55 protein-coding genes and 1 tRNA gene (2 of these 56 only partly in view) are annotated in these 55,740 nt (G+C 64.4%); 24 read left to right on the top strand and 32 right to left on the bottom strand.

All coding sequences use genetic code 11. The features are described 5' to 3' along the window. Positions 1–313: the 5' portion of a cytochrome c gene (locus SCLO_RS07930; protein ID WP_066516252.1), read on the bottom strand. The gene continues 245 nt to the left of window position 1, outside the view; 313 of the gene's 558 nt are visible here — the first part of the coding sequence; its start codon is at positions 311–313; its stop codon lies off the left edge, out of view. Between the two features lie 617 nt (positions 314–930). Between SCLO_RS07930 and SCLO_RS07935 the strand changes: the two genes are divergently transcribed. The 3 genes from SCLO_RS07935 (at position 931) to SCLO_RS07945 (ending at position 3,918) form a co-directional block, all read left to right on the top strand. Beyond that, on the top strand, positions 931–1,962 hold the full coding sequence (locus SCLO_RS07935) for a sterol desaturase family protein (RefSeq protein ID WP_066516253.1): 1,032 nt from the start codon (positions 931–933) through the stop codon (positions 1,960–1,962). 76 nt (positions 1,963–2,038) lie between these two features. Beyond that, positions 2,039–2,362, top strand: coding sequence for a 2Fe-2S iron-sulfur cluster-binding protein (locus tag SCLO_RS07940; RefSeq protein ID WP_066516254.1), 324 nt, complete (start codon positions 2,039–2,041; stop codon positions 2,360–2,362). A gap of 248 nt (positions 2,363–2,610) precedes the next feature. Continuing rightward, positions 2,611–3,918 carry a helix-turn-helix domain-containing protein gene (locus SCLO_RS07945; RefSeq protein WP_174521947.1) on the top strand — a complete coding sequence of 436 codons (1,308 nt, stop codon included), beginning with the start codon at positions 2,611–2,613 and terminating at the stop codon, positions 3,916–3,918. Between the two features lie 104 nt (positions 3,919–4,022). Here SCLO_RS07945 and SCLO_RS07950 read toward each other — a convergent pair whose 3' ends face one another. Both SCLO_RS07950 and SCLO_RS07955 read right to left on the bottom strand, forming a co-directional pair. Then, positions 4,023–4,637, bottom strand: coding sequence for a hypothetical protein (locus tag SCLO_RS07950; protein ID WP_066516258.1), 615 nt, complete (start codon positions 4,635–4,637; stop codon positions 4,023–4,025). A 61-nt stretch (positions 4,638–4,698) separates the two neighbouring features. Beyond that, entirely contained in the window at positions 4,699–4,953 is a 255-nt protein-coding gene (locus tag SCLO_RS07955) for a hypothetical protein (RefSeq protein ID WP_066516259.1), read from the bottom strand. Positions 4,954–5,366: 413 nt separating this feature from the next. Between SCLO_RS07955 and SCLO_RS07960 the strand changes: the two genes are divergently transcribed. The 4 genes from SCLO_RS07960 to SCLO_RS07975 all read left to right on the top strand — a co-directional run bounded on the left by SCLO_RS07960 (position 5,367) and on the right by SCLO_RS07975 (position 10,285). Beyond that, the gene (locus SCLO_RS07960) at positions 5,367–7,706 is read left to right on the top strand and encodes a TonB-dependent receptor (protein WP_066516262.1); all 2,340 of its coding nucleotides are present in this window, start codon (positions 5,367–5,369) and stop codon (positions 7,704–7,706) included. A gap of 20 nt (positions 7,707–7,726) precedes the next feature. Next, positions 7,727–8,155, top strand: coding sequence for a DUF6152 family protein (locus SCLO_RS07965; RefSeq protein WP_123905465.1), 429 nt, complete (start codon positions 7,727–7,729; stop codon positions 8,153–8,155). A 282-nt stretch (positions 8,156–8,437) separates the two neighbouring features. Further along, complete coding sequence (locus SCLO_RS07970) at positions 8,438–9,016, top strand: hypothetical protein (RefSeq protein WP_231923388.1); 579 nt, start codon at positions 8,438–8,440, stop codon at positions 9,014–9,016. Between the two features lie 228 nt (positions 9,017–9,244). Then, the gene (locus tag SCLO_RS07975; protein ID WP_066516274.1) at positions 9,245–10,285 is read left to right on the top strand and encodes a VPS10 domain-containing protein; all 1,041 of its coding nucleotides are present in this window, start codon (positions 9,245–9,247) and stop codon (positions 10,283–10,285) included. A gap of 504 nt (positions 10,286–10,789) precedes the next feature. Here the strand turns inward: SCLO_RS07975 and gstA are convergent. From gstA to SCLO_RS08000, 4 genes are all read right to left on the bottom strand, one after another. Further along, positions 10,790–11,392 (bottom strand): glutathione transferase GstA, encoded by a 603-nt coding sequence (gstA, locus tag SCLO_RS07985; protein ID WP_066516276.1) that lies wholly within the window; start codon positions 11,390–11,392, stop codon positions 10,790–10,792. A 61-nt stretch (positions 11,393–11,453) separates the two neighbouring features. Continuing rightward, a complete protein-coding gene (locus SCLO_RS07990; RefSeq protein ID WP_066516279.1) occupies positions 11,454–11,801 on the bottom strand; it encodes a RidA family protein in 348 nt (115 codons plus the stop codon). Between the two features lie 18 nt (positions 11,802–11,819). Further along, positions 11,820–13,079 carry a D-amino acid dehydrogenase gene (locus SCLO_RS07995; protein WP_066516281.1) on the bottom strand — a complete coding sequence of 420 codons (1,260 nt, stop codon included), beginning with the start codon at positions 13,077–13,079 and terminating at the stop codon, positions 11,820–11,822. Beyond that, positions 13,076–13,315, bottom strand: a complete 240-nt coding sequence (locus SCLO_RS08000; RefSeq protein WP_066516283.1) for a hypothetical protein — start codon at positions 13,313–13,315, stop codon at positions 13,076–13,078. Before SCLO_RS08000 ends, SCLO_RS07995 begins: the two co-directional genes overlap by 4 nt. 332 nt (positions 13,316–13,647) lie before the next feature. Here SCLO_RS08000 and SCLO_RS22880 point away from each other — a divergent pair, with 332 nt between their 5' ends. After that, a complete protein-coding gene (locus tag SCLO_RS22880) occupies positions 13,648–14,295 on the top strand; it encodes a hypothetical protein (protein WP_123905466.1) in 648 nt (215 codons plus the stop codon). 236 nt (positions 14,296–14,531) lie between these two features. On the opposite strand, the gene istB is transcribed toward SCLO_RS22880, so the two are convergent. Both istB and istA read right to left on the bottom strand, forming a co-directional pair. Beyond that, positions 14,532–15,260 (bottom strand): IS21-like element helper ATPase IstB, encoded by a 729-nt coding sequence (gene istB, locus SCLO_RS08010; RefSeq protein WP_096362194.1) that lies wholly within the window; start codon positions 15,258–15,260, stop codon positions 14,532–14,534. Next, positions 15,247–16,761, bottom strand: coding sequence for an IS21 family transposase (istA, locus tag SCLO_RS08015; RefSeq protein ID WP_096362065.1), 1,515 nt, complete (start codon positions 16,759–16,761; stop codon positions 15,247–15,249). The genes istB and istA overlap by 14 nt, the downstream gene beginning before the upstream one ends. A gap of 98 nt (positions 16,762–16,859) precedes the next feature. On the opposite strand from istA, the gene SCLO_RS08020 reads away from it, so the two are divergent. Continuing rightward, positions 16,860–17,765: a DNA adenine methylase gene (locus SCLO_RS08020; protein ID WP_269459040.1), complete on the top strand. Its 906-nt coding sequence runs from the start codon at positions 16,860–16,862 to the stop codon at positions 17,763–17,765. Between the two features lie 365 nt (positions 17,766–18,130). Then, positions 18,131–19,066 carry a hypothetical protein gene (locus SCLO_RS08025; protein WP_066522030.1) on the top strand — a complete coding sequence of 312 codons (936 nt, stop codon included), beginning with the start codon at positions 18,131–18,133 and terminating at the stop codon, positions 19,064–19,066. Positions 19,067–19,210: 144 nt separating this feature from the next. Here SCLO_RS08025 and SCLO_RS08030 read toward each other — a convergent pair whose 3' ends face one another. From SCLO_RS08030 to SCLO_RS08050, 5 genes are all read right to left on the bottom strand, one after another. Beyond that, complete coding sequence (locus SCLO_RS08030) at positions 19,211–19,594, bottom strand: hypothetical protein (RefSeq protein WP_231923389.1); 384 nt, start codon at positions 19,592–19,594, stop codon at positions 19,211–19,213. Next, complete coding sequence (locus SCLO_RS23830; RefSeq protein ID WP_083949241.1) at positions 19,525–20,316, bottom strand: AraC family transcriptional regulator ligand-binding domain-containing protein; 792 nt, start codon at positions 20,314–20,316, stop codon at positions 19,525–19,527. Before SCLO_RS23830 ends, SCLO_RS08030 begins: the two co-directional genes overlap by 70 nt. 236 nt (positions 20,317–20,552) lie before the next feature. After that, entirely contained in the window at positions 20,553–20,744 is a 192-nt protein-coding gene (locus SCLO_RS08040; protein ID WP_066522035.1) for a DUF2274 domain-containing protein, read from the bottom strand. After that, entirely contained in the window at positions 20,710–20,964 is a 255-nt protein-coding gene (locus tag SCLO_RS08045; RefSeq protein ID WP_066522048.1) for a conjugal transfer protein TraD, read from the bottom strand. The genes SCLO_RS08040 and SCLO_RS08045 overlap by 35 nt, the downstream gene beginning before the upstream one ends. Before the next feature lies 1 nt (position 20,965). Continuing rightward, positions 20,966–21,343, bottom strand: coding sequence for a conjugal transfer protein TraD (locus tag SCLO_RS08050; RefSeq protein ID WP_066522037.1), 378 nt, complete (start codon positions 21,341–21,343; stop codon positions 20,966–20,968). A 171-nt stretch (positions 21,344–21,514) separates the two neighbouring features. Between SCLO_RS08050 and traA the strand changes: the two genes are divergently transcribed. The 5 genes from traA to SCLO_RS08075 all read left to right on the top strand — a co-directional run bounded on the left by traA (position 21,515) and on the right by SCLO_RS08075 (position 27,205). Continuing rightward, positions 21,515–24,517, top strand: coding sequence for a Ti-type conjugative transfer relaxase TraA (gene traA / locus SCLO_RS08055; protein ID WP_066522039.1), 3,003 nt, complete (start codon positions 21,515–21,517; stop codon positions 24,515–24,517). A 177-nt stretch (positions 24,518–24,694) separates the two neighbouring features. Further along, positions 24,695–24,910, top strand: coding sequence for a helix-turn-helix transcriptional regulator (locus SCLO_RS08060; protein ID WP_066522042.1), 216 nt, complete (start codon positions 24,695–24,697; stop codon positions 24,908–24,910). 2 nt (positions 24,911–24,912) lie between these two features. Continuing rightward, a complete protein-coding gene (locus tag SCLO_RS08065) occupies positions 24,913–25,158 on the top strand; it encodes a hypothetical protein (protein WP_066522044.1) in 246 nt (81 codons plus the stop codon). Positions 25,159–25,196: 38 nt separating this feature from the next. Then, entirely contained in the window at positions 25,197–25,562 is a 366-nt protein-coding gene (locus SCLO_RS08070; RefSeq protein WP_066522045.1) for an HVO_A0114 family putative DNA-binding protein, read from the top strand. After that, positions 25,559–27,205 (top strand): recombinase family protein, encoded by a 1,647-nt coding sequence (locus SCLO_RS08075; protein WP_096362212.1) that lies wholly within the window; start codon positions 25,559–25,561, stop codon positions 27,203–27,205. Before SCLO_RS08070 ends, SCLO_RS08075 begins: the two co-directional genes overlap by 4 nt. On the opposite strand, the gene SCLO_RS08080 is transcribed toward SCLO_RS08075, so the two are convergent. The 5 genes from SCLO_RS08080 to SCLO_RS08100 all read right to left on the bottom strand — a co-directional run bounded on the left by SCLO_RS08080 (position 27,164) and on the right by SCLO_RS08100 (position 29,695). Continuing rightward, positions 27,164–27,240, bottom strand: a tRNA-Arg gene (locus SCLO_RS08080). The genes SCLO_RS08075 and SCLO_RS08080 overlap by 42 nt on opposite strands. 89 nt (positions 27,241–27,329) lie before the next feature. Further along, the gene (locus tag SCLO_RS08085) at positions 27,330–27,806 is read right to left on the bottom strand and encodes a DUF1178 family protein (RefSeq protein WP_066516591.1); all 477 of its coding nucleotides are present in this window, start codon (positions 27,804–27,806) and stop codon (positions 27,330–27,332) included. Further along, a complete protein-coding gene (locus SCLO_RS08090) occupies positions 27,803–28,633 on the bottom strand; it encodes a carbon-nitrogen hydrolase family protein (RefSeq protein ID WP_066516592.1) in 831 nt (276 codons plus the stop codon). The genes SCLO_RS08085 and SCLO_RS08090 overlap by 4 nt, the downstream gene beginning before the upstream one ends. 5 nt (positions 28,634–28,638) lie before the next feature. Further along, on the bottom strand, positions 28,639–28,896 hold the full coding sequence (gene grxC, locus SCLO_RS08095; protein WP_066516595.1) for a glutaredoxin 3: 258 nt from the start codon (positions 28,894–28,896) through the stop codon (positions 28,639–28,641). 52 nt (positions 28,897–28,948) lie between these two features. After that, positions 28,949–29,695, bottom strand: a complete 747-nt coding sequence (locus SCLO_RS08100) for a ComF family protein (protein ID WP_066516741.1) — start codon at positions 29,693–29,695, stop codon at positions 28,949–28,951. 40 nt (positions 29,696–29,735) lie between these two features. Here SCLO_RS08100 and SCLO_RS08105 point away from each other — a divergent pair, with 40 nt between their 5' ends. After that, positions 29,736–30,584 carry a class I SAM-dependent methyltransferase gene (locus tag SCLO_RS08105; RefSeq protein WP_066516596.1) on the top strand — a complete coding sequence of 283 codons (849 nt, stop codon included), beginning with the start codon at positions 29,736–29,738 and terminating at the stop codon, positions 30,582–30,584. 19 nt (positions 30,585–30,603) lie between these two features. Here SCLO_RS08105 and SCLO_RS08110 read toward each other — a convergent pair whose 3' ends face one another. Further along, positions 30,604–31,479, bottom strand: coding sequence for a metallophosphoesterase family protein (locus SCLO_RS08110; protein WP_066516597.1), 876 nt, complete (start codon positions 31,477–31,479; stop codon positions 30,604–30,606). A 95-nt stretch (positions 31,480–31,574) separates the two neighbouring features. Between SCLO_RS08110 and SCLO_RS08115 the strand changes: the two genes are divergently transcribed. Beyond that, positions 31,575–32,471 (top strand): diacylglycerol/lipid kinase family protein, encoded by an 897-nt coding sequence (locus SCLO_RS08115; protein WP_066516601.1) that lies wholly within the window; start codon positions 31,575–31,577, stop codon positions 32,469–32,471. A gap of 51 nt (positions 32,472–32,522) precedes the next feature. On the opposite strand, the gene glmU is transcribed toward SCLO_RS08115, so the two are convergent. Then, positions 32,523–33,818, bottom strand: a complete 1,296-nt coding sequence (gene glmU, locus SCLO_RS08120; RefSeq protein ID WP_231923409.1) for a bifunctional UDP-N-acetylglucosamine diphosphorylase/glucosamine-1-phosphate N-acetyltransferase GlmU — start codon at positions 33,816–33,818, stop codon at positions 32,523–32,525. A gap of 149 nt (positions 33,819–33,967) precedes the next feature. Here glmU and SCLO_RS08125 point away from each other — a divergent pair, with 149 nt between their 5' ends. Beyond that, positions 33,968–34,636 carry an HAD family hydrolase gene (locus SCLO_RS08125; RefSeq protein ID WP_174521949.1) on the top strand — a complete coding sequence of 223 codons (669 nt, stop codon included), beginning with the start codon at positions 33,968–33,970 and terminating at the stop codon, positions 34,634–34,636. 234 nt (positions 34,637–34,870) lie between these two features. Here the strand turns inward: SCLO_RS08125 and lpdA are convergent, their stop codons facing one another. The 8 genes from lpdA to SCLO_RS08165 form a co-directional block, all read right to left on the bottom strand. After that, positions 34,871–36,271 (bottom strand): dihydrolipoyl dehydrogenase, encoded by a 1,401-nt coding sequence (lpdA, locus tag SCLO_RS08130; protein ID WP_066516604.1) that lies wholly within the window; start codon positions 36,269–36,271, stop codon positions 34,871–34,873. Between the two features lie 108 nt (positions 36,272–36,379). Then, positions 36,380–37,633, bottom strand: a complete 1,254-nt coding sequence (gene odhB / locus SCLO_RS08135; protein ID WP_066516606.1) for a 2-oxoglutarate dehydrogenase complex dihydrolipoyllysine-residue succinyltransferase — start codon at positions 37,631–37,633, stop codon at positions 36,380–36,382. A gap of 9 nt (positions 37,634–37,642) precedes the next feature. Then, complete coding sequence (locus tag SCLO_RS08140) at positions 37,643–40,438, bottom strand: 2-oxoglutarate dehydrogenase E1 component (protein WP_066516742.1); 2,796 nt, start codon at positions 40,436–40,438, stop codon at positions 37,643–37,645. A gap of 81 nt (positions 40,439–40,519) precedes the next feature. After that, positions 40,520–41,404 (bottom strand): succinate--CoA ligase subunit alpha, encoded by an 885-nt coding sequence (sucD, locus tag SCLO_RS08145; RefSeq protein ID WP_066516607.1) that lies wholly within the window; start codon positions 41,402–41,404, stop codon positions 40,520–40,522. Positions 41,405–41,506: 102 nt separating this feature from the next. Further along, the gene (gene mdh / locus SCLO_RS08150) at positions 41,507–42,469 is read right to left on the bottom strand and encodes a malate dehydrogenase (RefSeq protein WP_066516608.1); all 963 of its coding nucleotides are present in this window, start codon (positions 42,467–42,469) and stop codon (positions 41,507–41,509) included. Positions 42,470–42,747: 278 nt separating this feature from the next. Next, a complete protein-coding gene (zapE, locus tag SCLO_RS08155; protein WP_066516609.1) occupies positions 42,748–43,860 on the bottom strand; it encodes a cell division protein ZapE in 1,113 nt (370 codons plus the stop codon). Further along, a complete protein-coding gene (locus tag SCLO_RS08160) occupies positions 43,857–44,315 on the bottom strand; it encodes a PaaI family thioesterase (protein ID WP_231923390.1) in 459 nt (152 codons plus the stop codon). The genes zapE and SCLO_RS08160 overlap by 4 nt, the downstream gene beginning before the upstream one ends. Before the next feature lie 5 nt (positions 44,316–44,320). Then, positions 44,321–45,109 carry a succinate dehydrogenase iron-sulfur subunit gene (locus tag SCLO_RS08165; protein WP_066516613.1) on the bottom strand — a complete coding sequence of 263 codons (789 nt, stop codon included), beginning with the start codon at positions 45,107–45,109 and terminating at the stop codon, positions 44,321–44,323. Positions 45,110–45,275: 166 nt separating this feature from the next. On the opposite strand from SCLO_RS08165, the gene SCLO_RS08170 reads away from it, so the two are divergent. From SCLO_RS08170 to SCLO_RS08180, 3 genes are read left to right on the top strand one after another with little or no spacing between them, the layout of a single operon-like run. Next, positions 45,276–46,418, top strand: a complete 1,143-nt coding sequence (locus SCLO_RS08170; RefSeq protein WP_066516614.1) for a hypothetical protein — start codon at positions 45,276–45,278, stop codon at positions 46,416–46,418. Next, the gene (locus SCLO_RS08175; protein WP_066516615.1) at positions 46,415–47,527 is read left to right on the top strand and encodes a CDP-alcohol phosphatidyltransferase family protein; all 1,113 of its coding nucleotides are present in this window, start codon (positions 46,415–46,417) and stop codon (positions 47,525–47,527) included. Before SCLO_RS08170 ends, SCLO_RS08175 begins: the two co-directional genes overlap by 4 nt. Beyond that, positions 47,524–47,958, top strand: a complete 435-nt coding sequence (locus SCLO_RS08180) for an HIT family protein (RefSeq protein WP_066516617.1) — start codon at positions 47,524–47,526, stop codon at positions 47,956–47,958. Before SCLO_RS08175 ends, SCLO_RS08180 begins: the two co-directional genes overlap by 4 nt. Positions 47,959–48,051: 93 nt before the next feature. On the opposite strand, the gene SCLO_RS08185 is transcribed toward SCLO_RS08180, so the two are convergent. Then, the gene (locus SCLO_RS08185) at positions 48,052–48,816 is read right to left on the bottom strand and encodes a phosphocholine cytidylyltransferase family protein (RefSeq protein ID WP_066516618.1); all 765 of its coding nucleotides are present in this window, start codon (positions 48,814–48,816) and stop codon (positions 48,052–48,054) included. A 232-nt stretch (positions 48,817–49,048) separates the two neighbouring features. On the opposite strand from SCLO_RS08185, the gene SCLO_RS08190 reads away from it, so the two are divergent. After that, positions 49,049–50,377, top strand: a complete 1,329-nt coding sequence (locus SCLO_RS08190) for a lipopolysaccharide biosynthesis protein (protein WP_066516619.1) — start codon at positions 49,049–49,051, stop codon at positions 50,375–50,377. Between the two features lie 4 nt (positions 50,378–50,381). On the opposite strand, the gene SCLO_RS08195 is transcribed toward SCLO_RS08190, so the two are convergent. Together SCLO_RS08195 and SCLO_RS08200 are read right to left on the bottom strand one after the other, a co-directional pair. Beyond that, on the bottom strand, positions 50,382–51,170 hold the full coding sequence (locus SCLO_RS08195; RefSeq protein ID WP_066516620.1) for a nucleotidyltransferase family protein: 789 nt from the start codon (positions 51,168–51,170) through the stop codon (positions 50,382–50,384). A 41-nt stretch (positions 51,171–51,211) separates the two neighbouring features. After that, positions 51,212–52,744, bottom strand: a complete 1,533-nt coding sequence (locus SCLO_RS08200; protein WP_066516624.1) for a M23 family metallopeptidase — start codon at positions 52,742–52,744, stop codon at positions 51,212–51,214. A gap of 219 nt (positions 52,745–52,963) precedes the next feature. On the opposite strand from SCLO_RS08200, the gene SCLO_RS08205 reads away from it, so the two are divergent. After that, positions 52,964–55,672, top strand: a complete 2,709-nt coding sequence (locus tag SCLO_RS08205; protein ID WP_066516743.1) for a helicase-related protein — start codon at positions 52,964–52,966, stop codon at positions 55,670–55,672. Then, positions 55,665–55,740, top strand: the 5' portion of a protein-coding gene (locus SCLO_RS08210; protein WP_066516625.1) for an RNA-binding S4 domain-containing protein. It continues 221 nt past the right edge of the window; the window shows 76 of its 297 coding nt (coding positions 1–76); its start codon is at positions 55,665–55,667; the stop codon falls past the right edge of the window. Before SCLO_RS08205 ends, SCLO_RS08210 begins: the two co-directional genes overlap by 8 nt.

Raw genomic sequence — 55,740 nt, forward strand, 5'->3', positions numbered from 1 at the left:
CGCCCGGCCGCGCCACGACGATCTTCTTGGTCTCGGCCAGTTCCGTCGCCTTGGCTTCGAGCGACGCGCCCGCCGCGATGATCTTGGCCCAATCCTCATCCGTCAGCCGCGAGCCGTCCGGCGCGCCTTCGTCGTTCATCCCCCTGTTGCTGACGTCCCAGAGGATCTGCGCCTGAGGCGCGACGACATCCTTCATCGCCTCGTGCAACACGCCTGATCGAACCTCCGTCCCGCCGGCATGGGCCGAATGCTTCTGGCAAGCGGTGAGAATGAGCGGCAAGCAGATGGCCACCAGTGCGATATTCTTCATCATATACCCCCTCTCACAAAAGCTGTGACGCCAACCGTCATGCGTCCGGGGAGACGCGTGCATCAAGGAGATTACCGTTGCGAAACCGTGGCGCCGCTCCACCGCCCGGCCGGCATGTCCTTTGCCCCCTTCTCCAGCCCGCCCCGAAGACCGTCAGGAAGGTCATGATGTCCGGCAATCCGGGAACCCAGCATCATTCTGCCCGCCAGGAGGCGGCCTGACGGCCCGGTGGCGGATCGACGCACGTTACCGCCATGTTTCGGGAAGGTTACACATCCACGGCAGACCGCTTGCGCAGTCTGAAGGCAGGGAATGCGTGGGGTGAGGCACATATCCCCGTCCCCCTCCCAGCATCCCGAGCGCAGGCCGTCGCCGCCGCGACGCGGCCCGGCGCGTACCGTTCGTCTACCGTTAGTTACTTGTCCCCCGCCGGACACCACCCGAATGTCGACAGGAGCCCGCCGCAGCAGCCCGTCATCCTTCCTTCCGGACCAAGCACGGGCGCGCGGCGAACATCTGGCCGTCGGCCATAGTGAAAGGCGCGAACTGATATTCGAGGCAAGGCCGCTTCAAGCCTTGACGACAGGTCGAAGCAGACGCGCCGTGGATGAGGATAGGATATGGCGAAGCATGATATCTGGACTTCGATCGCGGCCTTCTATGAGCCCACGCTGGAAATGGTGGAGCTATGGACCTGGGGTATTCCGCTTTTCGTGACCGTCATAGCCGTGATGTTCATGCTCTCCGAGAAGAGGCAGGGCCCGCTGACCGTCCGTTCGCTGATCGGTTCGATATTCCCCCGGGAACAATATGCCCATCCATCTTCCCGTGTCGATATATGGAACGGCGTCCTCCTCCTCGCGATCGGTTTTCCCCTGATTGGCGTCATGGCCATCAACGGTCTCGCCATCGCGGGGAATATAGCCGCCCACGCCAGCCATGAACTGGGCGTCCGCGATCCCATGATCCATTCGGCATGGGCCATGGTAGCCATCCAGTTTATCGTCTATTTCCTCAGCGTGGACTTTGCGGGATATTGGGTCCACCGCTGGTGCCATACGGTGCCTTTCCTGTGGAATCTCCATAAACCGCATCACACCGCGGAAACCCTGACGCCCTGGACGCTCTTCCGGCAACATCCGATCGAATTTCTGATCCTGAACGCCATCCCGGCCATGTTCGGCGGCGTCGTGACCGGGTTGGTGCTTTATGCGACGGGCACGACGATGCATCCCGGCACCGTGGCCGCCGTGGGGATACAGGCCTATGCCGCCTTCTTCATCGTCGACGTCTTCTCCCATGTTCACGTGCCCGTATCCTATGGCTGGCTGAACAGGATCGTCCTCGCGCCTGTCATGCACAATCTTCATCACAGCCTGGAGCTCCGTCATCGGGACAAGAATAATGCGGTTCTGCTGACGGTCTGGGACTGGATGTTCGGCACGCTTTACCTGCCCGAAAAGGGGGAAACCTGGCGGTGGGGACTCAACGAGGAAGAATTCGGCGAGGCCAATCCGCACAGAACCGTCAAGGCTTTCTATCTCGAGCCTTTCACGTCCGTCTGGGCCTATCTCCGGCAGGCGTGGTCGCGCCAGGGCGAGCATGAGCCCCATCGCGACGGACAGCAACTCTCCTCCGACAGCCCTTCCTGAAACGGCCGACGGCTGTCAGCGCCGCGCGAACCCCCGTTCCGCGGCGCCCCCTCCCCCAATAGAAAGCGAAGCGTTCATGACGACGGTCACATATATCGAAGCCAACGGGACGGAACATAGGGTCATCGTCCCGGCGGGCGTTTCCGCCATGGAAGCCGGCCGCAACAACGGCGTGCCGGGCATCGGTGGCGATTGCGGCGGGCAGGCCGCCTGTGCTTCATGCCATGTCTTCGTCGATGACGTCTGGCTGGGCCGGACCGGGAAAGCGCATCCTGAAACCGAACTCGGCCTACTGGCGCTGTCGGATGACTTCCGGGAAAGCAGCCGGCTGGCCTGCCAGATCGAGCTGACGGACGAGTTGGACGGTCTCGTGCTGCAAATGCCGGAACGTCCCTGCTGAACCATCTTTTCAAGGGCCGGGACCGGTATCCGGCGTGACTGTTGCGCTGGCAGTGCCGGGCATGTAAAAAGGCGTCGATTTTTAGGCTCGGCTCGATTGTCCACCTCTCAGAACGCTCGACCTGATATGTCTCCCTATTCCGGTTATCCCGCCAGGCGGCCGGTCCGTTTTTGCAGTTCGAATCCGGCGAGCGCGCACCAATATCAGCAAAAAGCCCCGTTCCGCGCCTTCCATGCCAAACGGTCGCGATGAGGAAGCGGAGCGGGATATTGCAGGAAACAAGCGATACAGATCGGCTTACCGCCCACGGTCAAAGAATCCGGAAGAGCGGCGCGCTCGGGAAATCGCTGCAAATCAACCGTCTCTTCGACCTGCTCCTTGAGCGATCGCTGGCCGGCACGGCGGCGAAGGAAATCGACATTGCCCAGAATGTGTTCGGCCGGTCCACCGATGTCGATCTGGCGGCCGATGCGACCGTCCGGGTCTATGCCCATCGGCTCCGGAAAAAGCTGGATGCCGTGCCGGCCGATGAGCAGGGCGAGCGCCTGATCCTCCCGCGCGGCGAATACCGGCTCGTTGTCGTCCCCGCGGATGCGGAAGCCGGGGATCATGGCGACGATCCCGTCATGGAACGCCCGCACCGGCGCGCATGGCGATGGCTTGCCGCGGCGGTGGCCTTTCTCGCGCTCAACCTGCTATGCTGGTTCTGGTTCGCGAATGAGCCGTCCAGGGACCCTCGCCTCGACACCATTTTCTGGAAGGGCCTGGCGAATGATCGCACGCCGGCCCTGATCGTTTCCGGCGATTATTATGTTTTCGGCGAGCAAGGCCCGAACGGCGCGATCCAGCGCATGATCGCCGATCCCGCCATCACGTCCAGCGAGGACCTCACTCAATACAAGATGCATACGCCCGGCGCCGACAAGGCCTATGTCGACATGAACGCCTATCATCTGCCGGAGGGGCTCGCCTCCGCCCTTGCCTCGATCGCCCCGATCGTGACAGCCGCGCGGTCCGGAAAGGCCAATCCGCCCAGGTCCATCACGATCTCCCGCTTCACCAACGATATGCTGACCAGCCAGGATATCGTCTATGTCGGCTTGTTGAGCACCCTCAGGGAACTGCAGGAACCTCTCTTCAGTCTTTCCGGCTTTTCGCTATCGGCGAGCAGCGACACGCTCGTGGATCGAGCGAGCGGGCATCGCTTTCAATCGGACTGGGCCGATCCCTCCAGAACGGGGATACTGCGCCGTGATTATGCCTATCTCGCCAGGCTCCCGGGGCCGTCTGGAAACCAGATCCTGGTGATCGCCGGCACGCGGGATCCCGCCCTGGTGGAAGCAGCGCAGATCGCATCGGACAAGGCCGAACTCAGCCGCTTGCAGGCCCGATTGGGCAAGGGCGAGGCTTTCGAGGCGCTGTACGAGGTGCGCACATTCGGGCCATCGAACATTTCCCGCCAATTGCTGATCGCGCGCCCGCTCCATGTCGACCGGATGTGGCCTGCGAGGAAAGATGCTCCTGTCCGTGCCGACATGTCGGAGCGCGCGCAATAAACGCTGGCGGATTCTGACGGCCGACCTCCATCCGCCAACAGCCGGAAACCGCCGATTGCCTCGCGGCCCTCTCCGTCAGCCCCGGCAGGAACGCAGCCGACGCTTCATTTCTGCCTCAGGTGCTGAAGGCGGGGATCGCCTCCGTCAGGATACCAGAAGGTGACATGGCAGCCTTCGCAGGCGCTGTCGATTTCGCTTCCCGCCTCGAACAACGCCACCGGATCGCGCTTGTCGATGGCGGCCAGCGCAACCTTCGTGGTCTTCTGCATATTCTGGGCAAAGGCGACAAAGGTCTCATGATCGCTCGCCAGCAAGGCATCGATCTGCTCGGTCGTCAGTTCGCCGGTCAGACGCGGCGTGTCGGCCGGGGCGGCGTGCCTGCCCTTCATCATGACGAGATTCATGGCCTCGATCAAAGTGATCGCATGCCGCCGGACGTCCTTCCACTCCTCCTCGGTCCGCGGCCGGCGCTTGTCCACGCCATTCCTGTCCGACACCGTGGCGACCGACTCCCAGACACCGTCCGCAGCCGGATCCACGGTGGAATCCATCAGCTCCCGGATCGAAGTCGATGTGTCGAACGGGGCCGCCGACGCGGCCTCGCCCTGTCCGGCCCCGGCCTGATTGGCGACCGTCCGGTCAGACGTCTTTTCGGAACATCCGGCAAGCGCCGCGACGGCGGCCAGCGATACCGACAAGGAAATGAGATGCAGACGCATTGTGCCTTCCTTCGATCGACGCCCATGATCCCGGATGCCCGGCCCGGCCACGGGATTGGGGCTATCGCGCGGCTTTCTGTTCCCCTGCACCGACATCAATGATGCCGTCCTGCGCGGGATCGAGCGGCTGGTCCAACACCTTGTCGATCTCGCTCGGTGTTCCGGCCGGCTTTCCGGGCTGGCCGCCGGCCTGGCCAGCGCCCGCCGCGGCCCCTGCCTGATTGTCGCCGGCCTGATCGGCGGTCTTGGACGAACAGCCGCCCAGCGCCGCCGCCGCGCCCAATGCCGCAACGAAGATGATCGGATAACTGCGCATAATCTCTCCTTTCGAAACGCCCCTCGGTGGCGTGGTTCGACTCGATGGCCCGGATTCTATGCCGTATACTCAACAATCCATCGAATTTAGCTATAATCGTTTACCCATATCGCAGGCGCCTCGGGTTTTCCGCCCTCGCGAAGTGCTCCCGCCCGTCCCGACACGGCCCGCAGCGCGGACCAGCTCCATCTTTCCTCTTTCATCCAACTGATATGGAAACATATTTTTGACGCCTGACAACGACTTCACGCGCCACGCAATAAGTTTACTTAACGCAACAATGATGTTGTTTATGGACTTTGGGTTGCCATATCGCTATAGATCGGCCATGCCAACGAGAATCTCGTGTGCCTTTTTCGTGCAGGAGACCCGCAGCCTAAAAATGAGGCTGAATCAAAGGGGAAGGATCCAAGATGCGACATGAAATTTTCGCAACCATTTCCAGGAGGAGCATTGCATTCCTGCTCGCCACCTCCTCCTTCGTGGCGATCACGCCGGCCATCGCGCAGGACGCTTCGGCGGATCCCGCGCCCCAGGCCGGCGCAGCACGCCCGGCTTCGAATGAAGAGATCGTCGTGACGGCGCGCCGCAAGGCGGAAGGATTGACGGAGGTTCCCGCGTCGATCACCGCCTATTCGTCGGAATTTCTGCAAAACCAGAATATTCAGTCGTTCGCGGACTATGCGACGAAGATTCCCAACCTCACTTTCCAATATGGCGGGGGATCGGATTATGCCTCCACCGGCTTCAGCGGCGGTCGGACGACCACCATCCGCGGCGTGGCGGGCCTCAACACGACGGCCTATTATATCAACGACACGCCGGTTCCCTCTTCGGTCAGCCCGCAGGTTCTCGACCTCGAACGCATCGAGGTGCTGAAGGGACCGCAGGGCACGTTGTTCGGCGCCAGTTCGATGGGTGGCAACCTGCGCTTCATCACCAGCAGCCCGTCCCTGACCGAGAACCGCTACACCGTCCAGGCCCAGGTCGGCAAAACCCGCGATGCCGGAACGGACGTGGACGCCAACGCCCTTGCCAGCGTGGTCCTTGTCCCCGATCAGGTCTCGCTCAAGGCCGCGTTCGGCTATACCCGTGACTCGGGCTTCATCTCGCGCCGGTTCCCCGATGGTTCGGGGCAGCTGGTCACGAAGGGCGGCCAGGGCCGCAGCGAAGTCTACGCCGGTTCGCTCGCGCTCCGCGTCAAGCTCGCCGACGATCTGGAAGCCACGCTGAGCGGCATCGGGCAGTGGTCCGAACTGAACGGCTATCCGGCCGCCTATGTCCCGCTCCCCGGCTACAAGCCGGTCAGCTACACGCTCGACCGCGATCGGGACATCCAGGAATATTCCAAGGATCGCTGGGCCCTCGGCTCCTTCGTCCTCAATTACACCGGGTCGGGCATGTCGGTGGTATCTTCCACCAGCTATTTCGCCCGCAAGGTGAACGAGCAGGAGGATATCACCGAAGGGACCAATCAGTTCATCACCGAAACCTACGGCGTCGATATCGGGAACCCGGCCTTTTTCTCGCAGGCGGCAGTGGAGAACCGGCGCTTCACGCATGAAACGCGCCTTTCCTTCGACGAGGGCACGGTGCTGCCGAACCTGTCGGGTATCTTCGGCATATTCTACCAGCACCAGTTCAACAGTTTCGGCCAGCGGCCGATCGTCTTCCCGGCGCTTCAGGAATCAGGCCTGTTCGAACCGGGCAATATCGCGAGCGGGCGCTACCCCAGCCATGAGGACAATGTCGCCCTGTTCGGGGAGCTTTACTACGAAGTCGTGCCCAAGCTGACGCTGACCCTGGGCCTGCGCCAATATTGGATCAAGCAGAAGTCGGATGAAGTCGCGATCAACGATTTCTTCACCGAACCGGGTGGCGAAGTCATTCCGCGGATCAAGAACAAGCAGTCCGGCCTGATCCCCAAGGCGGTCATTTCCTACAAGATCGGCCGGCAGGGCAATGTCTACGCGTCCGTGGGCAAGGGCTTCCGCGTGGGCGGCACGCAGGCGCCGCTGCCCGATATCTGTTCGAGCGACCTCGCCGACATCGGCCTGACGCGGGAAGACGCGCTGCGCTACAAGCCCGACAAGCTGTGGAGCTATGAAATCGGCGCCAAGAATAGCTTCGCCAATGGCCGCCTCAATGTGTCCGCCGCCGGATTCCAGATCGACTGGTCGCACATCCAGCAATCGGTCTTTCTCCCGACCTGCACCTTCGGCTTCGTTTCCAATGCGGGCAAGGCGCGCATTCGCGGCGGCGAGCTCGAAGTGTCGGGCCGTCCGTTCGCCGACATCCCGCTCACCATCCAGCTCGGTCTGGGCTATACCGATGGCGTTCTGCGCGATCCCGGCCTGATCCCTCAGGACGCCAATACCCGTCTGGTGCAGGTTCCGAAATGGACCGGCACCATCGCCGGGCATTATGAGACCGAGTTGAGCGACGGCATCGGCATGTTCATCGGAGCGGACTATAGCTATACGGGGTCCGTCAAGGTTGCCAACAGCGCGGGCGGCTTCCTGAACCGGCAGGCGTTCAACATCGTCAACGGCAATATCGGCATCACCTTCGGACGATCGAAGCTGATGATCTACGGCAAGAACCTCCTCGACAAGCGACTGAATTACGGCGATCTCTATCCGGCCGGTTTCGAGCGCCAGGAAATGCTGGAAAACGGTTCCTTCCAGCGCCTGCCACGCGCGGCGGTCAGCCGGCCTCGGCAGATCGGCGTCCAATATCGCGTCGACTTCTAGGGGAAGGCTGGACAGAGCACATGCGCACCGGAGCCCCATCAGCAACGGCCAAGCCATCGCAGCGGCGCGTCATGCGCCGCTGGTCGACTGGCACGGTCTTGCTGTTGGGCCCGGTGCTTGCGCTGGGTTCGGCGCCGGTGACGGCGCATCATTCCTTCGCCATGTTCGACAAGCATCGGACGGACAGGATCGAAGGCACGGTGACGCGCTTCGAGTGGACAAATCCCAATGTCCGCATCGAAGTCGCGGCGCCCGGCCCGCAAGGCGCGAAAGTGACTTACAAGATCGAAAGCGCCAGCATCAACATGCTGATGCGCAATGGATGGCGGTATAATTCGATGCAGACCGGGGATCGCATCACCGCCATGTTCAATCCGTTCAGGAATGGACGGCCCGGCGGCTTGCTCCGCGAGGTCATGCTCGCAAACGGAACGAGACTGGGGGGCTGATGCGATGATACCCCATGACTATCCCATTGTTAAGGCGGGCGCAAAAGACGGCCCATTGGTGGAGAGTGCCTCATGAGATTTTTGCAAGCTGCTGCGCTACCCTTGCTGGGCCTGGTCCTGCTGGCAACTGGCGCCTGTGACGGATCGTCAAACTCCTCGAACGCGGTACAGCAGGCGGATGCCTCCCAGAGGCCTGATTTTTCGGGCACCTGGACCCGGTATCCGGACAACTGGGCCGGGGACGATCCCGACAATCCGCCTCCCCCCAACGGCCCCTTCCCCTTGAAGGAGCCCTACGCCACGCAATATGCCGAGTTCATCAAGAAATCGCGCGCCGCCGATGCCGCCGGGACGCCGCTCGCCACGCCGACGACGCGCTGCCTGCCCGAAGGCATGCCGGATATCATGAGCGCCCGTTACCCGATCGAGATCATGCAGAACTCCAGGCGGCTCGTCGTGCTGGCCGAGTTGCTGACGCAGACCCGCCGCGTCTACATCAATGAAAAGATGCCGCCGCTCGATGAGATCGAACCCTCTTTCAACGGCTATTCCGTCGCCCATTGGGAAGGGGACACGCTGGTCATCGAAACCGTCCGCGTCCGCCCGGACGTGCGCTTCTTCAACGTGCCGCATAGCCTGAACATGAAGCTCACGGAACGCATGCGGCTCACGGCGCCCGATATGCTCGAAAGCAAGGTCGTGATCGACGATCCGGAATATTTCACGAAACCATATGAGTTCACGTTCCAGTATAAACGGAACAACGACTACAAGATCATGGAATTCATTTGCGAGAATAACCAGACGAAGGTCGATGCCGATGGAAAGGCGTCCCTCAATCTTCAAACAAGCGGGAACTGACATAGAAGCACCATGCCAACGAAAGGGAATCCGGTTTTGTTCGATGCTTGCCCGCGCCCGCGCCGATCCGATCATGGGTGGCGAGGCGGCATCGACACCCCCCTCTTCCACGCGAGGCGGAGCACGCGGCCCGATATCGCCTCCGCCCAGGGATCGGGACCCTGCCTTCTTTCCGACGATTCCCGCGAGACTTCTCGCTTGCGGCAACAGCATTGAAAGGTAAATGAAATGAGTAGCGGAACACTTCTCGTCGCGACTGTCGGGCAGGCCGTCATTCGCAGCGCCGACGACGGCGGCACCTGGAATCGCCTCGGCGTTGGCCAGGTCCTCGAATTCGACGCGATCACCCGTTCGCTGAGCATCAGCCCCGACAGTCCGGAGACGATCTATGCCGGCACCGACATCGGCCTGTGCGTCAGCCACGATACCGGCGGCACCTGGGAACGCGTCGACTCGCCCTTCAACGGCGAGACGGTCTGGAAGGTGGCGGTCGATCCCCAGGATGCCAGGCGCATCTTCGTCGGCACCGGCGCGCCTTCGCGGGCGGTGCTGTGGCGGACGCTCGACGGGGGCGAAAGCTGGTTCCGGGCGCCGGTCGAGATTCCCGAATTCTGCGCCGGCGTGAACCGCCCGCGACTGCTCGCCTTTGCCTATGATCCGACGGACCGCAATCAGCTCTGGTTCGGCCTGGAGGAAGGCGGATTGTTCTACAGCCGCGACGGTGGCGACAACTGGACGCGCCTGGATGACCGGCTGCTGTGGGACTTCAATTCGGACATCCACAATATCGTCGTACTCCCGAACCATGGGCGCAAGGTCATCGTCGTGGCGTGCGTCAATGCCATCTATCGCAGCTTCGACGACGGACAGACATGGAGCGGCATCCTCGCCAAGGAAGTCTTCGGCCTTTATTATGTCCGCGCGCTGACCAAGCCGGTCGGCAGCGAGGACACGCTGTACCTGAGCATCTCCGACGGCACGCCGGGAACCACCAGCAAAATTCTGGTTTCGCGGGATGCGGCCGAGAAGTGGGAGATCATGCCGCTGCCCCAGCAACCCAATTCCTGCATCTGGGCAATTTCGGTCAATCCCACGAACCCGCGTCAGATCGTGGCCGGCACGAAATATGGCCATTTGTTCACGTCCGAAAATGGCGGCGACACCTGGCAGAAGCAGTGGCGGGATTTCAGCGAGATCGCGGATGTCGCATGGACGCCCGCCATCGCCCAGATCAAGGCGGCTCATCAGTCGATCGTCACCGCGAAATAAGGCGGGCGACGCATACCGAATAGCGCGCTGCCGTTCGGCTTTCACTTGGGTGGAACTTGTGGAAGCCGCGGTAGCGCACTAGGTCGGGGGCCTCTGGAGGGACGGCTTCTCTCCTCTCCATGTCCCGTACTTCCGGGGTCCCCGACTTTTCATCGTCCCGCGCCATATGGAGAGCCCAGGCCCGATGCCGCCTTCGATTATGAGACCCACGGCATCATCGTCGGCAAGGTGGGCTCGATCCGCCTCTATGGCAAAGTGCGGCCCCTGATTTTCGGCGACGGCGGCTTCCTCCAAGTCCAGGCGTGCGCCTGATCCGGATAGGCCCGTCTCAACCGGCGGTCGTCAGTCGGAGATATCGATAGCGGCTGGGTTTGGAGCAAGCTCCATGTCGGGTCGATCGCTCCGTCAGGGGCTGCCCGGCGGCATGGCCCGTCCAAGCGATCGACGCCACGGTTCAACGGTTCCGGATGGACACGTTGTCCTGCCGGCCCTGTCGAAAGCTTCCTATTCGCCCTCTTCCCGCAAGGCGGCCTGGACGGACGGGCGATCCCCGACACGCACCATGAAGGCCGACAGATTGGGATAGGCGCTCAGATCGATGTCGACATGATTGGCCCAATCCACGACGGTAAAGGCATAGGCGTCCACCACGGTGAACTGCGTTCCCGTGAGAAAGGGCTGCGCGGCCAGCAGGCCGTCGAGTTCGGCAAAGCGATCCGCCAGCTTGGCGCGCACGATCTGCCTGGTCTCCTCGGGCGTGTCGTCGCGCCAGAGCCAGCTGAACGTCTTGTGCAATTCCGTCGCGATGACATTGAGCCAGCTTTGCGCCCGAAGCCGCTCGCGCGTGCCGAAGGCGGGCAAAAGCTCGCGATGGCTTCCGCTGTCGGCCAGATACTGCACCAGCACGGCCGTTTCGGTCAAACGCTCTCCATCGTCGAACTCCAGCACCGGCACATAGCCGCGGGGATTGACCGACCGATAATCCGAACCGTCCGGAAGCGTGTAACCGTCCAGGTCGACCTTTACCAGGTCCAGGCTCACCCCCGCTTCGAGCGCGACGATGTGGACGGCCAGCGAACAGGCATAAGGCGCGTAATAGAGCTTCATGACACAGATCCTCCTTCCAAAGGGGGTGGACGGCAGCGCGCCAGGCGCGCTGCCGCCGCAATCATCTCTTCGCTGCGACGATGATGACTTCGACCTTATAGTCCGGCGTCGCCAGCTTGGCCTCGCCCGTCGCCCGCGCCGGTGCCTCGACGCCCTCCAGCCAGGCGTCCCACACTTCGTTCATCGCCGCGAAGTCGGCCATGTCCGCCAGCCAGATCGTGGCGCTCAGCAGGTGATTCTTGTCGCTGCCCGCCCGCGCCAGCAGAGCGTCCACCTGCGCCAGCGCGCCTTGGGTCTGCGTGGCGACATCCTGGCCGGGCGCCGCAATCTGTCCGGCCAGATAGATCGTATCGCCATGGATCACCGCCTGGCTCATGCGCGGGCCGGTGTCTAAACGCTGGATTGCCATCAATTCGTCCTTTCTTCTTCAGTGACTGTCATATCTATCGAGCGACAGGTCGCTCGTATCGATTGCGGGATCGCGCTCGCTGATGATGTCCGCGATCACATGGCCGGAACCGCACGCCATCGTCCACCCCAGCGTTCCATGTCCCGTGTTCAGGAACAGGTTGGAATAGCGCGTCCGTCCGATGATGGGGGTGCTGTCGGGCGTCATCGGCCGCAAGCCCGACCAATAGGTCGCGCCCGCCAGATCGCCGGCCTCCGGGAAAAGCGTTCCCACCGAATGTTCGAGAGTCGCGCGGCGCGCCGGAGGAAGGCTGTTGTTGAAGCCGGAAATCTCGGCCATGCCGCCGACCCTTATGCGATCGCCCAGCCGTGTGATCGCCACCTTGAAGCTCTCGTCCAGCAGGGTGGAGACGGGCGCCCGCTCGGCGGCGACGATGGGGGCGGTGATCGAATAGCCCTTGACCGGATAGACCGGCAGCCGCAGTCCCAGCGGACGCACCAGCCCCGGCGAATAGCTGCCCAGCGCGACCAGATAGGCGTCGCCTTCCAGCGTTCCCGCGCTGGTGGACACGCCGGCGACCGCGCCCCCGGCGGTGACAAGGCCCTGGATATCCACCCCATAACGGAAGCTCACGCCTTTGGCGGCCGCCATCTCGGCCAGCGCGTTGGTGAACTTGTAGCAATCGCCGGTTTCGTCATTGGGCAGCCTCAGGCCGCCGGCGATCGACTCCTTGCTGTAAGCCAGGCCCGGCTCGGCAAGGATGCACTCGTCCCGCGAGAGGATCTCGAACGGGACGCCATCGGCCCGCAGGACCTCCACATCCTTGTCGATGCCCTCCAGCTGTCGCGGATCGCGGAACAACTGCAAGGTTCCCCGGGACCGTTCATCATATTGGATGCCCGTCGCCTGCCGCAGGTCGATGAGGCGGTCACGGCTGAACTCGGCGATGCGCACCATCCGGCTCTTGTTGACGGCATAGCGCGAGGCGGTGCAATTCCGCAGCATCGCCACGAGCCAGCGCAGCATGGCCATATCGACCTGCGGCCGCAGGATGAGCGGCGCATGCTCCATGAACAACCATTTGAGCGCCTTCATGGGAATGCCGGGCGCCGCCCAGGGCGATGCGTAGCCCGGCGAAATCTCGCCTGCATTGCCGAAACTCGTCTCCAGCGCCGGACCGGGCTGGCGGTCGACGACCACGACCTCATGGCCGGCTTCGGCAAGATACCAGGCGGACGTGACGCCGACCACGCCGCTGCCAAGAATGATGACCTTCATGAATTGCGGCTCCCGCTGATGCCCCGCCCGCAGCCGTCCGCATGATCGGGCCTTGCCCCGGGAAGCGCCGCGCCCGGCTGGATCGCTCCGGGGCCGGCGCGGTCCGCCTTCCTCATCACGGCTGCAAGCCGCGATGGCGCAAAGCGCTTCTGGATTCGCCGATCATTGTCCGCCTGCGCGCCGAGGCCGATACAAAATTGCGCGCCTGCCGCTACCTTCGGAATCGATAACGCCATGCCCGCTCCTTCACCCGATGAAGCTAGGACATGTCGTTCGAAATTATATGCCATTCATTCGATGATCTTGCGATTCTTGCATAAATCATGGCCAAATTTGTCGCCTGAACGGGAAATCATATCAATATCGCTCGACGAAGCCGATCGACCTGCCCTTCATCCGCCCGCCTCGCCGCCCGCTCTCCGGCCCGGCGGCGAAGGCCGGCTCGCCGCAACCCGGCGTCATCCGAATGCCACGCGTTTCGGAGCGCCCGGATCGCTCGCGATCAAACAGTCGGCGGAGCCCGCCTCAAGTCCTGCGTCGGATTATCGACGACGTGCGGGACGGAATAGTGGACTCTCGCGATCTCAATAAGGCATCCGATATCGAAGGCTATTTCCAAAACCTTCCCAATGACCTTCAGCCGCAGAAAGCCAAATCTGGTATCCCACGCCCCTTCAAAGATATCGATATTAAGAAGCGGCCGGCGGCCACCGCTGCTTCGAAAACTTCTACAAAACAGAAGACCAAAAGCAGCCCAAAGCCTCGGCTCACCCTCGCCCCGAGGCGGCATCCGTTTAATGCACCTACTTCGACCAAAGGGGAGGCTCTGCTACGGGAAGCAGGAGGCTTGGATGCAAACAGGTTTACGGTTTCCGCCGCGTTTGTGCTCCGCAGTTTCGTTGAACTCGCGATCAACGATTACATGGAAGCGAACAAGATGCCCAAATCAGAAACGAATGGGAGGGGAACCCCTGTCGAGTTAGATCTGACCCAGAAGGCGGATAGGGTATTGAAGCATATCGTTGCGGCAGACAGTTCGAAAAATGCTGACCTACGTGGCTTCCGAAACAACATTCTTACGAAGACGTCCCCGACGTCCATCCAGTCGCTTAACGGGTTCGTTCACAACAAGTTCCAGATTCCGACCGCAGACGCGCTTCGGGCAGGTTGGGATTGTTCTGTCCCAATCTTTATTGCTGCCTATGGAAGTGCATAATGCCAGACGCCCATCCATCGCTCACTCAAACTGGCCGCTACTCCCCGCTTCGCTATCCCGTGTCAAACGGCGTTCAAAAGGGACCCCCGATCGGCGTCGAAGAGGGACCCCCTTTTTCGGATATGATGTTGGTTTGTTGAAGATGGCCTTGCGCTGCGTGCGGCGGAGGGCGGGCGTAGCCCGACCGGAGGCGCGCGCAGCGCAAGATAGATTTTTGAAGGCGCCGAAGGTAGCGGTCAGCTGCGGTTTTTGAAGCGCCAGCTGTCGTTGCCCGTCTCGATGATATCGCAGTGGTGGGTGACGCGGTCGAGCAGCGCCGTAGTCATCTTGGGATCCCCGAAGACGGTAGGCCACTCGCCGAAGGCAAGGTTGGTGGTGATGATGACGCTGGTGCGCTCATAAAGCTTGCTGATGAGGTGGAACAGCAACTGCCCTCCCGAGCGTGCGAACGGCAGATATCCAAGCTCGTCGAGCACGATCAGATCGAGCCGCGACAGCTGCGCCGCCAGGGTCCCGCCTTTGCCGATCCGGGTCTCCTCTTCGAGGCGTGTCACCAGATCGACGGTGTTGAAGTAGCGGGCGCGAGCGCCCCTTCGCACGACATTGGCGGTGATCGCGATGGCGAGGTGGGTCTTGCCTGTCCCCGTGCCGCCGACCAGCACGATATTGCGGCGAGGCGGGAGGAAGGAGCCATCGTGAAGGGAGCGGATCATCTCCTCATTGATCGGTGTGCCCTCGAAGCTGAACCGCTCCAGGTCCTTCACCACGGGCAGCCTCGCAGCCGTCATCCGATAGCGGATGGAGGCTGCATCCCGGTGGGTCGCCTCAGCACGGAGCAGGTCGGTCAGTATCTCCATGGTGGTGCGCTTGCGCTGGAGGCCGGTGGTGACCGCCTCGTCGAACGCCGCCGCCATGCCCTTGAGTCCGAGGCCGCGCATCGTGTCGATCATATCATGCCGCTGCATCATAGCCTCGCAGCAGATCATAGCGGGCACAGTCGGCGAGCGGAGGATGCTGCAGCATCCGGTCTTCCGAAGTGACGATGCTGTGGGGTGTCGCCGGCTCGCGGCGCCGGGAGAGGATGTTGAGGATCAGCTCGTCGCTGGCCGTTCCGTTCGCCAACGCTTCGCGCACGGCAGCCTCTACCGGCTCCAGGCCATCGGTGAGCACCGCCGAGAGGACCCGCACGAACCTGCGATCGGCCTCGTCCCCGGTGCCGAGCCTTCGCCGTAATCGGTGCAGGGCGGGCGGCAGATCCCAGTCCTGGAACGGTGCGCCGTTACGCAGCGCGCCGGGCTTGTGCGCGAGGACCGGCAGATAATGCCAGGGATCGTATATCGTGCGGTTCCGACCGAAGTGGCGCTCATGCTCCCCGACGATCGCATCGCCGCAGCGTATGACGATGCGATCGGCATAGGAGCGCACCTGAACGGTCCGGCGTGCGGCCGTCGACATGACCGAGTAGCGGTTGCGATCGAAGCTGATGAGGCAGGTGCCGGTGACGGCATGCTCGCTCTCATGGAAGCCGTCGAACGGTGCCAGGATCGGCTGCAGGGCCGGTCGCTCCATATCCAGCGCCTCGGCGACGGTAATATCCCCGCGTTCGGGATGGGCATGATGCTCGGCCCAGCGCCGGCACTCGGCCTCCAGCCACCCGTTGAGCTCGGCCAGGCTGGCGAACCGGAGTCGCGGCTGGAAGAAGCGGCCTCGGATCGTCTGGACCTGCTGCTCGACCTGGCCCTTCTCCCATCCCGCCGCCGGCGAGCAGGCGGTCGGCTCGACCATGTAATGATCGGTCATGATCAGGAAGCGGCGGTTGAACACACGCTCCTTGCCGGTGAACACGGCCGTCACCGCCGTCTTCATATTATCGTAGATACCGCGTCGCGGCACACCGCCGAAGAACGCGAACGCCCGGGCATGGGCATCGAACAGCATCTCCTGGCCCTCGCGCGGATAGGCCCGGACATAGGGTGCGCGCGAGTCGCAGAGACGCATATGCGCCACCTTCACCCGCATCGGCTTGCCGGCGATCTCCACATCCTCGTGGCTCCAGTCGAACTGGTAGGCCTCACCCGGCTGGAAGGTCATCGGGATGAACGCCGGTGCGCCTTCGCCAGCATCCTTCCGCCGCGCAGCACGCCAGCGCGCCGCATAGCGGCGCACCGCATCATAGGATCCATCGAACCCCTCGCGCACCAGCAGGTCATGGATACGCGTCATCCGTAGCCGATCGCGGCGGCCGCGCCCCTCGTTCTCCTCAAGCAGCGCATCGAGACGATCCTGATAAGGACCGATCCGCGGCAGCGGCTGGACTTTGCGCTGATAGTTGAACGCCGCCTCCGGCGACCGGATCGCCTTGCGGACTACCTTCCGCGACAAACGAAGGTCGCGCGCGATCGCCTTGATCGCCTTCCCCCCTGCATGCTCACGCCGAATCCGAACCACTGTCTCCACGATCAACATCCCGTTCTCGCCAACTGATCAAAACCAGTCGGCCGACTAAATCCCCGGGATGAAGGGGTCCTTTTTGCACGCCGATCACCCCACGAAGGGGGTGCCTATTGCACGCTGATCCTCACTATCCCGGCGGGAAAGGGAAACTCGCACGCTTCATGAAGGAGATTGTGCGCTCAAATAACTTGTCAGATGGCCGCTACGTTGAACCGTATGCTGGCGGCGCGGCCGTTGCGTGGGAGTTGTTACTCACAGGTGTAGTGCGCCGAGTTTCAATTAACGACATCAGCTTGCCGGTATTTGCGTTCTGGCACAGCGTTCTGAATTCGACGGACGAACTCTGTAGCTTGATCCATGATTGCCCGCTAACCATAGAAGAGTGGGACAGGCAGAAGGATGTATTCCGACGACCAGATGAGGCTGATTATCTGAGACTTGGGTTTTCATTTTTCTTCCTGAACCGCACGAATCGATCTGGAATCTTGAATGGCGGCGTCATTGGCGGACGGGATCAAACCGGCAAGTGGAAGATCGATGCTCGATTTAACAGGTCTGACCTCATTTCTAGGATCGAAAAAATTGCATCGCTTAGGGCGCGGATTGAATTGACCAATCTCGATGCCGTGAAGTTCATCGAGACGAACGCCAAGCGCTTTAGCAAAAGGACGCTTCTGTATATCGACCCGCCATATTTTGAGAAGGGTCGCTTTCTGTATCATGATGCCTATCGCGCGGATGATCATGCCACCGTTGCGGAATCTGTTAGGGCATTGAAGGGCCTAAACTGGGTTGTCTCCTACGACGATGTTCGGCCAATTCACGATCTGTATTCCAGTTCCCCTTGGCTGCAATACACACTGAACTATAGCGCTCGTAACGTCACCAAGGGCCGAGAAGTGATGTTCTTTAGCAAGAACCTCATCGTCCCAGATGTGCCTACGCCGTTGCACGAAATTGATCGTGATCTTCGTAGTCGGCCGAGGCCTGTTTCCATGCGTGAGTTTGCCGCCTAGCTTTGCTTCCATGCGGGGCGATATTCAAAAATCTACCCTTTGAAGACGGCGGAACGCATCCACTAGCACAGCGCGCGGGTGCGGGTTCCCCAATATGCGTGACGATCCACGATTGGATCAACATGGGACGAGACTGCATCGCTGCACCTCCGCAGACGAGCGGCCCGCCTATGCCAGACTCTTGGCGGTCGCTCCAGCGGGCCGCTCGTCCGCTCCGCCGTCGCGCCTATGGCAACGAATAAACCCGCTACTCGGCTTCGGTCGCCTTAGCCAAAAAGAGCTCAGTCACTTAAGCTGACCCTTGATTGGGAACGTCACAGTATATACATACGTGAATGTATCACTTCACGTAAATTGGATGTATCATGGAATTCCGAGCCCCAGCCGCTGCAGCGCAGCAGAATGCCGCAACCATTGAGTATCTGACGAAGAATTTGGATGACCCGGCAGCAGGGCAGCGGCGCGTGGAAGAGCTAATCGCTGAACTCGGCAATGCAGTTTACACGCTGCCTGACTGGCACCCGATCTGGACCCTGCCGCCGATGCCAGAGGGGCGCACCGTCAACGGCTTGTCCGAGATACCGGCATACAACGGCGTCGATCACACGGAGATGTTCGTTCGCGGCTTCATTACCTGTCCCTATCAAGAGGACAGGGCAGATAAGATCGTCCAGGCGGTGAACAAGGTGCCGGGGCTTTATGCGCGCCGTCTCGATGAACCACTTTACTCCGACCAAGCCTATCCTGTAGTCGTCCAAGCCATGTCGGTGGAACTTGAAGCCGATGGCACAATCAAGAGCCGTGACGCGCTCGCATGGTTCGTGCAGCATACGGTCAAAGACGCGCGTAACCACCAAGTAGCGGAAACGTGGTGGTCGATGCGTTCGTATATCCTCGGGCGTCCTCACGGATCACGCAGTTCGCTCATCGTGAACCAGCACGCCGGAAGCCACATGCGAAAGATTCTCGAAACGATGAACGAGTCAGGCATGTTCGGCCCGGTCAAGGAATGGTCGCTTGATATGTTGTCGCAAAAGAAGCGTGATGCGATCAATGAGACACTGCTTCGAGCAGCGGTTGAAAGCTGGAACAAGGAAGATGGCGACTTCACGTTCGAACTGCGCGGCGAGACGTGCAAGGCCGCGATCAGGGACACATGGAGCGACAACATGGAATTGTCGATCCGCGTCGAGATTGGCAAGTCGGACTTGTATATCTCCGGCTTCTATTATCCGGCCGAAGACCGCACGACTTATACCGACCCAGTTGGCAAACGGAAACTGGCCGAAAAGTTCATATAGCAGGGCGGTGAGTTGGCGGGACTTGTCGACCGTGACAGTATTTTTGCCTTTCGATGCTGGATATCGGTCACGTTTAATTAAAGGAGAAAAGGCTATCCGAATCGATTTCCTGCTGCTCCGGTTCTCTGTCCATACGCTGGACCTTCAAGCGGTCTCCCATACACGGTTCAAAATCTGCGCGGCCAGCGCCGCCTTGTCATGGGGAAGAAAGCGGCCGTAGTGCTTCGCTACGGTGTCTGGCGTGTCCTGAATCGCGTAGCTCGCCTGCTCATAGGAACCCGTTTGCTTGAGGATGTGGGTGGCGAGGACGTCACGAACATTGTGCGGGCCATGCGGCAGCAATCCCTCGATCGCACCCCTCCCTGTATAGGGGTTGTAGATGCCATAGCGCTGGATTGTCAGGCGCCAGGCTTCGTAGAACGTGGTCTGATTGTAGGAGGCGTCGCGGCTCGTCCACTTCACCGTCTTGACGAAAAAGGTGCCGGGGTCCGCCGCGCCGTCGAGTAGAACCGGGCGATGTTCCAGCACATAGGCATCGATCTGGTCGTAGAGGCCGCACAGATCGGGCAGGACCAGGCGGAATGGCTTGTCGCCGAAGCGATGCGATATCGCAGATAGGCGTCGAACACGAGTCTCAAGGTCACCAGCCGCCCGCCGGTGGGGCGCTCCAGATATTCGCGGCGAAAGACGGTTTCGTTGTAGGGCGCGTCAAATTCGATCGGGCAGCCGAACAGCTCTTCATGCAACCGCGTGTCGCTCGGCTTGGGATGACGGAAGCGGACCAGGTGGTTCGTCTCGGTCGTGGCATTTATCACCGTTCGCGCCATCCTGTAGAGCGAGGAAACCAGTCCCTCGGCCTGCTGGCGAGGCGCTCTTGCCAAGGGATCTTCCAGAACCCTGAGACGCGCGAACGGGCTATCGTCCTTGATCAGATGCAGCGTCCAGGCGTTGGTGTGGAAGCGGGTGAAACGCTCGCAGGCGTGAATCCATTCCTCGAATGTCCCGGTTATCTGCGAGAGGAATATGGCGGCACCTGAATTGGGAAAGGTGTCCGGCAGGGACATGGTGTGCTCGAGGCCGAAGTTGGGCCGGTCGAGTTCCTCGGCGACCAGTTCGCAGAACACGCCCTGCCGCGACCAGGAGATCAGCATGTCGCTATGCGTGAACGCCTTCCTGGGCAGGCCAACTCGGGCTGCCAGGTCGAACGGGTCACCGCCGTAGGACCGGACCAGCTTCTCGTGCCCGAACATGACATCGGCGCGAATATAGGCTTCGCGCCGGCCTAGCCGTTTCTTGTCGGGCAGCGTTCGTCTCCTGTTGCCGCGCGCTCTGGCCGACGAACAGGATGATCGCGAAGCGGGAGGCGCAGCGGACCCGTTGCTTCGAAAATGTAAATCGAACGTAAACAGCCGCGACCGCGTGGCGCAGAGGTATTGCCGCCCAGCGCCACATACGCGGTCCCGACCCCCGACAGGTGACAGTAGGGCTAAGCCGACCGCTTCGCCTTCGCAAAGGCCCGGTCCGTCGCCATGAACCGGGCGAGCATCGGCGCGACCAGCTTTTCAACGACCAGTGCAGCACCATAGTCGACGAGGTCGCGGTGGATAGTCGCTGGCAATTCGATCGAGAGCTTTACGGGGCGATCATCGACCAATGGCCCGATCTTCTTTTGCCTCAAGCTGTTCGCCCTCGAATGTGCGCTTACCCCTGCGCTTCCAAAGCACGCGGGCGTGTACGCCGTCCTCGCTACGCAACATGTCGGCCATCCACAGCAACGCGCCGTAAAGCGCCGCCCGATCGTCATCGACGAGCTCGACGATCCCGGCTTTGACGACGAGGCCGCCCAGCTCGATCAGATGCTTGGTCCGCTCGCGCCGCTGTACCTGCCAGTCGCGCATGTCAGCGCGCGCCCGCGCCGCCAGATGCCGATTGCGCGCCGCCTTCAAGCGGGAGAGCGTCGCCAGCGTTTGCATCAGACGGTGCCGTAGATCGCGCAGATTCGGTGCCGACATTGCCCTCCCTCTTTCCGGCCCCGCGACTGGCACGGGGTCGCCCCGCGAAGAACGACACTCCCCGCTTGGCCCAAGCCTCGCGCTTGGCGGCATCCTTCATCTCGGCCAGCACGATCAGCGCACCGGCCAGTTCGTCAAGCGTCAGCGCATCGGCGCCGGTGGCGATGATCAGTTCGCCAAGCTGCTGCACCTTGCGGGTTTTCAGTTGCCGGGCCTTGTCTTCCAGCGCCTTCAGTTCCGCATCATAGTCACGGGGCTTGCGCATCTCTCGTCTCCGTCTTTGTCGATGGAACCGTTGTAATCGCGCGTCGTCCGCGATGCTGTAAGGCCGATGAGACAGTGCGGGACGGCCCAGTCCCTGCTCGGATTTTTTCGAGAAGGGCGCGCTTATACGTCGTTCCGACGTGCGCTTTGGCAGAGTATCTGGACGATCGCGATGGCGATCTACCATTTCTCCGCCCAGATCATCGGCCGCAAGATGGGCCGCAGCGCGGTGGCGGCGGCTGCCTATCGTTCGGGCGAACGCCTGCACGACGAACGGCTCGACCGCGATCATGATTACCGCGCCAAGGGCGGCGTCGTCCATTCCGAGGTGATGCTGTCCGACGGCGCATCGGAGGAATGGAGCGACCGTGAGCGATTGTGGAACGATGTCGAGGCAGCGGAATTGCGCAAGGACGCGCAGCTCGCCCGCGAGATTGAAGTCGCCATTCCGGTCGAAATGAACCAGCGCGAGGGCACTGAGCTGGTCCGCGACTTCGTGCAAGCCGAGTTCGTAGATCACGGCATGGTCGCAGACGTGAATGTCCATTGGGACAATCCCGCCAATCCCCATGCCCATGTCATGCTCACCATGCGGGAAGCGACGCTCGACGAGAACGGCGATCCGGCGTTCGGGGCCAAGGTTCGCGAGTGGAACGACAAGGCCCTGCTCGAACGCTGGCGCGAGCGTTGGGCGAGCCATGTCAACGAACGCCTTGCCGAACTCGATATCGACGCGCGGGTCGATCACCGTTCGCTGGAAGCGCAGGGTATCGCCCTTGAACCCCAGCACGAGATCGGCGGCCCGGCTCAACGAATGGAGCGCGACGGACTACTGGCCGACCGCGCCGAAGAACACCGCGAGATCGCCCACGCCAACGGCGCAAAGATCATCGCCAATCCCGACCTGGCGCTGGACGCGATGACCCAGCAGCAATCGACGTTCACGAACCGCGACTTCGCGAAGTTCGCGCACCGGCATTCGGACGGGCTCGATCAGTTCAACGCGGTGATGAGCGCGGTGAAGGGTTGCGACAATCTGGTCGAACTCGGCCAGGATCGTTTCGGCAACGACCGCTTCACCTCGCGGTCGATGATCGAGGCGGAGCAGGCGATGCACCGCGCGGCGCAGGCGATGGCGGAACGCGAGCGGCATGGCGTAGATGACCGGGACAGGGAAGCGGCGCTGGCGCAATCCGAACGGACGGGCCTCACCTTGTCGGCGGAGCAGCGGGACGCCTTTGCCCATGTCACCGAGGGGCACGATCTGTCGCTGGTGGTCGGCTATGCGGGCACCGGCAAGTCGGCCATGCTCGGCGTGGCGCGTGAGGCGTGGGAAGCCGCCGGTTATGAGGTGCGCGGTGTCGCGCTTTCCGGCATTGCGGCGGAAAATCTGCAATCGGGTTCGGGCATCACCTCGCGCACCATCGCCAGCATGGAACATGGCTGGGCGCAGGGCCGCGACCTGCTCGCCTCGCGCAACGTGCTGGTGATCGACGAGGCGGGGATGGTCGGCACGCGGCAGATGGAGCGCGTGCTTGGTCATGCCGCCAGCGTCGGGGCCAAGGTGGTGCTGGTCGGCGATCCGCAGCAGTTGCAATCGATCGAGGCGGGCGCGGCGTTCCGCTCGCTCCACGATCGGCACGGCGGCGTCGAGATCACCGAAGTGCGCCGCCAGCACGAGCAATGGCAGCGCGATGCCACGCGCGACCTCGCCACCGGCGAAACCCGCGCGGCGATCCACGCCTATGCCGGTCATGGCATGGTGCATGAAGCGGCGACCCGCGAGAGCGCCCGCGACGAGTTAGTGGACCGCTGGGACGAGGACCGGCTTGCCAATCCCGACAAGAGCCGGATCATCTTCACCCACACCAATGCCGAAGTGCGCGAACTTTCCGATCTGACCCGGACGCGGATGCGCGAGAGCGGCGCGCTGGGCGAGGAAGTGTCCATCCAGGTCGAGCGCGGGACACGCAGCTTCGCACCCGGCGACCGCCTCGTGTTCCTCAGGAATGACCGGAATCTTGGGGTGAAGAACGGCACGCTCGGCACCGTCGAGCAGGTTGGCCGCGAAGCGATGACCGTGCGGCTCGATGCCGGACGGTCGGTGTCGTTCGAGCTGAAGGACTTCGCCCATGTGGATCATGGCTATGCCGCCACGATCCACAAGGCACAGGGCATGACGGTGGACCGTGCCCATGTGCTCGCCACGCCCGGCATGGATGCCCATGGCAGCTATGTCTCGCTGTCGCGCCACCGGGATAGCGTGCAGCTTCACTACGGCCGCGACGATTTTGCCGATCGGGACCGGCTTGTCCGCACCCTGTCGCGCGACCGCTCGAAGGACATGGCGTTCGATTATGCGCGCGGCGACCCTGCCCGCGACTATGCCGAGCGGCGCGGGCTCACGTTCCGCGAGCGTGTGGTCGAGATCGTCAGGAAGGTGGTGCCAGAGAAGGTGTGCGACCTGTTCGACGGGTTGCGGCCGTCCGAGAGGGGCGGGCCTGCCGTGCCGGCAGCGCTGGGGCCGGAAAGGGAAGGCAAGCTTGATGGCAAGCCGCAGGTGCAGCGCGACAGCGAACGGGCGACGCCTGCGCGCGGGTCTGCGGACCCGGAGGCGGCGCTGCGCCGCCAGCGCACCCTTGCGCTCAGGCGTCACGCCCAGGCGGTCGATGCGGTGTTCAAGGCCGAGGATGCGGGCGGCAAGCCGAGCACGGAGCAGATGCGCGAGCTGACCGACTCCCGCAAAGCGTTCGAGGAGGTGCGGCCCTTTGGCTGGCGCGATGCCGAGGCCGCCTATGCCAAGAACCCGGCGCTTCCCACCGAAGCGGCCGGTGGCAGGTTCCAGCGCGCCGTCACCGCGCTCGAGCTCGAAACCGAAATCCGCACCAACCCGGAGCTTCGCGCCGACCGGTTCGTCGAGCGCTGGCAGAAGCTGGAGACGAAGAGCGCAACCCAATATCAGGGCAGCGACATCAGCGGCTATCGCGCCACGCGGCGAGCAATGGGCGAGATGGCTTTCAAACTCGAACGTGATCCCCAACTTGAATCGGTGCTCGCCAACCGCAAGACTGCTCTCGGTGTCGCGATGGACTCGCAGCGATCGATCGGCCGGGAGTTATGCTTCAAGCACGGCATCGACTACGGAATCGGGCGGGGCATCAGCATCGGGATGTAGGCCGGTGCCGGGTGCCCGCCTGCATCCAGGCGGGCACCTCACCATGCGAACCCGCCGATTGCCTGTTTTTCTGCGCCAGCCTGCTACGCTCCATCCACACCTCTTGCGCGCACGATGCGGAGCTGTCCTGCTGGGTTCCGGGGCATGTTGCAACGATCCAGCGAGCGGCCCCGAACCATGCAGCCCCCCGAGCGTATCATCCGCATGAGGACCGTGCTTCACCGCACCGGCCTGTCCCGATCCAGCATCTACCGCAAGATCGCCGAGGGGACGTTCCCGCCGCAGATCAAGATCGGCGCCCACGGCGCGGGGTGGCACGAGAGCGCCATCGATGCCTGGATCGCCGATCCCGCGGGCTGGCATCGCACGGCCCATCACCCGCGAGCCGACTGACAATGCCCCGCCCGCGCAAGCGATATCCGCCGACCGCTTCCGAGCAGCTTGAGGCGCTGCTGGGCTACCCCTTACCAATGGGCCGTCCGCCCAAGCATGACCTTGCCACCTGGTCCGTCATCGACGACTGGCCCGACCCGGTGCCGGTCAGCGAGGCCGAAATCGACGTGTTCGAGGCGTGGTTCGGCGACCTGTTCGACGAACTGTTCGGGGGATGCCTGATCGGCACTTGCATGGTTGCGTTGTGATGATAATATTTGTCCTTACCCCCGCACGAGGACAAATCATGCCAACGCTGATAGCAGGGATCAGAGATGCAGGCATCTCGCCAGACGCTGCCCCCGACGATCCTGTTGCCTGGTTCCCCTCCACCGAATCCTTTGCCCGCCTGCTAACGGCCGACAACCGCACGATGCTGCGACTCATCGCGGAAAGATCGCCCGGCTCGCTCGACGAGCTGGTCGAACTGACGGGCCGGGCCAAGTCCAACCTTTCCCGCTCGCTCAGCACGCTCGCCAGTTATGGTATCGTCCGCATGGAGCGCCACGGGCGCAAGGTCATCCCCACCGTGGTTTATGACCGCATCGAATTGATCCTTCCCCTTACCGGGCGCGCGACGCCCGATGCAGCCTCATTCGGAGATCAGGCATGACAACGATCATCCAGCGCGCGGCGCTTTACCTGCGCGTCTCGACCGCCCGGCAGGCCGAACATGCCGTATCGCTTCCCGATCAGCAGAGGCAGGGAGAAGCCTATTGCGAGGCGCGCGGCTACCAGCTCGTCGAAACCTTCATCGAGCCGGGAGCCACCGCCACCAATGATCGCCGCCCGGAGTTCCAGCGGATGATCGAGGCGGGCACGTCCAAGCCCGCTCCGTTCGATGTCGTTGTCGTTCACAGCTTCTCACGTTTCTTCCGCGATCACTTCGAGCTGGAGTTCTACATCCGCAAGCTCGCCAAGAACGGCGTCCGCCTCGTCTCGATCACCCAGGAAATGGGCGACGATCCGATGCACAACATGATGCGGCAGATTATGGCGCTGTTCGACGAATACCAGTCCAAGGAAACCGCCAAGCATGTGCTGCGCGCCATGCGCGAGAATGCACGGCAGGGTTTCTGGAACGGCTCGCTCCCACCCATCGGCTATCGCACGGTCGTGGCCGAGCAGCGCGGGGCCAAGGCCAAGAAGAAGATCGAGATCGACCCGCTGCACGCCGATACCGTGCGGCGGATATTCAGTCTCGCTTCGCAGGGTGACGGCACCAACGGCCCTATGGGCGTCAAGGCCATCGCCACCTGGCTCAATGCCAACGGGATCACCACCCGCGACGGCGGGCGCTGGGGTGTCGGCGCGGTCCATCAGATTCTGACCCGCTCGACCTACACCGGCCGCCACGAGTTCAACCGGACCGGCAAGGGCCGCAAGCGGAACCCGGCTTCCGAGATTGTCGTCGTTGACGTGCCCGCCCTCATCGATCAGGCGATCTTTGATGCCGTTCAGGCCCGCATGAAGGCCCGCAATCCCAGGGTTGCGCCGCCGCAGGTAGTGGGCGGCCCCACTCTGCTGACCGGCCTCATCCACTGCGCGAAATGTGGCGGGGCCATGACCATCCGCACCGGCAAGGGCGGGCGCTATCGCTACTATACCTGTTCCACCAAGGCGCGGCAGGGCGTGACCGGCTGCACCGGCATGACCGTGCCGATGGAGAAGCTGGACGATCTCGTCGCGGGGCACCTTGAGGACCGCCTGTTGCAGCCGCAGCGGCTGGAGACCATCCTGACCAGCGTGCTGGACCGGCGTGAGGAGCGCACCACACGCAAGCGCGCGCATATCGCTGAACTCAACAAGCGGGCGACGGAAGCCGACCAGCGCTTGAAGCGGCTGTTCGACGCGATAGAATCCGGCATCGCCGACCTCGACGATGCCGATCTCAAGGATCGCATCGCCACCTTGAAGGCGACCCGCGATCAGGCCCGCGTCGATGCCGAGCGGGCCATCGCCTCGCTGGACAGCTCAGGGCGCAAGTCGATCACCCCGGACATGCTCGCCAGCTTCGCCAGCACCGCCCGTCAGAGAATCAGGATCGAGGGTGGCGGCTACCGCCGCGATCACCTGCGTGCGCTCGCCCAGCACGTGGAAGTGGACGAAGGCGAGGTTCGCATCATCGGCTCGAAATCGCGGCTGTTCGAGGTTCTCGCCGGAAAACCGGGTCCGGGAACAAAGCTGGGGCCAGTGCCCAGCTTTGTTCCGAAGTGGTGCACCCGACAGGATTCGAACCTGTGGCCCCAAGATTAGGAATCTTGTGCTCTATCCTGCTGAGCTACGGGTGCACCGAGCGAAAGACTGAAATCTCCGCGCCCCGGCGATACCCGCGCGCCCACGGCTCGTCAACAGGTCGAGGTCAGCGCTTCCCCGCAGGTCAATTCTGCACTTCGGGAGGAATGATGGGAAAAGGCAGCGGTGCGACTTCCACCCCTTCGGAGATCAGGGCGCGTGCTTCCTCCGGCGCGACTTCGCCGTGGATGCTTGTGCGGTCCTGTTCGCCGTAATGCATCGCCCGCGCCTGCTCCGCGAAAGTGCGGCCGACCCAGGTCGACCCTTCCAACGCCTTGGCCTGCGCGTCGGCCATCGCCTGCATCAATGCACGCATCCGGCCTTCATCCGCATGGCCCATCGGGGCCGACGCCTCTTCGGCGGTTGAGACGAGCATATCGGTCCGGCTGTTGCCCTTGGCCGTGACGGCCGGGGCCATCAAGGCCTTGGCGATCCGGACATCTCCGCACATCGGGCAGGAAAGCAGGCCTCGCGCCTTCTGATCGTCGAAATCGGCGCTGGAACCGAACCAGGCTTCGAACACATGGCCCTGCCCTTCGCACTGGAGGTCGAACACGATCACCCGATTACTACGTCCCTGGCTATCTCACGGCGGTTGGCAATGGCGGGCACGCGCCCGCGCACTTCCTCTATGCGAGCTATGTCGATGTCCGCAAGAGCCAGTCCTATCTCCTCGCCCATGTCGAGCAGGACGTCGCCCCATGGGTCCACGACCAGACTATGCCCGTAGGTGTCCCGTCCATCGGCATGACGCCCGGTCTGCGCGGGTGCGATGACAAAGCATCCCGCCTCGATCGCACGGGCGCGCAGCAAGATGTGCCAATGCGCCTGCCCGGTCGGCACGGTGAAGGCGGCGGGCATCAGCAAGACCGTCGCGCCCGCATTGGTGAGCGCGCGATAAAGATCGGGAAAGCGCATGTCGTAACAAACGGAAAGCCCCATGCGCGCCCATGGCGTGTCCACGGCGACCGCCTGCTCGCCCGGTCCATAGACCGCGGATTCGCGCCAGCTTTCCCCTGTCGCCAGATCGACATCGAACAGATGGATCTTGTCGTAACGCGCACGGATTTCACCGCGGTCGTCGATCACGAAACTGCGATTGGCCCAGCGCCCGTCCGCCCGTTCGTCCTTGAAGGCGAGCGAACCGACATGCACCCACAGGCCTTGCTTCGCTGCTGTTTCACGAATGGCGGCGAGCACCGGATCGTCCGCTTCCGTCCGCAATGTCTCGGCAGCCCGCTTGCGGTCGCGGTCCAGATAGCCGGCCATTTCCGGCGTGAAGAGCATGTCCGCGCCTTCGCTCCTGGCGTGCCTGGCCATCTCCGTAATCGCCGCGGCATTGGCGGAGGGGTCGACGCCGCTGGTCATCTGGAAGATCGCGGCGCGCATAACGGTCACAGGCCCAGCAGGGGGTCGAGTTTGCCCTGCCGGTTGAGCGCGGCCATGTCGTCGCTGCCGCCGATATGCCGGCCATCGATGAAAATTTGCGGCACCGTCGTTCCGCCGTGGGATCGTTCCAGCATTTCCTGCCGCTTCGGCCCGCCCATGGTGATGTCATATTCCTCGAACGGCACGCCCTTGCCTTCCAGCAGGGCCTTGGCCCGCGCGCAATAGCCGCAGAAAGCCTTGGTATAGATTTCGACCTTCGCCATTGTTTCCCGATACTCCTTCATCGCACGAGATGGAGAAGGTAGGACGCCTTTGTCAATCGAGCGGTTCCCTGTCCGGCAGCACCCGCGCCCAGCAGAGCAGATGCACCTGCGCCGCGCCGCCGCGCCTCAGCACCAGCGCGCAGGCGGCCGCCGTCGCTCCGCTGGTATGCACATCGTCGATCAGCAGGATGGTTTTCCCTGAAAGATCATGGTCCGCCGCCAGAGCGAAAGCGCCGCGCACTGCCTTTGCGCGACGGCGGGGATTCATGCCGCGCAAGGGCTGGGTCCGCTTCGTCCGCAGCAGCGCATGTTTGTCGACGGGCAGTCCGGTTGCCCGGCCCAGATGGTCGGCGATCAGCGCCGCCTGGTTGAACCCGCGCCACCACAGCCGCCAGCGATGCAACGGCACCGGCACGATCAGCGGCCGGTCCTCCCCCCGGACATGGCGCGCCATATGGTTCGCGATCAGCCGGGCGAGGCCAATGCGCCGCCCATATTTGAGCCGCAGCGCCACCGATCGCGCCACGTCGCCATAGGCCAGCACCGCCCGCGCGCTGTCGAAGGGCGGCGGGTCGGACAGGCAGGCGCCGCACTCCCCGCCCTCCCCCATATCATGACCGAAGGGCACGCCGCAGCGGGCGCAGCAGGGGTCGCCGAGGAAATCCATCCCGCTCCAGCAGGCGAGGCAGAAGGACTGCTCCCGCTCCACCACCACGCCGCAGCCGGGGCAGCGCGGCGGCAGGGCATAGTCCAGCGCCGACGCGCCGATGGTCTTGAGAAGCGGGAGGACCGGCATGATCCTCCTTGTTCCCGCTCCGCGTCCGATGCACAAGGCCCGCATGACCCATCCCGACATCTTCGACCGGCGGCTGCGCGCGTTGCGGCGCGACCGGATGATGCGCCGTTTCGCGGATCATGATTTCCTGTATCGCGCGATGCTGGACGAGTTGCTGGACCGGCTGGCCGATGTGCAGCGCGAATTGCCCGAGGCGCTGGTGATCGGCTGTCCGGACGGGAGCGCCAGGGCGGCGCTGGAAACCATGAAGAAGAAGGTCATCTGTTGCGATCCTGGATTCCTGGCCGCGCGGCAGGCGGGGGGGGTGCAGGGGGATGAGGATGCCCTGCCCTTCGCCGATAAAAGTTTCGATTTGATACTGGCTTGCGGGACATTGGACAGCGTCAACGACCTGCCCGGCGCGCTGATCCTGATGAACAGGATCCTGCGGCCGGACGGGCTGATGCTGGCGGCTTTCGCGGGGGCGGGCAGCCTGCCCCGGCTGCGCGCCGCGCTGATGGCGGGGGAAGGCGACCGGCCCGGGCAGCATATCCATCCGCAGGTCGATGTGCGGTCCGCCGGCGACCTGCTGGCGCGGGCCGGTTTCGCGATGCCGGTGGCGGACGGCGATATGCTGACGGTGCGCTATGGCGACATGATCCGGCTGATGCACGATTTGCGCGGCATGGGCGCGGGCAATGTGCTGGCGTCGCGTCCCCCGGCCCTGCGGCGCGAGGGACTGGCGGGCGCGATGGCGCATTTCGCGCAGGCCGCCGATCCCGATGGCCGGACCGCCGAGCAGATCGGCGTCCTTTACCTGAGCGGCTGGAGGCCCGATCCCAGCCAGGCGCGGCCCGCGCGGCGGGGGAGCGCGACGGTCTCCCTCGCCCAGGCCCTGAAGCGCAAGGACTGACCGTGCATCAGGCCGCGTATCAGGCCGCCCCACCGGGATCGAGAGCGCCCACCGTCGGCGGATCGGCCACTTCCCATGCCTGCCAGCCGCCGAAGCGGAAGGCATATTGAACATGGTCGCCCCTGCGGAAAGCCGCCCCGTCCCATGTCACGACCTGCAATTCGATCCGGTCGTGGCGATGGACGTGCAGCCAGTTGAAGCTTTGCGGCTCCGCATTGCGCAGGCGGGTGGAGGTCGCCGTTCCCGCCTGAATGACCAGCGCGCCGCCCGCATCCTCCGCCATCTTCCGCGCCGCCTGCGCGTAGGTGCGGTGGAAATGCCCGGCGAGCGCGATGTGGATGCCCGCTTCCCGCGCCGCCTTCACCGCGTCGTCGTGACGGCCGACCGCCTCGCTCCATTCGCCGCCCTCGCCGATGGGCATGGCGAAAAGCGGATGATGGGTGACGAGGATGCGGGTCTTTTCCGGCGCGACGGGGGCGAAGCGGTCCCGCATCAGTTCCATCTGCGCCCGGTTGAGCCGCCCGTCCTTGATCGTGAGCGAGCGGGCCGTGTTGAGGCCGAGGATCGCCACCGCATCATCCTCGTAAAAAGGACAGAGATCGGTGGAGATATAGCGCCGGTAGCGGTGGAGCGGCCGCGCGAACCGGCGCAGCACGTCATAAAGCGGCACGTCATGATTGCCCGGTATGATAAGCAGCGGCAGGCCCGCCGCGCGCAGCCGGTTGACCCATGCCGACGCCTGCCGGAACTGCGCCACCCGCGCCCGCTGGGTCAGGTCGCCGCTGATGACCACCAGATCGGGCCGTTTTTCCAGCAGCCATGCTTCCGCCGCGGTCACGATCCTGTCGTCATGCGCGCCGAAATGCAGGTCGGAAAGATGAGCGATACGAGCCATTTTCCTCTAACGAGCCTAAAGACAATGGGTTGCGCGGGAATTGCGCGGACAGGCCGCACGCGGGAGCGTATCCGGCTTTGGTGAGTTGTTGTGCCATGGAAACGAAACCCCTGCCGCGCGAAGCGGTCCTGATCGTCAACGCGCAGTCCCGCAAGGGCGAGGCCCATTTCGCGGAAGCCAAAGCGCTGATCGAAAAGGCTGGCATCCGCCTGATCGCCGCCCATGGGGTGAAAAATCCGGATCATATGGCGGAAACCGTGCGCACCGCCGTCGAATCCGGCGCGCCGATGGTGATCGTGGGCGGGGGCGACGGATCGCTGTCGGGAACGGTGGATGAACTGGTGGGCAAGGATTGCGTGTTCGCCGTCCTGCCGTTGGGCACGGCGAACAGCTTCGCGCGGACGCTGGGACTGCCGCTGGACGTGGAGCGCGCGATCGAGGCCATCGCGCAGGGCCGCAGGCGGCGGATCGACCTTGGCATGATCGATGGCGATTATTTCGTCAACGCGGCCTCCATGGGGCTGTCGCCGATGATCGGGGACACGGTGCCGCACAAGCTGAAACGCTATCTGGGGCGCGTGGGCTATCTGCTCTGGGCGATGAAATGTTCCGTCGGATTCCGCGCGTTCCGGCTGGTGATCGACGATGGCGACAAGGAACATCGCCTGTGGTCGACCGAGGTGCGCATCCTGAACGGCCCTTTCCATGGCGGGGTGGAACTGTCCGACGACGCCGATGTCGATACGGGCGAGATCGTGGTGCAGGCCATCGTCGGGCGCAGCCATATGCGGCTGGCGTGGGACTGGTATGCGAAATTCTTCCGGCTGCGCGACCGCAATGCCCATACGCAGGAGTTTCGCGGCAAATCCTTCCGCCTGAGCGCCCAGCCGCCGCAGCGCCTGTCGATCGACGGGGAAGTGCTGGCGAAAACGCCCTTCACCGCAAAGGTCGCGGGGGGAGCGATAGAGGTTGCGGTTCCGGCGGGCGGGTAAGAAGAATTCCCGCCATTCTCCTCCGGCGGGAGTGTCCGATCCTTGACCGAATCAAGCCTTCGCGGCCTTGCGTTCCTGCATCTTCTTGCGGAAGCGGGCGGCCCAGCCGGGCCTGGCGTCCTGCGCGGGACGGACGAGGCACAGCGCGTCGGCGGGCACGTCCGCCGTCACCGTGCTGCCCGCGCCGACGATCGCGCCGTCGCCGATCTTCACCGGGGCGACCAGAGCGCTGTTGGAGCCGATGAAGGCCCCCGTCCCGATCTCCGTCCGATATTTGAGGAAGCCGTCATAATTGCAGGTGATGGTGCCCGCGCCGATATTGGCCCCCGCCCCCACGCTGGCATCGCCGATATAGGAGAGGTGGTTGGCCTTCGCGCCTTCCGCCAGTTCCGCTTTCTTGATCTCCACGAAATTGCCGACCTTGGCTTTCGGGCCGATCTTCGCGCCGGGGCGCAGGCGGGCATAGGGGCCGATTTCCGCACCGCTTTCCACCCGCGCGCCTTCCAGATGGGAGAAGGCGTGGATGACCACATCGTCCGCCACGCTCACGCCGGGACCGAAGACGACATTGGGTTCCACCACCACGTCGCGGCCCAATAGCGTGTCATGAGAGAAGAACACCGTTTCCGGCGCGACCAGCGTGACGCCATCGCGCATCGCGTCGACGCGACGGCGCGCCTGCCAGAGCGCCTCCACGCCGGCCAGTTCGATGCGGCTGTTGATGCCCGCGACTTCCCATGCCTCCGTCTCGATCACGGCGCTTTGCGCGCCGGGAAGCATCACGATGTCGGGCAGATAATATTCGCCCGCCGCATTGTCGTTGCCGATGCTGTCCAGCAGCACGAACAGGTCGGTCGAGCGCACCGCCATCAGCCCGCTGTTGCAGAGCGTCACGGCGCGCTCGGCGGCGCTGGCGTCCTTATATTCGACCATCTTCTCGATGATGCCCTGCCCGTCCGCGACGATCCGGCCATAGGCGGCGGTGTCCGCGGGGCGGAAGCCCAGCACGACCGCGCGCGGCTCGTCCCCCCGCGCCAGCCGGTCCAGCATCGCCCGCATCGTTTCCGTCCGCACCAGCGGCACGTCGCCATAGAGGATCAGCACGTCGCCCGCGAAGCCCTCCAGCGCGTCATGCGCCTGCGCGACGGCATGGCCGGTGCCAAGCTGCCGGTCCTGCACGGCGATGGCGACGCCCTTGCCCTCCACCGCCTTTTCCACCTGATCGCGGCCCGCGCCGACGACGACCACCTGCCGCTCCGGCTGCAACTCCGCCACGCTCGCCAGCAGATGCAGCAGCATCGGGCGGCCCGCGACGGGATGCAGCACCTTGTGCAGCGACGACTTCATGCGCGTGCCCTGCCCGGCGGCAAGGATGATGACGGCAAGGGGGCGGCTGGCGGTCACGGCGAGGGGACTCCTGTTATCGGGCGGTGGGCTGGCGCTCCTGTGCCATGTTTGGCTTGCCTTTGCCACCGCCGGAAGGGCATGGGCGCGGCATGACACGGATTCCCTTCGACATCGTCGGTTTCGACCTGGACGGCACGCTGATCGACACGAGCGGCGATCTGGCCGCAGCGGTGAACTATGCGCTTGGCAGGCTGGGGCGTGCTCCTTTCCCGGCGGAGGCGATCCATCCTTTCGTCGGCAAGGGCGCGCGGGTGATGCTGGAACGCGCGCTCGCCGCTTCGGGGGGGTATGGAGAGGCCGAACTGGAGGAGGGCCTGCCCGTCCTGCTCGATTATTACGAGCAGAATCTGGCGATCCATTCCGTGCCCTATCCCGGCCTGATCGAAGCGATGGACCGGCTGGCGGCGGGCGGCGTGAAGCTCGCCATCTGCACCAACAAGGCGGAACGCTTCGCCATTCCGCTGATGCGCCAGCTGGGCCTGTCGGATCGCTTCGCCAGCATCGTGGGTGGCGACACGGTGGGCGTCGCCAAGCCCGACCCGGCCCCGATCCGCGAGATGATCGCGCGGGCAGGCGGGGGCCGCGCGATCTTCCTGGGCGACACGATCAACGACATCGCGGGCGCGCGCAATGCGGGCATCCCCCCTGTGGCGGTCAGTTTCGGCTTTCTGGACGGGCCGGTCGAAAATCTGGAGGCCGATGCGGTCATCCATCATTTCGACGAACTGGTGCCGTTGCTGGAGCGGTGGCCCGGCTGACCGCGAGGCGGGGCTGCCATGAGTAGGGACGGGCGCTCTGCTTCCAGCGTGCGTCGTGCTCCTGCGGCGGCAGGAACCCCAGTTTCGCCGCTCGATCCGGGCTCCTGCCTTCGCACTTGTCGCTTAACGGCAAAGTCTGCCCGAACAATCCTCCAAGACCGCTCGCAAGCTCCATGAAAAAGGGACGGCGGATTGGATGCGCCGTCCCTCTTCATCAACCGGCATTGCAGCCTGTCACATATGGATGGGCTTGCCGGTCACGGCCATGGCCGCTTCCTTGATGGCTTCGCTGTGCGTCGGGTGGGCGTGGCAGGTATAGGCGATGTCCTCGCTCGACGCGCCGAACTCCATGGCCTGCGCGGCCTGCGCGATCATCGTGCCCGCGACGCTGGCGATGATCCAGACGCCCAGCACCCGGTCGGTTTCCGCGTCGGCGATCACCTTCACGAAGCCGTCGGGCTCATGATTGGTCTTGGCGCGGCTGTTCGCCAGCATGGGGAATTTGCCGACCTTGACCGCGCCGCGTTCCTTCGCGGCTTCCTCGGTCAGGCCCACGCCCGCGATTTCGGGGCTGGTGTAGACGACCGAGGGAATCACGTCATGGTTCACGATGCCGGTGAGGCCCGCGATATTCTCCGCGACGGCGATGCCTTCATCCTCGGCCTTGTGCGCCAGCATCGGGCCGGGGATCACGTCGCCAATGGCCCAGACGCCCGGGACCTTGGTGGCGAAGTCATGATCGGTCTCGATCTGGCCGCGGGCGTTCAGTTCCAGCCCGATCTTGTCGAGGCCCAGCCCTTCCGTATTCGGACGGCGACCGATGGACACCAGCACGACATCCGCCTCGATCGTTTCCACGTCGCCGCCCGCGGCGGGCTCGACGGTCAGTTCGACATGCTTGCCCTTGACCTTCGCGCCCGTGACCTTGGTGCCGAGCTTGTAGTCGAAGCCCTGCTTCTTGAAGATCTTGCTGGCTTCCTTGCGGACTTCGCCGTCCATGCCGGGCAGGATCTGGTCGAGATATTCGACTACCGTGACCTTCGCGCCCAGACGCCGCCAGACGCTGCCCAGTTCCAGGCCGATGACGCCGCCGCCGATGACGACGAGACGGTCCGGCACCTTGTCCAGTTCCAGCGCACCGGTGGAATCGACGATCAGGCCCTTTTTATTATCGACCGCGACGCCCGGAAGCGGCGCGACCGACGATCCGGTGGCGATGACGATGTTCTTCGCCGTCACCGCCTTGCCAGCGACCTCGACCGCATTGGGGCCGGTGAAGGTGGCAAGGCCCTTCAGCCAGTCGACCTTGTTCTTCTTGAAGAGAAATTCGATGCCGCCGGTCAGGCCCTTCACCGCATCCTGGCGCTGGCCCTGCATGGTGTCGAGGTCGAGGCTCATCTTGTCGATCCTGACGCCCAGCTTCGCGAGCGCGCCGCCCGCCGCTTCCTCATAGAGTTCCGACGCGTGCAGCAGCGCCTTGGACGGGATGCAGCCGACATTGAGGCAGGTGCCGCCCAACGTCTCGCGGCTTTCGGCACAGGCGGTCTTGAGGCCCAGCTGCGCCGCGCGGATCGCCGCGACATAACCGCCGGGGCCAGCCCCGATCACCAGAACGTCATAGTCGAAGTCTGCCATACCAATCTCCGTTCGCCCTGAGCCTGTCGAAGGGCTGTACTTCTTCTTTTGCCCTTTGCCAAAAGGGACGGGGCTTCGACAGGCTCAGCCCGAACGGTGACGGGGTGATTACAGGTCGATCAGCAGGCGGGTCGGGTCCTCGATCGCGTTCTTGACCGCGACCAGGAAGGTCACCGCTTCGCGGCCGTCGATCAGGCGATGGTCGTAGCTCAATGCCAGATACATCATCGGGCGGACGACGACCTGGCCGTCGCGGACCACGGGGCGGTCCTCGATCCGGTGGAGGCCCAGCACCGCCGACTGCGGCGGGTTGATGATCGGGGTGGACATCAGCGAACCGAAGACGCCGCCATTGGAGATGGTGAAGGTGCCGCCCTTCATCTCCTCCATGGTGAGCGCGCCTTCCTTCGCCTTGCGGCCGAAGTCGCCGATGGTCTTTTCGATCTGCGCGACGCTCATGCTTTCGGCATTGCGGATGACCGGCACGACGAGGCCGTTGGGCGCCGAGACCGCGACGGAAATGTCGGCGAAGTCGTTATAGACGATCTCGTCGCCCTCGATCTGGCCGTTGACGCCCGGCACGTCCTTGAGCGCCATGCAGACCGCCTTGGTGAAGAAGCCCATGAAGCCCAGACGAACGCCATGCTTCTTTTCGAACAGATCCTTATATTTGGTGCGCGCTTCGATGACGGCGGACATGTCGACATCGTTGAAGGTGGTGAGCAGCGCGGCGTTGTTCTGCGCTTCCTTGAGCCGCTTGGCGACCGTCTGGCGCAGGCGGGTCATCTTGACCCGCTCCTGCTTGCGGCTGGGCCCGGCGGCGGGCGCATCGGCGGAGGGAGTCGAATCCGCGTTCGTGGACGCAGCAGCCTTGGCGGTGCCCGCGGCGGCCGCGGCCAGCACATCGTCCTTGGTCAGACGGCCATCCTTGCCGGTGCCCTTGATCTTGCTGGGATCGAGGCCATGCTCCAGCACCAGACGGCGCACGGCGGGCGACAGGGTCAGGTTGCCCGCATCGCCATCCTCATCGACCGGAGCCGAAGCGGCGGGCGCGGGAGCAGCGGCTTCCGCCTTCGCGGCAGGGGCCGGAGCCGATGCAGCGGCAGGCGCTGCGGCAGCCGCTGCGCCTTCGTTGATGGTGGCGAGCAACGCGCCGACCTCGACCGTATCGCCTTCCTTGGCGATGATGTCGCCCAGCGTTCCCGCGACCGGCGCGGGCACATCGACCGCGACCTTGTCGGTTTCGAGGCTGACGATCGGCTCATCGGCCTTCACGGCTTCACCGGGCTTCTTCAGCCACTGGCCGACGGTTGCTTCGGTAACGGATTCGCCCAGCGTGGGGACTTTGACTTCGGTTGCCATGAGCTTGTCTCAGCCTTTCTTCTGGCGGCGGATTTCTTCACGGACGCTGTGGCCCAGCGCATCGGCGACGAGCGCGCCCTGTTCGGCGACGTGACGCTTGGCGAGACCCGTGGCGGGCGAAGCGGACGCCTTGCGACCCGCATAGCGCGCCCGCATCGGCGCCCTGCCCGCCGAAGCCAGCGCTTCCTCGATAAAGGGCTCGACGAAGAACCAGCCGCCATTGTTCCGCGGCTCTTCCTGGCACCAGATCACTTCCTCCAGGTTCGTCATGCGCTCGATGCGCGTGGCGAGCGCCTCGGTCGGGAAGGGATAGAGCTGCTCGATGCGGACGATCTGGGTGTTCCTGTCGCCCGCTGCGTCGCGCGCCTCGATCAGGTCGTAGGCGACCTTGCCCGAGCAGAGCACCAGCCGCTTCGTATCCTTGTCGGGCGCAGGATTGGTGTCCGACAGGATGCGCATGAAGTGCGTTTCGCCCAGGAAATCCTCCGCCTTGCTGACCGCCAGCTTGTGCCGCAGCAAAGACTTGGGCGTCATCATGATGAGCGGCTTGCGGAACGGACGCAGCATCTGGCGCCGCAGGATGTGGAAATAGTTGGCCGGGGTGGTGCAATTGGCGACCTGGATATTCCCTTCCGCGCAAAGCTGGAGATAGCGTTCGAGACGCGCCGAGCTATGCTCCGGCCCCTGCCCTTCATAGCCGTGCGGCAGCAGGCAGACGAGACCGTTCGCGCGCAGCCACTTGCTTTCCGACGATGCGATATACTGGTCGAAGATGATCTGCGCGCCGTTGGCGAAGTCGCCGAACTGCGCTTCCCACAGGACGAGCGATTTCGGGTCCGCCAGCGCGAAGCCATATTCGAAGCCCAGCACGCCATATTCGGAAAGCGGGCTGTCCAGCACCTCGAACCGGCCGTGCGGCACGGTCGAAAGCGGGATATATTTGCTCTCCGTGTCCTGATCGACCCAGACCGAGTGACGCTGGCTGAAGGTGCCGCGCCCGGAATCCTGGCCCGACAGGCGGACGCCATAGCCTTCCGACAGCAGCGATCCGAAGGCCAGCGCCTCGCCGGTCGCCCAGTCGAAATTCTCGCCGGTCCTGAACATCTCCGCCTTGGCGTCGAGAACGCGCTTCAGCGTCTTGTGGATGTTGAGCCCTTCGGGAACCGTGGTCAGCGTCTTGCCGAGGCCGTCGAACAGCTTCTGGCTGATCGCGGTCTCCACATTCTGGCGCGTCGTTTCCGCATTGGCGGGCTGGTGCAGGCCCGACCAGCGGCCGGTGAACCAGTCCGCCTTGTTGGGCTTGTAGCTCTTCGCCGCCTCGAACTCTTCCTCCAGATGGTTGACGAAATCGCCCGTCGCCTGATTGACGAAATCGTCGTCCACCACGCCTTCGGCCCGGAGGCGCGCCGCATAGACGTCGCTCACCGGCATGTGCTGGCGGATTTCCTTGTACATGAGCGGCTGGGTGAAACCCGGCTCGTCGCCCTCGTTATGACCGAAGCGGCGATAGCACCACATGTCGATCACGATGTCGCGATGGAAGGTCTGGCGATATTCGATCGCCAGCTTGCAGGCGAAGGTGACCGCCTCGGGATCGTCGCCATTGACGTGCAGGATCGGCGCCTGGACGCCCTTCGCCACGTCGCTCGGATAGGGCGAGGACCGCGCGAATTGCGGCGAGGTGGTGAAGCCCACCTGGTTGTTGACGACGAAATGGATGCAGCCGCCGGTATTGTAGCCCCGAATGCCGGAGAAGCCGAAGCATTCCCACACGATCCCCTGTCCCGCGAAGGCCGCGTCGCCATGGATCAGCACCGGCAGAACCTGCTCGTGCTTTTCAAGGTCGTCGCGGAAGGTCTGCTGCGCGCGGACCTTGCCCAGCACCACCGGATCGACGGTTTCGAGATGCGACGGGTTGGGCACCAGCGACATGTGGACCTTGATCCCGTCGAACTCGCGGTCGGTCGAGGTGCCGAGATGATATTTGACGTCGCCCGAACCGCCGACATCCTCCGGATTGGCGGTGCCGCCGGAAAATTCGTGGAAGATGACGCGGAAGCCCTTGGCCATCACATTGGCGAGCACGTTGAGGCGGCCGCGATGGGCCATGCCGTAGACGATCTCGCGCACGCCCGATGCGCCGCCATATTTGATGATGGCTTCGAGCGCCGGGATCATGGACTCGCCGCCGTCGAGGCCGAAACGCTTGGTGCCGACATATTTGCGGCCCAGGAACTTCTCATATTGCTCGGCCTGGATGACCTTCGACAGGATCGCCCGCTTGCCTTCCGGCGTGAAGTGGATTTCCTTGTCCTTGCCTTCCATCCGGTCCTGAAGGAACCGGCGTTCCCCCACATCCGCGATGTGCATATATTCCAGGCCGACATTGCCGCAGTAATTCCGCCGCAGGATGGCGACGATCTCTTCGACCGTGGCATAGTCGAGGCCCAGCGTGCCGCCGAGATAAACCCGCTTCTTCGGATCGTTCAGGCCATGATATTCCGGCGTCAGGTCGGCCGGAAGCTGCCGCTGCGTGAGGCCGAGCGGGTCCAGATTGGCCGCCAGATGGCCGCGCACGCGATAGGTGCGAATCAACATCTGCGCGCGGATCGCGTCCTCAGCCGCCTGCGCGACTTCGGCTTCGCCCGTCACCTTGCCCACGGATTTGGCGGCGGCCTTGATCGCCACCTGCATCTGCGTGGGGTCCAGCGCCCCGGTCAGGTCGTCGGTATCGATCGGCGGCCAGTTGGTGCGCGCCCAGCTGGGTCCGCGCTCGACTTCGAAATCCTGATTCTCGTAACCCATCACCGTCATCCCATCACGACCGCGTGCATCGCGGAACGGGAAGGACGACCGGGGTGCAGCCCGGCCGCCTGTCTTGCGAGATTAGCCCTTCAGCACTTCCAGCAGGGTCGTGCCGAGTTCGGAGGGGCTGGCGGCGACCTTGATGCCGGCCGCTTCCATCGCCGCGATCTTGCTTTCCGCGTCGCCCTTGCCGCCCGACACGATCGCGCCGGCATGGCCCATGCGGCGGCCCGGAGGCGCGGTGCGGCCCGCGATGAAGCCGGCCATCGGCTTCCTGCGGCCCTTCTTCGCCTCGTCGATCAGGAACTGCGCGGCCTGTTCTTCCGCGTCGCCACCGATCTCGCCGATCATGATGATCGATTCGGTCGCGTCATCGGCCAGGAACAGTTCCAGCACGTCGATGAAGTTGGTGCCGTTGACCGGATCGCCGCCGATGCCGACCGCCGTGGTCTGGCCCAGGCCCGCGTTCGTGGTCTGGAACACCGCCTCATAGGTCAGCGTGCCGGAACGCGACACGACGCCGACGCTGCCCTGCTTGAAGATGCTGCCGGGCATGATGCCGATCTTGCACTCATTGGGGGTCAGGACGCCGGGACAGTTCGGGCCGATCAGGCGCGACTTGCTGCCCGACAGGGCGCGCTTCACCTTCACCATGTCCAGCACCGGAATGCCTTCGGTGATGCAGACGATCAGCGGAATTTCCGCGTCGATGGCTTCCAGGATCGAATCGGCCGCGAATGGCGGCGGCACATAGATGACCGACGCGTCCGCGCCGGTCTTCGCCTTCGCTTCGGCCACGGTATCGTAATTGGGCAGGCCGATATGGGTCGTTCCGCCCTTGCCGGGAGTCACCCCCGCAACCATCTGCGTGCCGTAGGCCAGCGCCTGTTCAGTGTGGAAAGTGCCCGTGGCACCCGTCATCCCCTGGGTGATGACCTTGGTGTTCTTGTTCACCAGAATGGACATGAAAGCCCCTTCATCGTCTCAATGGCGTGGCATTTGGGGTGAGCGGCCCGTTCAGGATGCCGACTTGCCTGAAACGGGCCGGTGCAGGTCTTGGAGAGGCGATCAGGCCAGAGAATTGTCGATGCCCTTGCAGGCCACCAGCAGTTCCTTGACGGCGTCGACCGACACCTGGAGGTTCGCCTTGGCCGCGGCGTCCAGTTCGATCTCGACGACTTGCTCCACGCCGTCCTTGCCGATGATGACCGGCACGCCGACGTAAAGATTGTCGACGCCATATTGGCCGGTCAGATGCGCTGCGCAGGGCAGCAGGCGCTTCTGGTCATAAAGATAGGCCTCGGCCATCGCGATGCCGCTGGTGGCGGGCGCGTAGAAGGCGGAGCCGGTCTTCAAGAGGCCGACGATCTCGCCGCCGCCCGAGCGGGTGCGCTGGACGATGGCGTCGATGCGCTCCTGGGTGGAACGGCCCATCTTGATGAGGTCGGGAATCGGGATGCCCGCGACGGTCGAATATTCGACGACGGGAACCATGGTGTCGCCGTGACCGCCCAGGACGAAGCTGTTCACTTCCTTCACCGACACCTGGAATTCCTCGGCGAGGAAGTGGCTGAAGCGCGCGGAGTCGAGCACGCCCGCCATGCCGACCACCTTGTTGTGCGGCAGGCCGGAAAATTCGCGCAGCGCCCACACCATCGCGTCGAGCGGGTTGGTGATGCAGATGACGAAGGCATTGGGAGCGTTGGCCTTGATGCCCTCGCCCACGGCCTTCATGACCTTGAGGTTGATGCCCAGCAGGTCGTCGCGGCTCATGCCCGGCTTGCGAGCGACGCCGGCGGTGACGATGATGACGTCGGCGTCCTTGATGTCGGCATAGTCGTTCGTGCCGGTGATCTTCGCATCGAAGCCTTCGACCGGACCGCATTGCGACAGGTCCAGCGCCTTGCCCTGGGGCACGCCTTCGACCACGTCGAACAGGACGATGTCGCCCAGGCCCTTGAGGGCCGCCAGATGCGCGAGCGTGCCGCCGATATTGCCAGCGCCGATGAGCGCGATCTTGTTACGGGCCATATGCAATCATCCTCCAAGCTCGAAATATTGGAATTGCGGCCCGCTTAGGCCGATATGGTAAAGGTTTCAACCTGCCAGAAGGATGCCATGCAATTTATCTTTGCAATTCATTCGCAATTTCATTAGAGAGGTGTCCGCCTTTGTTGCTCACGCGCTCCTACCCTGGCGTCTGACCCATTCCCGCAAAGGCCACCTGCCGGATACCTCCCTTTTGCGGGAGGTATCCGGGCTATTTTATGACAATGGGGAAGAAAAGCGCCCGTTCAAGGCGCCTGCGGCTATTTGGAGCCGTGGCCCAGCGCCAGATAATCGTCCGACTGCATTTCCATGAGCCGGGACACGGTGCGCTCGAACTCGAAGGCGCCGTCCCCTTCGGGATACAGCCGCGCAGGCTCGGCATCGGCGGAAGCCAGGAGCTTCACCTTATATTCGTAGAGCGAGTCGATCAGCGTCACGAAGCGGGCGGCCTCATTCCGTTTTTCCGGGCCGAGCACCGGGATGCCCACGAGGATGACCGTGTGATATTTGCGCGCGATCGCCAGATAGTCGGGCGCGCCGCGCGCCTCCGCGCAAAGCCGCTTGAAGGAGAAGACCGCGACGCCCTTCAAGCTCTTGGGCACATGGAGCGTCCGGCCGCCCTGGACGGGAATATCCTCCGCCGGGACGTTGGCGCGGTCCTCGGGCGGGTAATCGGTCAGGCGGAAGAACGCCTTGCTGAGCGCCGCCGTCGCTTCCGGCCCGTTGGGGGAATGCCACAGCGTGGAATCTCCCAGCCGGTCGAGCCGGTAATCGGTCGGCCCGTTCAGCGTCATCACGTCCAGCCGATCCTTGATCAGATCGATGAAGGGCAGGAAGAGCTGGCGGTTGAGGCCGTTCTTGTAGAGGTCGTCCGGCGCGCGGTTGGAGGTGGTGACGATGGTGACGCGCTTGTCCAGCAACCCCGTGAACAGGCGCGACATGATCGCCGCGTCCGCCATGTTGTTGACGACCATCTCGTCGAAGCAGAGCAGCCGCGCTTCCTCCGCCAGCGATTCCACCACCGGCGGGATGGGATCGCCCGTTTCCGACTTGCGCGCCTCGGCCAGCCGCGCATGGACATCGAGCATGAATTCGTGGAAATGCGCGCGCTTCTTGCGCTGGATCTGCACGGCGTCGAAGAACAGGTCCATCAGCATGGACTTGCCGCGCCCCACGCCGCCCCACATGTAAAGGCCACGGGGCGGCTCCGGCGCCTTGCGCAGCAATTTCCAGAGCGTCGAGCCACGGGGCGGGGCCGCCTCCAGTTCCTTCTGCAACCGGTCGAGCCGGTGCGCGGCGGCTTCCTGATCCGGGTCGGCACGCAGTTCCCCGCCCGCCACCAGGGACACGTAGCGGTCGATGACTCCCGTCATTTCGGCGTGGACGCCTTCCGGATCGTCGCGGTGGAAGCGGCAATCAGATGGCCCTCCTGCTCCATTGTCAGCCGCATGAAGAACAAGCGCCCGGTTTCGCGCAGCAGTTCGACTTCCGTCCGGATAAGGGGGCCGATGCCGCCCGATCCGCAGAATTGCATCGCCAGGTCCACCGTCACGGCGGACATCTGTTCGGGCCGCCCCATGGCGGCAAGGCCCGCGAAATAGGCATGATCGGCAAAAGCCGCCAGAAAGCCGCCATGCAGCATACCCATGCGATTGGCGTGGCCCGGCAAGGTTTCCAGCATGACCGTCGCCTTGCCCGCCGCATCGCCACGGAAATGGGACCGGCCGATCGGTTCCAGGAAAGTGCCCTCTATCGGGTCCGCCCAGCCATACCATCCCGCCCATGGCCCATCCGCCACGGGCACCATCCTGCCGGGACGCTCCGCCACGCCGGTCAGAGCTGCCTTTCGACCATCATCTTCTTCGTCTCCGCGATCGCCTTGGCGGGGCTGAGCCCCTTGGGGCACACATTCGCGCAGTTCATGATGGTGTGGCAGCGATAGAGGCGGAAGGGGTCTTCCAGTTCATCCAGACGCTCCCCGGTATATTCGTCGCGGCTGTCGGCCAGCCAGCGATAGGCTTGGAGCAGGATCGCCGGGCCGAGGAACTTGTCGCTGTTCCACCAGTAGCTGGGGCAGCTGGTCGAGCAGCAGGCGCACAGGATGCATTCGTAAAGGCCGTCCAGCTTCTCGCGGTCCTTGGGCGACTGGAGCCGCTCCTTGCCGCTGGGCGGGGGGCTGACGGTTTGCAGCCACGGCTTGATCGAATTATACTGCGCGTAGAAATGGGTGAAGTCGGGAACCAGATCCTTGATGACGTCCATGTGCGGCAGCGGCGTGATCCGCACTTCCTTGCCCGCGCATTCGTCGATGGCGGTGGTGCAGGCCAGACCGTTCTTGCCGTTCATGTTCATCGAGCAGGAACCGCAAATGCCTTCGCGGCAGGACCGGCGGAAGGTCAGCGACGAATCATATTCGTTCTTGATCTTCAGCAGCGCGTCCAGAACCATCGGCCCGCAATTGTCGAGATCGATCTCGAACGTGTCGTAGCGGGGGTTCTCGCCCGAGTCCGGGTCGTAGCGATAGACCTTGAAGCTCTTGACGTTGGTCGCCCCGTCCGGCGCCCGATGCACTACGCCCTTGCCAGTGATCCTGCTGTTCTTGGGCAACGCAAATTCGGCCATCGCTTTATCAGTCCTGCTAGTCCGGTGTCCCGCCCCTCAACAATATAGGGGCCGCTTAGTCAAGCCGCCTGACGGAGAGAATGTCGCGCGAGACCCCGATTCACATGCATCTGGCATTCCGGGCCCGCCCGTGCCAAGAGGCCGTTACCCCTTAGAGCCGGTCACCATGCAGATTCTTTTCCTGTTCATCGGCGAGCCCCATCAAGTCTTTCACGCCCTGCCTATCGCCGCGGAAATGGCGGATATGGGCGTGACGCCCCGGATCGCCGTCGCCAGCCCGGCCCATCTGAGGATGGTGGAAAAGGTTGCGGGCGCCTATCCCGGCTTTTCACCACCGGTCGCGATATGCGGCCAGCACGGCCCGGCACAATGGCTGCGCCGCCTGCATGTCAGCCGGCATCCGCGCCTGCCGATGTTGTGGGGCGCGCTGCCCTTCCTGCGGCAGTTCGACGCCATCGTGGTGCCGGAACGAACCACCACGGCCATCCGCCATTGCCTGCCGCGCAGGACGCGCCTTGTCTTCACGCCCCATGGCGCGGGCGACCGGGCGATCATGCTGGACCCGCGCGACCGGCATTTCGATTTCGTGCTGGTGGCCGGGGAAAAGAGCGAGCAACGCTTGCTGGAGGCCCGGACGATCCGGCCCGGCCACTATGCCGTCAACGGCTATGTGAAGCTGGACCTGATGACGCGGATGCAGCGGAACCGCGCTCCGCTGTTCGACAACGGCCGGCCGACGGTCCTCTATGCACCGCATTTCCGCCGCTCGCTTTCCTCATGGGACAGGTTCGGGCGCGACATCATCCGATGGTTCGCCGGGCAGGACCGCTATAATCTGGTGGTGGCGCCGCATGTCCGGCTTTTCGCCGACGCCCGGCAGGAAGAGGTCGACGCGGTGTCGCAGCTGGCGGTTCCGGGCAAGATCCTGATCGACCTGCAATCCGACCGGCTGTTCGACATGAGCTATACCGCGGGAGCGGACATCTATCTGGGCGACGTCAGCAGCCAGGTATACGAGTTCCTCGCCACGCCGAGGCCCTGCCTGTTCCTCAACGCCCATGGCGTCGACTGGCGGGACGATCCCGATTATCTGTTCTGGACGCTGGGCGATGTGCTGGACGAGCTGTCCGGCCTGCCGTCGGCGCTCGATCACGCAGCGGAGCGCCATCCCCTCTATGCCGAAGCGCAAAGGCGGCGGCTCGCCGAATCCGTCGGCGGCGATCCACGGGGCGCGGCCCGGCGCGGGGCGGAAGCGATCCTGCGCTTCCTTGCAAAGAGCGGCCGAGGCGATAAGAGCGGGGTATCATGAGCGACGCGCCTTCCCCCCTGCCTGCCCTTTGCCTGATCGGCGAAAATGCCACGCGCCTGTGGGGCATGACCAATGCGGAGCGCCTGCGCCGCCTCGCCCGGGCGGAAGGATTGCCCGAAGACGCCGAAGCCGAAGCCGGGGAGCGGCTTTACGTCAACCTCGCCTATGTATTCGACCCGGTGTGGCTGCGGCATATCCGCACGCAGCCGGGAACGGTGGTGACGGATGGCGGCGAACTGGTGCTGGCGCATCTGACGGGCGGGATGACGCCCGGCGATCTGGAGCGGCATCGCGGCGCGCTGACCTTCATCGAATATCGCGACGATCCGCAAATCTACAATCGCCAGCTTCGCAAGCTCGACTGCCCCTTCATCCAGCGGCTGACCCCCGCGACCCGGCGGGAGATCGAGCGGAAGAGCTATTTCGGCGCCTATAAGGGCGTGACCGACCTGCTGACCAAATATCTCTGGCCCGAACTGGCGCTGGGACTGACCCGGATCGCCGCTTCGCTGGGCATGACGCCGAACATGGTGACGGGCATCGGCGCGGCGATGTGCCTGTGGGCGACCTACCTCTTCTCGCAGGGGCTTTACTGGAGCGGGATGCTGGCCGGGTTCGCCTTCATGGTGCTGGACACGGTGGACGGGAAGCTGGCGCGGTGCACGGTCACATCGTCCAAATGGGGCAATGTGTTCGACCATGGCGTCGACCTGATCCATCCGCCCTTCTGGTGGTATTTCTGGGGCGTGGGACTTTCCGCATGGGGGCTCGCCTTGTCTCCGCGAGCCTTTGCGCTGGTCATGGCGGCGGTGATTGCGGGCTATGTGCTCCAGCGGCTGATCGAAGGGATGTTCATCAAGGATTTCGGCATGGACATCCATGTGTGGCGCCCCTTCGACAGCCGGTTCCGGCTGATCACCGCGCGGCGCAATCCGAACATGGTGATCCTGTTCGTCGCCACGATCTTCGGGCGTCCCGACATCGGGCTGATCGCTTTGGCATGGTGGACGGTGATTTCATTGATCGTCCATGCCGTGCGGCTGATGCAGGCCTATGGCGTGAAGCGGTCGGGACGGCCGATCGTCAGTTGGATGGAAGCGAAACCATGAACGAAACCATCAGGAGATTCGGGTTTCCGCAGACGCTTGTAGGAGATTTCCAACATTGGGTCGTGCTGCTGCGGCCCGCGCAGCCGACGCTGGGGTCGCTGGTGCTGGCGGCGAAGGGCGAGGCGACGGCCTTTGGCGACCTGCCCGCCGAGGCGCATGCGGAACTGGCGGCGGTGACGAAGGCGCTGGAAGCCGCGCTGCGGCAGGCGGTGGGTTATGCGAAGATCAATTACCTGATGCTGATGATGGTCGACCCGCATGTGCATTTCCACGTCATCCCGCGCTATGAGGGCGCGCGCGAGCAGGCGGGGATCAGCATTGCCGATGCGGGATGGCCGGGGCAGCCGGACCTTGGCAGCGCGGTCAAGCCGACGGCGGAACAGCGGGATGCGCTGGTGGCGTGGCTGAAGGGCTATTTTGGCGCGGGCTGATGGGAAGAAACGGGCGGTTTGCGGATTTCCAACATGCGCCGCCTTACGGGCTGATTCTGGCCAAAAGCGGTCAGACCGGGTGAACGCGATCCGTTACTTCGCGTAGCGCCCCTCCGCCGCCCAGCGGGCGGTCAGGGCATCCGCGGCCTCCACATCCTGCGGGAAGTCGACTTCCTGCCAGTCCAGCCCCTCGATGGAGACGGTGCCGACGCGGTTGCCCTTGGCGATGATGTCGATCGCGCGCAGATACCAGCGCTCGACGCCTTCGGGCGTCCGCATCATCTGGTCGATCTGGTTGCGGAAGATCGCCGGCCCCTCCCCCGTGAAGGCCAGCATCCCGATGGATTCAGCATTGGTGTCGGGCGGCAGCAGGCGCTTGCCGATGGCATGAAGGCGGCCGCTGGCGTCGCGGTTCACCTTCATGTCGTCGTCGTCATAGTCGGGCTTCACGTCGACGGTGACGGTGATCGCATCCTGCGCGCCCGCGATCAGCTTCGCGACGATCTCGTCCGAGACGATGGTGTCGCCGTTCAGGATGATGAAGTCGCGATCCATCTCCTCCCGCGCGATCCAGCAGGTGCCCAGATTGTCGGCGACCTGGAAGAAGGGATTGAAAAGCGTCCGCACCCGCACGCCCGTGTCGCGGTAAAGCTGAAGCGCGTGATCCTCGACCCGTTCGGTGCGGAAGCCGGTGACGACCACGATGTCGCTGATCCCGTTCGCGGCCAGCGCGGCCACCTGCCAGCCGATGAGGGTCCGGCCGTTGAAATCGATCATGCATTTGGGGATGTCGCGGGTCAGGGGAAGAAGACGCGAACCCTGGCCGGCCGACAGGATGATGGCTTTGCTGATGCTCATGCGCGCTGCTTTAGAACATCGCGCGGGAAAGTGGGAACGGGTTTTTGCGCACAGGCCGCTTTGGCGGAAAATGGCCGGGGCGCACGGGGGCGAGCGATGGCCGACAGGTCGGGGTTGAGGATGGACGAACTTTCCGTCGTCGCCGGACTTCATCCCCATTTGCCCAACGCCGCCCGACCGCCTAGACAGGCGCGCGTCGAGTGACGAGGTTCCAGCGAAAGGCCGGGCACGGGTGAAGAGGAAGAGCGGATCGGGCGGGGCCAGCGACGGCTTTGCGCGCATCCTGGCGAATACCGGCTGGCTGCTGGGCGGCAAGGGCGTGGGCGCGGTGCTGAGCCTGGCCTATCTCGCCATCGTCACGCGGACGCTGGGGGTCGCGGATTTCGGCCGCTTCGCGCTGGTGCTGAGCGCCGCCAACGTCATCAAGACGCTGGTCAGCTTCGATAGCTGGCAGATCGTCGTGCGCTACGGCCAGCCGCATCTGGCGGCGGGGAATAGCGACGCGCTCAATCGCGTGCTGCGCTTCTGCATCCTGATCGACCTGGCGTCGGCGGTGGCGGGCGGCGTGATCGCGGGCGGGATCATCCTGGCCTTCGGGTCGCTGATGGAATTGTCGGCGGAGATGGGATGGCAGGCATGGCTATTCTGCATGGTGATGATGATCACCATCCGGTCCAGCCCCATGGGCATATTGCGCCTGTTCGACCGTTTCGACGCCAGCGCGCTCGCCGAAACCATGATCCCGGTGGGGCGGATGATCGGCGCGGGGATCGCCCTGGCGCTGATGCCGACGATCACCGGCTTCCTGATCGCATGGGCGGCGGCGGAATTGCTGTGCGCGGCGGCTTACTGGATGCTGGCGCTGCGCGAGGGGAGCGACCGGATCGGGCGGTGGCGCGCGGGGCGGGCGCTGGATGCGCGGCATGAGAATCCCGGCATCGTCGGCTTCCTGACGGCGACCAACCTGCAAACCACGCTGTCGTCGGTGGGGCAGCAGGTGGCGGTGCTGATCGTCGGCCTGTTCGTGGGGCCGACGGGCGCGGGCCTCTATCGCCTCGCCAACCAGCTCGCCAATTCGCTGACGAAGATTTCCAGCCTGTTGTCACGCAGCATCTTCGTGGAACTGACGCGCACCCAGTCGAGCCATGGGACGGATGCGCTGCGGACGCTGTTCCGGCGGACCAACCGGCTGGCGCTGATCGCCGGGGCTGTCATCATCGCGCTGATCCTGACGATCGGCCATCCGTTGCTGGGCCTGATCGCGGGCAAGGCGTTCCTGCCCGCCTATCCGCTGCTGCTGATGCTGGGGATCGCGGCCTGCGTCGACCTGGTGGGCGTGAGCTATCGCCCGCTGCTGATGGCGACGGACCGGGCGAGCCTGTCGCTGCGGATCACCTTCATCGCGACGGCGCTGCTGCTGGGTTTGCAGGCGGCGCTGCTGCCGCTTTACGGGACCGTGGGGGCGGCGGCGGCGAATATCGTCGCGGCCTTCGCCGCTTTCCTGATGATGGGACTGGCGAGCCGCAAGGCGGTGGAGCCGCAGGACGCGGCGCGGACCTGACCCTTCAGCGCGGGCGGGCCAGGATGGATTCGATCAGGGCCACATCCTCCGCCTTGTCGGCGTCGATGCAGGCTTCGGCCCTGTCCATGGCGACGAGGCGCGCGACGAGGCCGAAGCGGCGGCCGATGCGGGCGATGCCGCCGCGCAGGGTAAGCATGCGCAAGGCCGCGCCGATCAGGGCAAAGGGGCCGAAGGCGGTCAGGATCTTCCAGCCTTTCTTGCGGTCCTGCTCCACATCCTGCCAGAGGGCGATGACGGGACGCGCCTTCGCGCTGCCGAACCAGAAGATGTTCGCGCCCGACCACCAGCCGTCGCGGAACTTGAGCCATGTGCGGCGGGATGCGGGATAGCGGGCGAGCAGCGTGGCGCGCTCCACCATGGCGACGGCGATGTCCGCGCCGGTCGCCTGCGCGATGAACCGGTCGAGCATGGCGGCGTCGAGCAGCACATGGTCGGCGGTCGTCATCAGCAGCGGATAAGGCAGGTCGGCGCGGTCCATCAGCGACAGGAGGGAGGCGGCGATGCCGAAGCCGCTCGTCTCGAAGACGATCTTCGGATGCTCGGCCAGCCATGCCGTCGCGGGATTGTCGGCATAAAGCCGGGGCGACTGGGTGAGGATCAGGACGCGGGCGATGGCGGGATGCCCGACCAGCGCGCGGGCGGGATAGTCGATCATCGGGACGCCCGCGACAGGAACCAGCGGCTTGGCCGCGACGCCCGCCGCCTGCGCGAGCGGATCGGGGATGGGACGCACTCCGGCGAGCAGGATGGCGGTGACGGTCGGGGCGGTCATGCCGGTGCGTTAGCGCAAGCGCGGCGCGCGCGCCAAGCGGCTTATGTGCCGGCGGCGGCGGCGATCGGCGCTTTTTGCGCGAAACTTTCGCGGAGGCCCGGACGCAGGCCCTTGATCTGGGCCAGGCGGGCGCGGAAATTGGCGAGGTCGCGGCCCGCAAGCTGGGCGGTGGTGGTGAAGGTCACCGAAAGCGGATTGACGGTCCGGCCATTGCGGTAAAGCTCATAATGAAGGTGCGGGCCGGTCGAGAGGCCCGTGGACCCGACATAGCCGATCACCTGCCCGCGCCGCACCCGCTGGCCCGACACGGCAGCGATGCGGCTCATATGCGCATAGCCGGTGGCGAGGCCGCCGCCATGCTCCAGCCGCACATAATTGCCATGGCCGCCATGCCGCCCGGCATAGGATACCGTGCCGTCGGTCACGGCATAGATGGGCGAGCCGTAGCGCGCGGCGAAGTCCACGCCCGCATGCATCCGGGTATAGCCCAGGATCGGATGGCGGCGCTGGCCGTAGCCGGAGGAGATGCGCCCCGACACCGGCTGCGCCAGCACGCCGCGCCGTTCGCCGACGCCCGACGCCTCGAACCATTCGGTGCGGCCGCCGGTCGTCCATTTGAGCATGTCGATGGACTTGCCCCGCGCGCGCCTGAGGCCCGCATAGAGCAGGTCGCCCACCTCCACGTCGCCGGTTTCGGCGCGGCGAAATTCGGTCACGATGTCGTAGCGGTCGCCCGCGTGGATGGAGCCCAGGTCCATCTGTTGCGCGATGACGCGTAGGAACGCCTGCACCGCCTTGGGCGGCGCGCCCGCGGCGCGGGCGCTGTTGTAGACGCTGTCGCCCACCACGCCCTGGATGCGGAGCGGCGTGTCGTCGACGCGGATCGGGATGCGCTTTATCTGAAGCGCGCCGCCGATGCGGTTGATCTCCACCCCGAGGTCGAGGCGGGCGCGGAAGGCCAGATGGTCGAGCGGACGGGGCCGGTCGCGGCTGGCGCGGCGGCCAAGGATGATGTCGAGCCGGGTGCCCGCCTTGGCTCCACCCGTGAGGTCGCCCCCGACCAGCGCGTTGACCGTCGCCACGTCGCCGGCGCTGACGCCCGCGCGGGACAGGGCGCGGGAGAGCGTATCGCTGCCGCCGATCTGGGCATTGAGTTCGATCTGCGGGCGCTCGGGCGTCTGGCGGAGCGGCTGGACGGCATCGGTCGATCCCATGCGGTGCCCGCTGTCCGCGCCCAGCGCGAGCGGGGTGATCATCTGGCTGCGCACTTCGTCGAACTGCGGCTGCGTCATCAGCGGTCCGGGCGCGCCGGGCACGGGCTGGAAACCGGGAGAGAGATAAAGCGCCGTCGCGCAAAGGCCGAAACAGGTGGCGAGGCCGCGGAACCATGTGAGGCTGCCGACGCGCTGGCCAAGGTCGGGGACAAGCTCCACATCCTCCGCCCAGTCCCTGAGCCGGGCGCGCCAGTCGAGCGGGGCAGCGGCGCGACGGGATGCATGTTTCAGGGAGTCGGCGAGCCAAAGGGAGGCGGTCGCTCCCCCCTGTTGCGTTCCGAACGTATTTTCCTGAAACAAATCGCGTCCCCCCCGGGACTGTGCATCGCATCGCCAAAGGCAACGGCCCCCGCGCCGCGCCGAGGCCGCACTGTTGTGAACGCACAGGGTTAAAGTCAATTTAAGACGCCGGAATGACGGCCAAGCTTGCGGCCAGACGTGCAGCAGGCCGGACAGGCGATGGGAAAGCGGGGCGAAGTTTGCGCCGCCTGGCCAAAGTCCCTTGCCCTGCCCGCCTTGATGCCCGACATACCGGCCATGGCCTCCTTCGCCCGATCGCCCGTCACCGCCGTGCTTGGGCCCACCAATACCGGCAAGACGCATCTGGCCGTGGAACGCATGTGCGGCCATTCGAGCGGCATGATGGGCTTTCCGCTGCGCCTGCTGGCGCGCGAGGTCTATGACCGGGTGGTGGGCATCAAGGGCGCGGACCAGGTGGCGCTCATCACCGGCGAGGAAAAGATCGTGCCGCCGGGCGCGCGCTATTTCCTCTGCACGGCGGAATCCATGCCGATCGGCGCCGGCCGGCAGGCCCGAGGCGCCAACGAAGGACTGGGCGACTATGCCTTCGTCGCGCTGGACGAAGCGCAACTGGGCGCGGACCCGGAGCGGGGGCATGTCTTCACCGACCGGCTGCTGCGGGCGCGCGGGCGGGAGGAGACGATGATCCTGGGCTCCGCCAGCATCGCTCGCGTGGTGAAGGCGCTGGTGCCCGATGTGGAGATCATCGGGCGGCCCCGCTTTTCGACGCTTTCCTATGCCGGGGCGAAGAAACTGTCCCGCCTGCCCAAGCGGTCCGCCATCGTCGCCTTTTCCGCCGAGGAGGTCTATGCCGTGGCGGAGATGCTGCGGCGCTTCCGCGGCGGGGCGGCGGTGGTGATGGGCGCGCTGTCGCCGCGCACCCGCAACGCGCAGGTGCAGATGTTCCTGAATGGCGAGGTGGACTATCTGGTCGCGACCGACGCCATCGGCATGGGATTGAATCTGGACGTGGCGCATGTCGCCTTCGCGTCGCTGCGCAAGTTCGACGGGCGGCGGACGCGGCGGCTGACCATCAGCGAGATGGCGCAGATCGCGGGGCGCGCGGGGCGGCATCACAAGGACGGGACGTTCGGCAGCCTTGGCAGCGAGGATGGCGCCGCCGCCTTCACGCCGGAGGAGATCGAGGCGATCGAGGCGCATCGTTTCCCGCCGGTGGAACAGCTTTTCTGGCGCGACGGGACGCCCCGGCTGGACAGTCTGGACATGCTGATCGCCGATCTGGAGGAGCGGCCCGACCGCCCCGAACTGCGCGCCGCGCCCGAGGCGGTCGATCTGGCGGTGCTGAAGCGGCTGGCCGACGACCCCCTGGTTATCGAAAGAGCCAAGGGCAAGCGGGCGGTGGCGCGGCTATGGGACGCCTGCGGCCTGCCCGATTTCCAGAAGCTGGGCGCGGAACATCATGCGCGGACGGTGAGCCGGCTGTGGCGGTTCCTGTCGGAGGGGCAAGGGCATATCCCTCGCGACTGGTTCGCGCAGCAGGTGGCGCGACTCGATTCGGTGCAGGGCGACATCGACACCCTGTCCGGGCGGATCGCGGCGGCGCGCACCTGGTCCTATATCGCGCACCGGCCCGACTGGCTGGCCCATCCCGCCGAAATGGCGGAGCGGACGCGGGCGCTGGAGGAAAAGCTGTCGGATGCGCTCCACGCCGCGTTGACGCAGCGTTTCGTGGACCGGCGGACCGCCGTGCTGCTGCGCGACATCGGGCAGAATGTGGACAGCCTGCCCGTCGAGGTGGAGCCGGACGGGACAGTCTGCGTCGACGGCGAGACGATCGGGCGTCTTGACGGATTTCGTTTCTCGGTCGATCCCGCTACGCGTCATCAGGACAGGAAGATGCTGCTGGCGGCCGCCGAGCGCCGCCTTGGGAGGATATTGCGAGTGAAGGCTGAGGAATTGCTGGGCGCGGCGGATGCGGATTTCGCGCTCATGGATGCGGCGGGCGGGATGCCCGGCATCGGTTGGCAGGGCCATCCGGTCGCGGCGCTGCTCGCCGGGCCGAACCTGCTGAGCCCCGAAATCCGGCTGGATCGCGCGCTTCTGGCGCTGGGGCAGGATGTGCAGAAGCAGGTTTCCGCGCGCCTTTCGGCATGGTTCGACGCGCAGAAGGAAAAGCATCTGCTGCCGCTGGTGAAGATGGTGGCGAGCGCGTCGGATGCGGAAGTCCCCGCCGTGGTGCGCGCCGTGTTCGCGCAACTGGCCGATGCGGGCGGCGTGATCGCGCGGACGGAACTCGATTCGGCGCTGGGACATCTGGACAAGGAGCAGCGGCATCTGCTGCGCCGGGCGGGCATCGATATCGGGGTGCTCGACATCTATCATCCGGGGCTGTTGAAACCGGGCGCGGCGCGCTGGCGCTCGGCCCTGTTGGCGGCGCGGCTGGGCAAGCCCTGCTTGCCCCTGCCGCAGCCGGGGTTGACGCTGATCCCGGCGGGCGAGCGGGCGGAGCAGATGGGCGCGCGGATCGCGGGATTCCGGGGCTTTGGCGAGCAGATGCTGCGGATCGACATGGCCGAGCGCATGGCTCGCGCCGCGCATGAAGCCATCGCCAAGGGCGAAGCCTTCACCGCGCTCAGCCCGCAGATCGTGTCGCTGGGGCTGTCCGAAGCGTCGTTCCTGCAACTGATGAAGCTGGCGGGTTTCCGCCCGGTGGAAGCGCCCGAGGAAGGCCAGCCGAACTGGGCGTTCCGGGGGCGGCAGAAGGCGCGGCCGCAGCAGCAGCGTCCCGCCCGCGAAGGCGACAAGCGCGGCGAGCGCGACAAGGGCAGGAGCGAGGGAGGCAGGCGTGAGGGGGGCAGGCGCGACGCGCCACAGCGGCGCGATTCCGTCGCGGCGAGCGCGGGGCACAAGCCTGCCGCCGCCAATGCCTTTGCCGGTCTGGCCGAACTGCTGGGGCGCAATGGCTGAGGCCGTAAACGGCCTTTCGCACGGCCCTGCCCTGCGGATCGACAAATTCCTGTGGTTCACGCGCCTCG

Origin of the sequence: Sphingobium cloacae (assembly GCF_002355855.1) — a bacterium.
Taxonomy (GTDB): domain Bacteria; phylum Pseudomonadota; class Alphaproteobacteria; order Sphingomonadales; family Sphingomonadaceae; genus Sphingobium; species Sphingobium cloacae.

Coding starts and splice junctions, on each gene's coding strand:
- SCLO_RS08205 (WP_066516743.1), top strand. CDS start 52,964: ATGCCCGACATACCGGCCATGGCCTCCTTCGCCCGATCGCCCGTCACC.
- SCLO_RS08115 (WP_066516601.1), top strand. CDS start 31,575: ATGGAAACGAAACCCCTGCCGCGCGAAGCGGTCCTGATCGTCAACGCG.
- SCLO_RS08105 (WP_066516596.1), top strand. CDS start 29,736: ATGACCCATCCCGACATCTTCGACCGGCGGCTGCGCGCGTTGCGGCGC.
- SCLO_RS08025 (WP_066522030.1), top strand. CDS start 18,131: ATGGAATTCCGAGCCCCAGCCGCTGCAGCGCAGCAGAATGCCGCAACC.
- mdh (WP_066516608.1), bottom strand. CDS start 42,469: ATGGCCCGTAACAAGATCGCGCTCATCGGCGCTGGCAATATCGGCGGC.
- SCLO_RS07945 (WP_174521947.1), top strand. CDS start 2,611: ATGAGGAAGCGGAGCGGGATATTGCAGGAAACAAGCGATACAGATCGG.
- SCLO_RS08050 (WP_066522037.1), bottom strand. CDS start 21,343: ATGCGCAAGCCCCGTGACTATGATGCGGAACTGAAGGCGCTGGAAGAC.
- SCLO_RS08170 (WP_066516614.1), top strand. CDS start 45,276: ATGCAGATTCTTTTCCTGTTCATCGGCGAGCCCCATCAAGTCTTTCAC.
- SCLO_RS08065 (WP_066522044.1), top strand. CDS start 24,913: ATGCCCCGCCCGCGCAAGCGATATCCGCCGACCGCTTCCGAGCAGCTT.
- SCLO_RS07940 (WP_066516254.1), top strand. CDS start 2,039: ATGACGACGGTCACATATATCGAAGCCAACGGGACGGAACATAGGGTC.
- odhB (WP_066516606.1), bottom strand. CDS start 37,633: ATGGCAACCGAAGTCAAAGTCCCCACGCTGGGCGAATCCGTTACCGAA.
- SCLO_RS07955 (WP_066516259.1), bottom strand. CDS start 4,953: ATGCGCAGTTATCCGATCATCTTCGTTGCGGCATTGGGCGCGGCGGCG.
- SCLO_RS08180 (WP_066516617.1), top strand. CDS start 47,524: ATGAACGAAACCATCAGGAGATTCGGGTTTCCGCAGACGCTTGTAGGA.
- SCLO_RS08175 (WP_066516615.1), top strand. CDS start 46,415: ATGAGCGACGCGCCTTCCCCCCTGCCTGCCCTTTGCCTGATCGGCGAA.
- istA (WP_096362065.1), bottom strand. CDS start 16,761: ATGTTGATCGTGGAGACAGTGGTTCGGATTCGGCGTGAGCATGCAGGG.
- SCLO_RS07935 (WP_066516253.1), top strand. CDS start 931: ATGGCGAAGCATGATATCTGGACTTCGATCGCGGCCTTCTATGAGCCC.
- SCLO_RS08165 (WP_066516613.1), bottom strand. CDS start 45,109: ATGGCCGAATTTGCGTTGCCCAAGAACAGCAGGATCACTGGCAAGGGC.
- SCLO_RS08045 (WP_066522048.1), bottom strand. CDS start 20,964: ATGCGCGACTGGCAGGTACAGCGGCGCGAGCGGACCAAGCATCTGATC.
- SCLO_RS08195 (WP_066516620.1), bottom strand. CDS start 51,170: ATGACCGCCCCGACCGTCACCGCCATCCTGCTCGCCGGAGTGCGTCCC.
- sucD (WP_066516607.1), bottom strand. CDS start 41,404: ATGTCCATTCTGGTGAACAAGAACACCAAGGTCATCACCCAGGGGATG.
- glmU (WP_231923409.1), bottom strand. CDS start 33,818: ATGAAGTCGTCGCTGCACAAGGTGCTGCATCCCGTCGCGGGCCGCCCG.
- grxC (WP_066516595.1), bottom strand. CDS start 28,896: ATGGCGAAGGTCGAAATCTATACCAAGGCTTTCTGCGGCTATTGCGCG.
- traA (WP_066522039.1), top strand. CDS start 21,515: ATGGCGATCTACCATTTCTCCGCCCAGATCATCGGCCGCAAGATGGGC.
- istB (WP_096362194.1), bottom strand. CDS start 15,260: ATGCAGCGGCATGATATGATCGACACGATGCGCGGCCTCGGACTCAAG.
- SCLO_RS07965 (WP_123905465.1), top strand. CDS start 7,727: ATGCGCACCGGAGCCCCATCAGCAACGGCCAAGCCATCGCAGCGGCGC.
- SCLO_RS08185 (WP_066516618.1), bottom strand. CDS start 48,816: ATGAGCATCAGCAAAGCCATCATCCTGTCGGCCGGCCAGGGTTCGCGT.
- SCLO_RS08125 (WP_174521949.1), top strand. CDS start 33,968: ATGACACGGATTCCCTTCGACATCGTCGGTTTCGACCTGGACGGCACG.
- lpdA (WP_066516604.1), bottom strand. CDS start 36,271: ATGGCAGACTTCGACTATGACGTTCTGGTGATCGGGGCTGGCCCCGGC.
- SCLO_RS23830 (WP_083949241.1), bottom strand. CDS start 20,316: ATGTTCGGGCACGAGAAGCTGGTCCGGTCCTACGGCGGTGACCCGTTC.
- zapE (WP_066516609.1), bottom strand. CDS start 43,860: ATGACGGGAGTCATCGACCGCTACGTGTCCCTGGTGGCGGGCGGGGAA.
- SCLO_RS07960 (WP_066516262.1), top strand. CDS start 5,367: ATGCGACATGAAATTTTCGCAACCATTTCCAGGAGGAGCATTGCATTC.
- SCLO_RS08060 (WP_066522042.1), top strand. CDS start 24,695: ATGCAGCCCCCCGAGCGTATCATCCGCATGAGGACCGTGCTTCACCGC.
- SCLO_RS08140 (WP_066516742.1), bottom strand. CDS start 40,438: ATGGGTTACGAGAATCAGGATTTCGAAGTCGAGCGCGGACCCAGCTGG.
- SCLO_RS07990 (WP_066516279.1), bottom strand. CDS start 11,801: ATGGCAATCCAGCGTTTAGACACCGGCCCGCGCATGAGCCAGGCGGTG.
- SCLO_RS08075 (WP_096362212.1), top strand. CDS start 25,559: ATGACAACGATCATCCAGCGCGCGGCGCTTTACCTGCGCGTCTCGACC.
- SCLO_RS07975 (WP_066516274.1), top strand. CDS start 9,245: ATGAGTAGCGGAACACTTCTCGTCGCGACTGTCGGGCAGGCCGTCATT.
- SCLO_RS07950 (WP_066516258.1), bottom strand. CDS start 4,637: ATGCGTCTGCATCTCATTTCCTTGTCGGTATCGCTGGCCGCCGTCGCG.
- gstA (WP_066516276.1), bottom strand. CDS start 11,392: ATGAAGCTCTATTACGCGCCTTATGCCTGTTCGCTGGCCGTCCACATC.
- SCLO_RS07995 (WP_066516281.1), bottom strand. CDS start 13,079: ATGAAGGTCATCATTCTTGGCAGCGGCGTGGTCGGCGTCACGTCCGCC.
- SCLO_RS08110 (WP_066516597.1), bottom strand. CDS start 31,479: ATGGCTCGTATCGCTCATCTTTCCGACCTGCATTTCGGCGCGCATGAC.
- SCLO_RS08070 (WP_066522045.1), top strand. CDS start 25,197: ATGCCAACGCTGATAGCAGGGATCAGAGATGCAGGCATCTCGCCAGAC.
- SCLO_RS08090 (WP_066516592.1), bottom strand. CDS start 28,633: ATGCGCGCCGCGATCTTCCAGATGACCAGCGGCGTCGACCCCTCCGCC.
- SCLO_RS08000 (WP_066516283.1), bottom strand. CDS start 13,315: ATGGCGTTATCGATTCCGAAGGTAGCGGCAGGCGCGCAATTTTGTATC.